53 protein-coding genes (2 of these 53 only partly in view) are annotated in these 57,125 nt (G+C 63.7%); 28 read left to right on the plus strand and 25 right to left on the minus strand.

The window, feature by feature from the left end; all coding sequences use genetic code 11:
* Positions 1-1,759, minus strand: the 5' portion of a protein-coding gene (locus tag AC1DYO_RS09620; RefSeq protein WP_477262578.1) for a TadE/TadG family type IV pilus assembly protein. It extends 203 nt beyond the left edge of the window; 1,759 of the gene's 1,962 nt are visible here — the first part of the coding sequence; the start codon lies at positions 1,757-1,759; the stop codon falls past the left edge of the window.
* Positions 1,760-1,954: 195 nt separating this feature from the next.
* Positions 1,955-3,919, minus strand: coding sequence for a pilus assembly protein TadG-related protein (locus tag AC1DYO_RS09625; protein WP_477262580.1), 1,965 nt, complete (start codon positions 3,917-3,919; stop codon positions 1,955-1,957).
* Between the two features lie 335 nt (positions 3,920-4,254).
* Here AC1DYO_RS09625 and AC1DYO_RS09630 point away from each other — a divergent pair, with 335 nt between their 5' ends.
* Together AC1DYO_RS09630 and AC1DYO_RS09635 are read left to right on the plus strand one after the other, a co-directional pair.
* Positions 4,255-5,115, plus strand: coding sequence for a TIGR01459 family HAD-type hydrolase (locus tag AC1DYO_RS09630; RefSeq protein WP_181060299.1), 861 nt, complete (start codon positions 4,255-4,257; stop codon positions 5,113-5,115).
* A gap of 10 nt (positions 5,116-5,125) precedes the next feature.
* Entirely contained in the window at positions 5,126-6,109 is a 984-nt protein-coding gene (locus AC1DYO_RS09635; RefSeq protein WP_477262582.1) for a bifunctional riboflavin kinase/FAD synthetase, read from the plus strand.
* Positions 6,110-6,122: 13 nt separating this feature from the next.
* Here AC1DYO_RS09635 and AC1DYO_RS09640 read toward each other — a convergent pair whose 3' ends face one another.
* Complete coding sequence (locus AC1DYO_RS09640) at positions 6,123-6,677, minus strand: HdeD family acid-resistance protein (protein ID WP_477262584.1); 555 nt, start codon at positions 6,675-6,677, stop codon at positions 6,123-6,125.
* Between the two features lie 279 nt (positions 6,678-6,956).
* Here AC1DYO_RS09640 and AC1DYO_RS09645 point away from each other — a divergent pair, with 279 nt between their 5' ends.
* Entirely contained in the window at positions 6,957-7,391 is a 435-nt protein-coding gene (locus AC1DYO_RS09645) for an FKBP-type peptidyl-prolyl cis-trans isomerase (RefSeq protein WP_181060302.1), read from the plus strand.
* Positions 7,392-7,442: 51 nt separating this feature from the next.
* Here AC1DYO_RS09645 and AC1DYO_RS09650 read toward each other — a convergent pair whose 3' ends face one another.
* Positions 7,443-7,769, minus strand: coding sequence for a flavodoxin (locus AC1DYO_RS09650; RefSeq protein WP_477262907.1), 327 nt, complete (start codon positions 7,767-7,769; stop codon positions 7,443-7,445).
* 150 nt (positions 7,770-7,919) lie between these two features.
* Here AC1DYO_RS09650 and AC1DYO_RS09655 point away from each other — a divergent pair, with 150 nt between their 5' ends.
* From AC1DYO_RS09655 to AC1DYO_RS09665, 3 genes are all read left to right on the plus strand, one after another.
* Positions 7,920-8,723: a MipA/OmpV family protein gene (locus AC1DYO_RS09655; RefSeq protein ID WP_477262586.1), complete on the plus strand. Its 804-nt coding sequence runs from the start codon at positions 7,920-7,922 to the stop codon at positions 8,721-8,723.
* 228 nt (positions 8,724-8,951) lie between these two features.
* On the plus strand, positions 8,952-11,927 hold the full coding sequence (gene ileS / locus AC1DYO_RS09660; protein WP_477262588.1) for an isoleucine--tRNA ligase: 2,976 nt from the start codon (positions 8,952-8,954) through the stop codon (positions 11,925-11,927).
* A gap of 199 nt (positions 11,928-12,126) precedes the next feature.
* On the plus strand, positions 12,127-12,810 hold the full coding sequence (locus AC1DYO_RS09665) for a hypothetical protein (protein ID WP_477262590.1): 684 nt from the start codon (positions 12,127-12,129) through the stop codon (positions 12,808-12,810).
* A gap of 150 nt (positions 12,811-12,960) precedes the next feature.
* On the opposite strand, the gene AC1DYO_RS09670 is transcribed toward AC1DYO_RS09665, so the two are convergent.
* On the minus strand, positions 12,961-13,413 hold the full coding sequence (locus AC1DYO_RS09670) for a nucleoside deaminase (RefSeq protein WP_477262592.1): 453 nt from the start codon (positions 13,411-13,413) through the stop codon (positions 12,961-12,963).
* Positions 13,414-13,593: 180 nt separating this feature from the next.
* Between AC1DYO_RS09670 and AC1DYO_RS09675 the strand changes: the two genes are divergently transcribed.
* From AC1DYO_RS09675 to AC1DYO_RS09695, 5 genes are all read left to right on the plus strand, one after another.
* A complete protein-coding gene (locus AC1DYO_RS09675) occupies positions 13,594-15,717 on the plus strand; it encodes a pseudouridine synthase (protein ID WP_477262594.1) in 2,124 nt (707 codons plus the stop codon).
* A gap of 30 nt (positions 15,718-15,747) precedes the next feature.
* Positions 15,748-16,302 (plus strand): 16S rRNA (guanine(966)-N(2))-methyltransferase RsmD, encoded by a 555-nt coding sequence (gene rsmD, locus AC1DYO_RS09680; RefSeq protein ID WP_477262596.1) that lies wholly within the window; start codon positions 15,748-15,750, stop codon positions 16,300-16,302.
* Between the two features lie 97 nt (positions 16,303-16,399).
* Positions 16,400-17,755, plus strand: a complete 1,356-nt coding sequence (locus AC1DYO_RS09685) for a M16 family metallopeptidase (protein ID WP_477262598.1) — start codon at positions 16,400-16,402, stop codon at positions 17,753-17,755.
* Positions 17,756-17,903: 148 nt separating this feature from the next.
* On the plus strand, positions 17,904-19,289 hold the full coding sequence (locus AC1DYO_RS09690) for a M16 family metallopeptidase (protein ID WP_477262909.1): 1,386 nt from the start codon (positions 17,904-17,906) through the stop codon (positions 19,287-19,289).
* Positions 19,286-20,146, plus strand: a complete 861-nt coding sequence (locus tag AC1DYO_RS09695) for a patatin-like phospholipase family protein (protein WP_477262600.1) — start codon at positions 19,286-19,288, stop codon at positions 20,144-20,146. The genes AC1DYO_RS09690 and AC1DYO_RS09695 overlap by 4 nt, the downstream gene beginning before the upstream one ends.
* 197 nt (positions 20,147-20,343) lie before the next feature.
* Here AC1DYO_RS09695 and AC1DYO_RS09700 read toward each other — a convergent pair whose 3' ends face one another.
* The 4 genes from AC1DYO_RS09700 to efp form a co-directional block, all read right to left on the minus strand.
* On the minus strand, positions 20,344-20,880 hold the full coding sequence (locus tag AC1DYO_RS09700) for a dihydrofolate reductase family protein (RefSeq protein WP_477262602.1): 537 nt from the start codon (positions 20,878-20,880) through the stop codon (positions 20,344-20,346).
* Positions 20,881-20,993: 113 nt separating this feature from the next.
* Positions 20,994-21,794, minus strand: a complete 801-nt coding sequence (locus tag AC1DYO_RS09705) for an endonuclease/exonuclease/phosphatase family protein (protein WP_477262604.1) — start codon at positions 21,792-21,794, stop codon at positions 20,994-20,996.
* A gap of 79 nt (positions 21,795-21,873) precedes the next feature.
* Positions 21,874-23,334, minus strand: coding sequence for a phospholipase D-like domain-containing protein (locus AC1DYO_RS09710; RefSeq protein ID WP_477262606.1), 1,461 nt, complete (start codon positions 23,332-23,334; stop codon positions 21,874-21,876).
* A gap of 70 nt (positions 23,335-23,404) precedes the next feature.
* Positions 23,405-23,974 carry an elongation factor P gene (gene efp, locus AC1DYO_RS09715; protein ID WP_477262608.1) on the minus strand — a complete coding sequence of 190 codons (570 nt, stop codon included), beginning with the start codon at positions 23,972-23,974 and terminating at the stop codon, positions 23,405-23,407.
* A 129-nt stretch (positions 23,975-24,103) separates the two neighbouring features.
* Between efp and epmA the strand changes: the two genes are divergently transcribed.
* From epmA to AC1DYO_RS09730, 3 genes are all read left to right on the plus strand, one after another.
* Complete coding sequence (gene epmA, locus AC1DYO_RS09720; RefSeq protein WP_477262610.1) at positions 24,104-25,144, plus strand: EF-P lysine aminoacylase EpmA; 1,041 nt, start codon at positions 24,104-24,106, stop codon at positions 25,142-25,144.
* Positions 25,145-25,343: 199 nt separating this feature from the next.
* A complete protein-coding gene (locus tag AC1DYO_RS09725; protein WP_477262612.1) occupies positions 25,344-26,549 on the plus strand; it encodes an ROK family transcriptional regulator in 1,206 nt (401 codons plus the stop codon).
* A gap of 6 nt (positions 26,550-26,555) precedes the next feature.
* Positions 26,556-27,056 (plus strand): peptide deformylase, encoded by a 501-nt coding sequence (locus tag AC1DYO_RS09730; protein ID WP_477262614.1) that lies wholly within the window; start codon positions 26,556-26,558, stop codon positions 27,054-27,056.
* 14 nt (positions 27,057-27,070) lie between these two features.
* On the opposite strand, the gene AC1DYO_RS09735 is transcribed toward AC1DYO_RS09730, so the two are convergent.
* Genes AC1DYO_RS09735 through AC1DYO_RS09765 form a run of 7 tightly spaced genes read right to left on the minus strand, consistent with a single transcriptional unit; the run spans position 27,071 to position 34,844 of the window.
* Positions 27,071-29,080, minus strand: coding sequence for a beta-N-acetylhexosaminidase (locus tag AC1DYO_RS09735; RefSeq protein WP_477262616.1), 2,010 nt, complete (start codon positions 29,078-29,080; stop codon positions 27,071-27,073).
* A 28-nt stretch (positions 29,081-29,108) separates the two neighbouring features.
* Positions 29,109-29,585: a GNAT family N-acetyltransferase gene (locus AC1DYO_RS09740; protein WP_477262618.1), complete on the minus strand. Its 477-nt coding sequence runs from the start codon at positions 29,583-29,585 to the stop codon at positions 29,109-29,111.
* 11 nt (positions 29,586-29,596) lie between these two features.
* Complete coding sequence (locus AC1DYO_RS09745; RefSeq protein ID WP_477262620.1) at positions 29,597-30,535, minus strand: ABC transporter ATP-binding protein; 939 nt, start codon at positions 30,533-30,535, stop codon at positions 29,597-29,599.
* Positions 30,532-31,338 (minus strand): ABC transporter ATP-binding protein, encoded by an 807-nt coding sequence (locus tag AC1DYO_RS09750; protein WP_477262622.1) that lies wholly within the window; start codon positions 31,336-31,338, stop codon positions 30,532-30,534. Before AC1DYO_RS09750 ends, AC1DYO_RS09745 begins: the two co-directional genes overlap by 4 nt.
* On the minus strand, positions 31,335-32,237 hold the full coding sequence (locus AC1DYO_RS09755) for an ABC transporter permease (RefSeq protein ID WP_477262624.1): 903 nt from the start codon (positions 32,235-32,237) through the stop codon (positions 31,335-31,337). Before AC1DYO_RS09755 ends, AC1DYO_RS09750 begins: the two co-directional genes overlap by 4 nt.
* Complete coding sequence (locus AC1DYO_RS09760; RefSeq protein WP_477262626.1) at positions 32,234-33,217, minus strand: ABC transporter permease; 984 nt, start codon at positions 33,215-33,217, stop codon at positions 32,234-32,236. Before AC1DYO_RS09760 ends, AC1DYO_RS09755 begins: the two co-directional genes overlap by 4 nt.
* Before the next feature lie 25 nt (positions 33,218-33,242).
* Positions 33,243-34,844 carry an ABC transporter substrate-binding protein gene (locus AC1DYO_RS09765; protein WP_477262911.1) on the minus strand — a complete coding sequence of 534 codons (1,602 nt, stop codon included), beginning with the start codon at positions 34,842-34,844 and terminating at the stop codon, positions 33,243-33,245.
* 442 nt (positions 34,845-35,286) lie between these two features.
* Between AC1DYO_RS09765 and AC1DYO_RS09770 the strand changes: the two genes are divergently transcribed.
* From AC1DYO_RS09770 to lpxK, 6 genes are all read left to right on the plus strand, one after another.
* A complete protein-coding gene (locus AC1DYO_RS09770) occupies positions 35,287-36,630 on the plus strand; it encodes a TldD/PmbA family protein (RefSeq protein ID WP_477262628.1) in 1,344 nt (447 codons plus the stop codon).
* On the plus strand, positions 36,617-37,417 hold the full coding sequence (locus AC1DYO_RS09775; protein WP_477262630.1) for a 3'(2'),5'-bisphosphate nucleotidase CysQ: 801 nt from the start codon (positions 36,617-36,619) through the stop codon (positions 37,415-37,417). Before AC1DYO_RS09770 ends, AC1DYO_RS09775 begins: the two co-directional genes overlap by 14 nt.
* Before the next feature lie 68 nt (positions 37,418-37,485).
* The gene (locus AC1DYO_RS09780) at positions 37,486-37,731 is read left to right on the plus strand and encodes a DUF4170 domain-containing protein (protein ID WP_477262632.1); all 246 of its coding nucleotides are present in this window, start codon (positions 37,486-37,488) and stop codon (positions 37,729-37,731) included.
* Between the two features lie 5 nt (positions 37,732-37,736).
* Positions 37,737-38,531 carry a lysophospholipid acyltransferase family protein gene (locus tag AC1DYO_RS09785; protein ID WP_477262634.1) on the plus strand — a complete coding sequence of 265 codons (795 nt, stop codon included), beginning with the start codon at positions 37,737-37,739 and terminating at the stop codon, positions 38,529-38,531.
* On the plus strand, positions 38,524-39,840 hold the full coding sequence (gene waaA / locus AC1DYO_RS09790; protein ID WP_477262636.1) for a lipid IV(A) 3-deoxy-D-manno-octulosonic acid transferase: 1,317 nt from the start codon (positions 38,524-38,526) through the stop codon (positions 39,838-39,840). The genes AC1DYO_RS09785 and waaA overlap by 8 nt, the downstream gene beginning before the upstream one ends.
* A 1-nt stretch (position 39,841) precedes the next feature.
* Complete coding sequence (gene lpxK, locus AC1DYO_RS09795) at positions 39,842-40,870, plus strand: tetraacyldisaccharide 4'-kinase (RefSeq protein ID WP_477262638.1); 1,029 nt, start codon at positions 39,842-39,844, stop codon at positions 40,868-40,870.
* 25 nt (positions 40,871-40,895) lie between these two features.
* Here the strand turns inward: lpxK and AC1DYO_RS09800 are convergent, their stop codons facing one another.
* The gene (locus AC1DYO_RS09800; RefSeq protein ID WP_477262640.1) at positions 40,896-41,129 is read right to left on the minus strand and encodes a DUF2093 domain-containing protein; all 234 of its coding nucleotides are present in this window, start codon (positions 41,127-41,129) and stop codon (positions 40,896-40,898) included.
* 114 nt (positions 41,130-41,243) lie between these two features.
* On the opposite strand from AC1DYO_RS09800, the gene AC1DYO_RS09805 reads away from it, so the two are divergent.
* Entirely contained in the window at positions 41,244-41,846 is a 603-nt protein-coding gene (locus AC1DYO_RS09805) for a hypothetical protein (protein WP_477262641.1), read from the plus strand.
* Between the two features lie 18 nt (positions 41,847-41,864).
* On the opposite strand, the gene AC1DYO_RS09810 is transcribed toward AC1DYO_RS09805, so the two are convergent.
* Together AC1DYO_RS09810 and AC1DYO_RS09815 are read right to left on the minus strand one after the other, a co-directional pair.
* A complete protein-coding gene (locus tag AC1DYO_RS09810; protein ID WP_477262643.1) occupies positions 41,865-42,464 on the minus strand; it encodes a TMEM175 family protein in 600 nt (199 codons plus the stop codon).
* Between the two features lie 43 nt (positions 42,465-42,507).
* Positions 42,508-43,434 carry a LysR family transcriptional regulator gene (locus AC1DYO_RS09815; RefSeq protein WP_477262645.1) on the minus strand — a complete coding sequence of 309 codons (927 nt, stop codon included), beginning with the start codon at positions 43,432-43,434 and terminating at the stop codon, positions 42,508-42,510.
* Positions 43,435-43,525: 91 nt separating this feature from the next.
* Between AC1DYO_RS09815 and AC1DYO_RS09820 the strand changes: the two genes are divergently transcribed.
* Together AC1DYO_RS09820 and AC1DYO_RS09825 are read left to right on the plus strand one after the other, a co-directional pair.
* On the plus strand, positions 43,526-44,419 hold the full coding sequence (locus AC1DYO_RS09820; protein WP_477262647.1) for a DMT family transporter: 894 nt from the start codon (positions 43,526-43,528) through the stop codon (positions 44,417-44,419).
* A gap of 143 nt (positions 44,420-44,562) precedes the next feature.
* Positions 44,563-45,318, plus strand: a complete 756-nt coding sequence (locus AC1DYO_RS09825; RefSeq protein ID WP_477262649.1) for a hypothetical protein — start codon at positions 44,563-44,565, stop codon at positions 45,316-45,318.
* Between the two features lie 38 nt (positions 45,319-45,356).
* Here the strand turns inward: AC1DYO_RS09825 and AC1DYO_RS09830 are convergent, their stop codons facing one another.
* The 3 genes from AC1DYO_RS09830 to AC1DYO_RS09840 form a co-directional block, all read right to left on the minus strand.
* Positions 45,357-45,671 carry a DUF1905 domain-containing protein gene (locus AC1DYO_RS09830; protein WP_477262651.1) on the minus strand — a complete coding sequence of 105 codons (315 nt, stop codon included), beginning with the start codon at positions 45,669-45,671 and terminating at the stop codon, positions 45,357-45,359.
* Positions 45,672-45,675: 4 nt separating this feature from the next.
* Positions 45,676-47,529: a DNA mismatch repair endonuclease MutL gene (gene mutL / locus AC1DYO_RS09835; RefSeq protein ID WP_477262653.1), complete on the minus strand. Its 1,854-nt coding sequence runs from the start codon at positions 47,527-47,529 to the stop codon at positions 45,676-45,678.
* Positions 47,530-47,798: 269 nt separating this feature from the next.
* Positions 47,799-48,701 carry a LysR substrate-binding domain-containing protein gene (locus tag AC1DYO_RS09840; RefSeq protein ID WP_477262655.1) on the minus strand — a complete coding sequence of 301 codons (903 nt, stop codon included), beginning with the start codon at positions 48,699-48,701 and terminating at the stop codon, positions 47,799-47,801.
* Positions 48,702-48,793: 92 nt separating this feature from the next.
* On the opposite strand from AC1DYO_RS09840, the gene AC1DYO_RS09845 reads away from it, so the two are divergent.
* The 4 genes from AC1DYO_RS09845 (at position 48,794) to AC1DYO_RS09860 (ending at position 53,251) form a co-directional block, all read left to right on the plus strand.
* Positions 48,794-50,359, plus strand: a complete 1,566-nt coding sequence (locus AC1DYO_RS09845) for a trimethylamine methyltransferase family protein (protein WP_477262657.1) — start codon at positions 48,794-48,796, stop codon at positions 50,357-50,359.
* Between the two features lie 57 nt (positions 50,360-50,416).
* Positions 50,417-52,066 carry an ABC transporter substrate-binding protein gene (locus tag AC1DYO_RS09850; RefSeq protein WP_477262659.1) on the plus strand — a complete coding sequence of 550 codons (1,650 nt, stop codon included), beginning with the start codon at positions 50,417-50,419 and terminating at the stop codon, positions 52,064-52,066.
* A gap of 95 nt (positions 52,067-52,161) precedes the next feature.
* Complete coding sequence (locus AC1DYO_RS09855) at positions 52,162-52,641, plus strand: DUF3828 domain-containing protein (protein ID WP_477262661.1); 480 nt, start codon at positions 52,162-52,164, stop codon at positions 52,639-52,641.
* Between the two features lie 4 nt (positions 52,642-52,645).
* On the plus strand, positions 52,646-53,251 hold the full coding sequence (locus AC1DYO_RS09860) for a hypothetical protein (RefSeq protein WP_477262663.1): 606 nt from the start codon (positions 52,646-52,648) through the stop codon (positions 53,249-53,251).
* A 219-nt stretch (positions 53,252-53,470) separates the two neighbouring features.
* On the opposite strand, the gene queF is transcribed toward AC1DYO_RS09860, so the two are convergent.
* Positions 53,471-53,932: a preQ(1) synthase gene (queF, locus tag AC1DYO_RS09865; protein WP_477262665.1), complete on the minus strand. Its 462-nt coding sequence runs from the start codon at positions 53,930-53,932 to the stop codon at positions 53,471-53,473.
* Between the two features lie 60 nt (positions 53,933-53,992).
* Here queF and AC1DYO_RS09870 point away from each other — a divergent pair, with 60 nt between their 5' ends.
* On the plus strand, positions 53,993-56,038 hold the full coding sequence (locus AC1DYO_RS09870; RefSeq protein WP_477262667.1) for an oxidoreductase: 2,046 nt from the start codon (positions 53,993-53,995) through the stop codon (positions 56,036-56,038).
* 14 nt (positions 56,039-56,052) lie between these two features.
* Here AC1DYO_RS09870 and AC1DYO_RS09875 read toward each other — a convergent pair whose 3' ends face one another.
* Together AC1DYO_RS09875 and AC1DYO_RS09880 are read right to left on the minus strand one after the other, a co-directional pair.
* Entirely contained in the window at positions 56,053-56,535 is a 483-nt protein-coding gene (locus tag AC1DYO_RS09875) for a lysozyme (protein WP_477262669.1), read from the minus strand.
* A 421-nt stretch (positions 56,536-56,956) separates the two neighbouring features.
* Positions 56,957-57,125, minus strand: partial view of a hypothetical protein gene (locus tag AC1DYO_RS09880; protein WP_477262671.1) — the final stretch only. The gene runs 239 nt beyond the window's last position; the window shows 169 of its 408 coding nt (coding positions 240-408); its start codon lies off the right edge, out of view; it ends in the stop codon at positions 56,957-56,959.

Raw genomic sequence — 57,125 nt, forward strand, 5'->3', positions numbered from 1 at the left:
CCACCGTCATCACCATGATGTTGGCCGCCTTGGCGTTGTTGCACAACGTCGCCATCTGCTCGTTGAGCGCGGCGGTGTAGTTGCTCGACGAATAGTTGAGCTGGCCGATGGCGCTTGACGTGCCGCCGAACAGGCGGGTGACCGCGGTGCCGTTGTAGCCGACGCCGGTATAGCCATAGGCGGCATAGGTCGACTTGTTGCCGGCGGGGTCGGAACTCAACGCCGAATAGGTGTTCTCACCGTCGGTAAGCACGATGACCACCTTGTCGTTGCCGCGCTCGGTCTCCGGGCGTCCCTCGGTGAAGGGCTCGGTGCTGGAGACGGTGCGCCAGCCCCACGCCATGCCTTCCGGCACATTGGTGTTGCCGTTAGGCGCCATCAGGTCGATTGCGGCCTTGACCTTGGCCAGCCCGTCGGCGTTGGTGACATCGGTCAGCGGCGTGATCGGCGTCGTGGTGCAGCTGTAATTAGGCCCGGCGCCTTTCGACAGCACCGGCGCATTGATCGGCCGCGGCTGGAAATACTTGGCCATGTTGGACTGCCTGGTCTTGCCGGTGGTGCTCGACGGATCGTCGTTCCACCAGCTGTTGACAGCGCCATAGGTCTTGGGCGCCGCCTCGTCGGGATCCTGCGTGATATACCAGTGGTTGCCCGGCTCGTCCGGCGCAAACATCGGCACGAACATGGTCGCGGGGTCGCCGACGCCGGTGCCGGTGTTGTTCGGTCCGCCGGAGGCCGGCGCGTCGTTGACATTATATGGATAGGGACGGACTTCGACGCAGCCCTGCCAACTGGCGAACGGTCCGTATGTGTCGTTGTAGTCGTATTCGTCGTGGCTGCGCTTGCATGTGTGGTTGGACCGGTATTCGTCGCAGACCACGCGTTTGCTGCCGACGATGCGCTCGTGGCTGGTGACCACCTTCATGTCGCGATAAAGCGAGAAGCGGGTCAGCATCTGCCCCTCCTGCTCACCCCAGCCAGTGCCTTTCTTGTACCAGATGCCACCGATCTTCTGGGCATATTTGTCAGCGGCGTTCAGCGTCGTCCAGTCGAAGTTCTCATTATGGATGGGCGACAGCCCATAGGCGTCGATCCATGACGCGTTGTCGTTGCTGGCGCCGACATTGACCGATGCGGCGAACGGCACGAGGCTGAACTGGACCGGCTTGTCGATCTGCTTGATCATCGCTGCCTGTGCGGCGAGCGTGTCGACCAGTTGCTTGGCGGCCTGCTTGAGAAGGTCGATGCGCTTTTGTCCGGCGCCGGTGCCGTTGATCGACATCGAGCCTGAATTGTCGAGCACCATGGCCACTTCCAGCGTGTTCTTCAATCGCACCTGCGAGCACACGGAGTAATCGATGTCGCCTGACGTCTTGCCGATCAACATCGACGCCGCCGGCAGGAAATAGGGCTTGTAGACCAGGCTGGCGCAAAGCTTGACGATGCCGCCGCCTGCTGTGCTGCTGGGCAGCGTAACGTCGAGCGTCGTGTTGGCGGGATCGACGTCGTTGAGGTTTGCCTTGAAGAAGTCGAGTGCATAGGCCCGCAACTGGTCGTCGGTGGCGCCTTCCACCAGCCGGCGCGCGGTGGCGAAGTTGGCGGCGTCGAGCGCGTTGACCACCTTCTGCTTCTCGCTGACCATGCCGCTGAAGTCGACGGCCATCGCCACGCCGCCCATCAGCGGCACCATGGCCAGAACGGTCATGAGAGCATAGTTGCCGCGCCGGTCGCGCCAGAAGTCACGCCAGAATTTGCGCATGTGATGTAAGCGGCCCCGCCTGCGGATTCTTCAATGCCGCCACACTTTCACAAAACGCTGAAGGACGGGTTTGGGAAACCGCTCGATTGCGCGGCCAGCGCTTCACCAAGCGCTAACCAAATCAGGGCGACGACGAGATCGCCTCACAAAAATGCCCCGCCATAGGGCGGTGCATTTTCAGTGGAGATAAGCGCATCAGCCGACGATACGCAGGTTGGACAGTTCGTTTGCGATTTCCTTGAAATCATCCGCCAGGGTAGCACCGGTGGCGTTCCAGTAGAGTTTCGCTGCCTTGCTCGGATCAGCCGGATCCTTGCGGAAGCGCGAGTCCGACGAGCATTCCTTCAGCGCCGCCATAGCCTTCTTTTCATCCGCCTTGGTGTCGACGAGATCGAGCGAGACGGTCATGACCAGGATATTGTTCGCCTTGGCATTGGCGCAAAGCGTCTTCATCTGCTCGTCGAGCGCAGCCGTGTAGTTGGCTGAGGTATAGGTGGTGCTGGGGACGTCGGTGTGCATGAACAGGCGCGTCACGCTGCCCGACCCCGGATATGTCAGGCCGGTATAACCATAGGCGGCATAGGTCGACCTGTTGTTGGCATTGCTGGCGTCGCTGACGGCAGTATAGGTGTTGGCGCCGTCGGTCAGCACGATGACCACCTTGTCGTTGCCCTTTTCGCTGTTCGGCCGGCCGTCGGTGTAGGGCGCGTTGCTCGATACCGTGCGCCAGCCCCAGGCCATGCCTTCCGGAACGTTGGTGTTGCCGGTAGGCGCCATGTCGTCGATGGCATCGTCCAGTTCCTGTTTCTCGGCCGTATTGGTCACGTCTTTCAGGGGCGTGATCGGATTGGTCGTGCAGGCCGCATTCGGACCGTCGCCCTGACTGGCTGAAGATGATCCGTAAGGCTTCACCAGAAAATACTTTCGCATGTCCGACTGGCGCTGCTTGGCGGTCGGGCTGGCCGGGTCGTACGGCCAGTCGGCCCACCAGTTGTTGTCGGAGCTGTAGCTTGCCGTTGCAACGTCGTTGACGCCGTCGCGATTGAAGTCGCGCCAAAGCGTGCCGGCTTCGTCCGGCGCGAACATAGGAACGAACAGCGTCGCCGGGTTGGCGGAATCCGGGGTCGTGTCGTCGTCATTGTATGGGTAGGGCCTTGCCTCCACGCAGCCCTGCCAGCTCGCGTAGCGGCTCGTGGTGTAAACATATTGCGGCGACGGAATAACCCAATGACCAGACTTGCAGGTGCCGTCCTTCTTGGTGACGTCGCAGACATACTGCTTCGGGGGGGTCACATCTTCGCGGCCGGATTCGACAGTCATGTCGGAATAGAGGCTGAAGCGGGTCAGCGGCTCATCCTTTGTATCCCCCCAGTCCGCTCCCCGCTTGTACCAGACGCCGCCCACCTTCTCGGCATATTTGTTGGGATTGTTGGCGGCCGTCATCTTCGTCCAGTCGAAGTTCTCATGATGGATCGGGGAGACGCCCTTCTGATCCATCCAGGTATCCTGGTCGTGGCCAGGGCCGACATTGACCGACGCCGAAAACGGAACCAGGGAAAACTGCACCGGTTTGGTGATCTGCTTCATCTGCTGCGCCTGCAGCGCCAGCGTGTCGACCAACTGCTTGGCTGCTTCCTTGAGCAGATCGATGCGCTTCTCGCCGGTACCGGAGCCGAGCGAGCTCATCGACCCCGAATTATCGAGCACCAGCGAAACCTCGAGCGTGTTCTTGAGACGAACTTCCGAGGTGGCGGTTAGGTGGACATTGGTGTCGCTGGATGATTTGCCAAGCATCCAGGCCGCGACCGGCAGAAAGTATGGCTTGAACGTCAGCGTCGCCTGGAGTTTCAGCGTGCCGCCGCCTGCGTTGTTGTTGGGTAGTGTCACGGTCAGCGCGGTATTAGCCGGCTGGACGTGGCCGAGATTGGCCTCGAAGAAGTTCTTGGCATAGGCTTTGACCGCATCATCAGTCGCGCCGGAGACAATCTGCTGCGCGGTGGCGATGCCTGCGGCATCGAGCGCGTTCAGCGTGTCCTGACGCTGGCGGCCCAGCTCGGTGTAGTCGATGGCGAGTGCCAGGGCTCCCATCAAGGGCACCATGGTGATCACTGTCATCAAGGCATAGTTGCCGCGTCTGTCGCTCAGAAATCTGCGGATCATGCCTTCAGCACCCCTGCCAGGATCCAAATATCGAATATCGGCGCGAAGATGCCCACAAATCGTTAAATTTCAGGTTGCTGAAATGCGTTCAAGATCGGCCCATCTTTTCAAGGCTCGTTAACCACTCGGCCCTGGTGATCGCCGACGCGACATTTTTCGATCGACCGAAGCCTGGGGAAAGGGCGGCCTGTTGCAACCTCCATCAACCCGTGGCTCGACGGCGCCGAAAATGCCGAAAGCTGGTGACAGGATGAAACGCTTCGGTTAATGCGGGGCCGGTTGCGGCGGACCGTCGGCCGCAGCTCTCGCAACGATCGTCACATCAGGAAAACGGCATGGCGGATTCGCCTGACATCATCGGCTCGCTCGCGGATTTGTCGGGAGCCTACTCGGCCATCCTGTGCGATGTCTGGGGCGTGATCCACAATGGCGAATGGCATTTCCCGGCGGCTACCGAGGCGCTTGCCGCTGCGCGTGCTGCGAAGGTTCCGGTTGTTCTGATCACCAATTCACCGCGCCGAAATGCCGATGTGGTGGCGCAGATGAATGCGATCGGCGTTCCCACCGTTGCCTACGACCGTGTCGTCACGTCAGGCGATGTGACCCGCGACCTCATCGCCGACGGCCCGCGAAAAATCTTCCATATCGGCGCCGACCGCGACTTCACCCTCTATGACGGTCTCGACGTCGATCTTGTCGAAGAGTTCGAGGCCTCCGGCGTCGTCTGCACCGGGCTGTTCGACGACGAGGTGGAAACACCTGAGGATTACGCCGAACTGCTGCGCCGGGTACGCGCCAGGAACCTGCCTTTCATCTGCGCCAATCCCGACATCGTGGTCGAGCGCGGCGAGCGCATGATCTGGTGTGCGGGCGCACTGGCGCGCGACTATGCCCAGCTCGGCGGCCGCACACTGATTGCCGGAAAACCCTATGCGCCGGTCTATGACGCAGCAATGCGGGAGGTCGCCTTGCTTCTTGGCCGTAACGTCGAGCGCTCGGAGGTGCTGGCCATCGGCGACGGCATGATGACCGACGTCAAGGGCGCCGCCGACAATGGGATTGACGTGCTTTACGTCTCTGGCGGCATTCACGCACGCGACTATGGCGATCCCATGCAGCCGGACCCTGCCAGGCTTGCAGCCTTTCTGCAAAAGCACGGCTACCGGCCGGTCGCGGTCATTCCGAGACTGCGGTAGGGTCGCTTCCATGAGCGCAGCCTTCGAGCATATTTCCGCGACCGCGCCGCTGCCGGCGCATTTGCGTGGCGGCGTGGTGGCGATCGGCAATTTCGACGGCGTTCATCGCGGCCACCAGGCGGTGCTCGAACGCGCGCTTGGCGAAGCCAGGCGGCGCGGCGTGCCGGCACTGGTGCTGACGTTCGAGCCGCATCCGCGCAAGGTGTTCAGGCCCGATATGCCGCTGTTCGTGCTGACGCCGCCGCCGATGAAGGCGCGGTTGTTGTCGCGTCTGGGCTTTGCAGCACTCGTCGAGCAGCCATTCACGCGCGCCTTTGCCGGCCTGTCGGCCGAGGCGTTCGTGACTGATGTGCTGGAGACGAACCTCGGCATCACCCATGCCGTCACCGGCTTCGATTTCCACTTCGGCAAGGACCGGCAAGGCGGCCCGGCCTTTCTGATGGCGGCGGGCGAGCGCCACGGTTTCGGCGTCACCCTGGTCGACGCTTTTCGTGACGAAGGCGCCGAGGTGGTGTCGTCGAGCCGCATCCGCGCCTTGTTATGCGAGGGCGTAGTCGCCGAGGCCGCCGGCCTGCTTGGCTACCGCTTCACCGTCGAGAGCGAAGTCATCGGTGGCCAGCAGCTCGGCCGCACGCTCGGCTTCCCGACAGCCAACATGAGGCTTTCTCCGGAAGCGACTCTGAAGGAAGGGATTTATGCCGTCCGCTTCCGCCGCGCCAATGGCACGCTTTACGACGGTGTGGCCAGCTTTGGCCGCCGCCCGACCGTCGACGACAATGGCGCGCCGCTGCTCGAAACCTTTGTCTTCGACTTTTCCGGCGATCTCTATGGCGAGATCTGCGAAGTCTCGTTCTTCGGCTTTTTACGCCCCGAGGTGAAGTTCGACGGGCTCGACGCGCTTGTGGCGCAAATCAAGCGCGACGAGACGGAGGCGCGCGCGCTGCTTGCCGGTGTCAGGCCGCTGTCGCAGCTGGACAGCGCGATCGCTTTTTGAGCTTTCCGGCCGCTTACCTCTTCAAGGCCAGTCCGAGGGCGATGAAGCTCCAGCCCTGGAAGATCAGGTCGATGGCCAGGAACAGGCCGAGTACCCACAGGCTGTTGACTGGCCAGCCCATGGCGATGGTCAGGCCCGCCAGCACGCTGATCAGGCCCGCCGCAACGACCCAGCCCCAGCCATTTTCCGGCCGGTGGCTGTAGCCGACCCAGGCCCTGAGCGCGCCTGAAGCGACCAGCGCAACCGCCAGCAGGAAAGTAAGTACCGTCGATGCCAGCAGCGGATTGTCGAAGGCAAAGAAGCCGGCAACCGCATAGAGCAGGCCGCTGAGCAACCAATAGAAGAAGCGGCTCCAGGTCTTGACGCCGAAGGCATGCACGATCTCGATGATGCCGGCCATCAGCATCAGCCATCCGACGACATAGACCGAGGCGACGGTGGCGATGAACAGATTGCCGAAGGCAATGCCGCCGAAGACGAGCAGCAGGACGCCGAGCGCGACGAACCACCCCCATTTGTCTCGTGTCCGGCCGATCGCGTCTTTCAGGGTGTCACCGTGCAGGGTCATAGCCGCATCTCCTCGGGAGTCGCCGTGCATCAAGCTGCGTGGAGGTTAACGCCGATGGCCTTGCCAGTCCAGCAAGCAGGCTGCCGGCGGCCACACCCAACCATGTTGCATAGGGCCGTTTTGTCGAGGGCCGACCGCTCGCAGCTCAACCGGCGGGTTTACATCGGCAGCCAACGCCCTAGTTTTAGAGTTTCGCGCCGCGCAATTAGTGCGTGGATGATCGAGAACGGGACCATGAACTCTGGTCGGTCCCTCAAAAACTCCCAAAGGATGACTGCCATGACACAGGCCAAGAATGGCGACACCGTGCGCATCAATTATACTGGACGTCTGGCCGACGGCACTCAATTCGATGCTTCCGGCCGCGAACCGCTGCAATTCACGCTGGGGGAAGGGCAAGTGATCCCCGGCCTTGAAACGCATGTGGAGGGCATGGAGGTCGGCGCGAAAAGCACCGTCACTGTACCCGCCGAAGCCGCCTATGGTCCCCACCGCCCCGAAGCGGTCATGACCATCGACCGCGCCCGCGTGCCAGATAACATCAACGTCGATGTCGGTACTCGATTGCAGGTCAGAACCCGCGATGGGAGCCCCATGCCGGTGACGGTGGTCGACGTGAACGACGCCAGCGTCAAGCTCGACGGCAATCATCCTTTGGCCGGAAAGGATCTGGTGTTCGACGTTGAATTGGTCGAGATCGTCCAGGCTGCGTAGGCTTGCAGTGACTTCAAAAGGGACTCCCGCCATCCCTTGACGAATAACCGACTATTTGACCTTCAGCGTGTCCAACCAGCTGGTGACACGCTCGATGGTCTGGCGCTCTTGCGGCGCCTGCATCGAGAAGCCTTCCGTCAGGCGCGCCCGAGGGGCGTGGCTGGCCAGAATAGTCTGGCTGTTGCCGAGCCCGAAGCCGCCATGCGTGACAAACGGAATGATAGTCCTACCCGCAAGGTCGTGGACCGCCAGGAAAGTGCGGATTACAGGCGGCGCGGTTTCACCCCAGATGGGAAAGCCCAGAAACACCCTCGCATAGGTCGCGGTGGCCGGGAGTTGGGCTTTGAGTGGCGGTAGGTCGCCAGGATCGCGCTCCAGTGCGTGCTGCGTTCATGGCGCAAAACGGTCCGGGTTAAAACAATCACCGGCGGCAATGTTACTGATTTTAAGTCAAATTTTACCGAACCGGCGCCATGGCTTAAGCACCGCCGGGTGTTCATGCCGGCGCCTTTCGCGTAAGGGGTGACGATGCGTATTGTCCGGACGATTCCACTGCTTCTCGCCTCCGGGCTGCTCACGGTATCTGCCGCCAATGCGGGCGAGGGCACCTTCGGCTGGCTGTCCGGCGATTGGTATCTGACGCTTGGCGCCACCGGCATGGTCGCGCCGAAATTCGAGGGCTCCAACAGCCTTCTGCTCAGCGCTACGCCGATCATCTCGCTGGGCAAGGTCGGCCCCGCTGTCCGCTTCACCTCGCGCAATGACAATATTTCGCTGGCGCTGGTCGACGATGGCGGCGTCCGCGCCGGCCTGACCGGAAAGTTCCTGTTTTCGCGCAGCAGCAAGGATGAGCTGAAAGGGCTGGATCCCGTGCGTTGGGGTGGTGAAGTCGGCGGTTTCTTCGAATTCTACCCGACGGACTGGCTGCGCGCCCGCGCCGAACTGCGTCACGGTATCCGTGCCCATGACGGCTTTGTCGCCGACATTGCCGCCGATGCCTTCCACGATATCACGCCGACGGTCAGGATTTCGGGCGGCCCGCGCGTGTCCTTTGCCTCGTCGGGCTATTTCGACTCCTACTACGGCGTCAACGCCAAGGAGGCCGCCGCCTCGGGCCTCGGCGAATACCATCCAGGCGGTGGCTTGAAATCGACCGGCCTCGGCGGCGCCATCACCTGGAAGGTTACGGAGCCGATGACCGCCAGCCTGTTCGGCGAATATGCGCGCCTGATGGGCCCGGCCGCCGATTCCAGCCTGGTCAAGGAGCGCGGCCAGCGCGACCAATTCACGGTCGGCGTCTCGACCACCTACCGTTTCAACTTTTCAATGTAGGCGATTTACGCGCTTTATTCCTGCCGTGGCTTCGGCTAAAAGCCCAGCCATGACCAGCTTTTCGCGCCTTTTCGCGATTGCGATACGAATTACAGGCCCGGTGTTCCGGGTGGCCTGAGCGCCGCCGGAGCCGCCGGGAGTTTCTGCGCGCCCCCTCGCGCTTTTTCCATAAGATGATAGTTCAACGCCCGAGCTTCGATGCCGCCGGGCAATGCATATGGCAGACCAATGACCGACACTGTTGAAACGATCGACTATTCCAAGACGCTTTATCTGCCGCAGACGGATTTCCCGATGCGCGCCGGCTTGCCGGAGAAGGAACCGCTGCTGGTCAAGCGCTGGCAGGACATGGACCTTTATCGCAAGCTGCGCGAGGAGGCCGCCGGCCGCGAAAAATACGTTCTGCATGATGGCCCGCCCTATGCCAACGGCAACATCCATATCGGCCATGCGCTGAACAAGATCCTCAAGGACGTCATCACCCGCTCGTTCCAGATGCGCGGCTATGACTCCAACTATGTGCCGGGCTGGGACTGCCACGGCCTGCCGATCGAATGGAAGATCGAGGAGCAATACCGCGCCAAGGGCAAGAACAAGGACGAGGTGCCTGTCAACGAATTCCGCAAGGAATGCCGTGACTTCGCCGCGCACTGGATCTCGGTCCAGGGCAGCGAGTTCCAGCGCCTCGGCGTCGTCGGCGATTTCGACAATCCCTATACGACAATGGCTTTCCACGCGGAGTCGCGCATCGCCGGCGAACTGCTGAAGTTCGCCATGTCGGGCCAGCTCTACCGCGGCTCCAAGCCGGTGATGTGGAGCGTGGTCGAGCGCACGGCGCTGGCCGAGGCCGAGGTCGAGTACCAGGACTATGAGAGCGACATGATCTGGGTGAAATTCCCGGTCGCAAGCCTTGCCCGCCCGGTTTCCGGCGCTGAAGGTGAACAGCCTGCGGCATTGTCCGAATCCTCGCTGGACCTGCTCGAAGCCCATGTCGTGATCTGGACGACGACGCCCTGGACCATCCCCGGCAACCGCGCCGTCAGCTATTCGCCGCGCGTCGCCTATGGGCTCTATGAAGTCACGGCGGCGGAGAACGCTTTCGGCCCGCAGCCCGGTGAAAAGCTGATCTTTGCCGACGCACTCGCCGAAGACTCGGCGGTCAAGGCCAAGATCACCTTGAATCGCCTTCACAACGTTTCGGCAGAACAGCTTGAAAGCCTTACGCTTTCGCATCCTTTCAGGGGATTTGGCGGCGGTTATGAATACCCTGTGCCGATGATCGCCGGCGAGCATGTCACCGACGATGCCGGCACCGGCTTCGTGCATACCGCGCCGAGCCACGGCCGCGAGGATTTCGACGCCTGGACGGATGCGGTGGCCGAGCTGCTCAAGCGCGGCATCGACACGGCGATCCCGTTCCCTGTCGACGATGCCGGCTTCTTCACCCGGGATGCGCCGGGCTTTGGCCCGGACCGCGAGGGTGGGGCGGCGCGCGTCATCGACGACAATGGCAAGAAGGGCAATGCCAACCAGGCGGTCATCGACGAACTGATCAAGCGCAACGCGCTGTTCGCGCGCGGCCGGCTGAAGCACTCCTATCCGCATTCCTGGCGCTCGAAGAAGCCGATCATCTTCCGCAACACGCCGCAATGGTTCGTCTATATGGACAAGGACCTCGGCGACGGCACGACGCTGCGCAGCCGCGCGCTGAAGGCCATCGACGATACGCGCTTCGTGCCGGCGGCCGGCCAGAACCGCATCCGCGCCATGATCGAGGAGCGCCCCGACTGGGTGCTGTCGCGCCAGCGCGCCTGGGGCGTCCCGATCGCCGTCTTTGCCGACGAGGACGGCAATGTGCTGAAGGACGAAGCCGTCAACCAGCGCATCATGGATGCTTTCGAACAGGAAGGCGCCGACGCCTGGTTCGCGGAGGGCGCTATGGAGCGTTTTCTGGGCAATCACGATGCCTCCAAATGGAAGCAGGTGATGGACATCCTCGACGTCTGGTTCGATTCGGGCTCGACGCATGTCTTTACGCTGGAAGACCGTCCGGACCTCAAATGGCCGGCCGACGTCTATCTCGAAGGCTCCGACCAGCACCGCGGCTGGTTCCACTCCTCGCTGCTCGAAAGCTGCGGCACCAGGGGCAGGGCGCCCTACGACACCGTCGTCACCCATGGCTTCACCATGGATGAGGAGGGGCGCAAAATGTCGAAGTCGCTCGGCAACACCGTCGTGCCGCAGGAAGTCATCAAGCAGTCCGGCGCCGATATCCTTCGGCTGTGGGTGGTGACGACCGACTATTGGGAAGACCAGCGGCTCGGCAAGAACGTGCTGCAGACCAACATCGACGCCTACCGCAAGCTCCGCAACACCATCCGCTGGATGCTGGGCACGCTCGCCCATGACGATGGCGAAGAGGTGCCGCTGGAGAAGATGCCTGAGCTGGAGCGGCTGATGCTGCACCGGCTGGCTGAGCTCGATGAGGTCGTGCGCTCGGGCTACGACGCGTTCGAGTTCAAGCGCATCACCCGCACTTTGCTCGACTTCATGGTGGTCGAGCTGTCGGCCTTCTATTTCGACATCAGGAAGGACGCGCTCTATTGCGACGGGCCTGCCAGCGTGAAGCGCAAAGCCTCGGTGCAAGTGGTGCGCCACCTCTTCGACTGCTTGGTGAAATGGCTGGCGCCGATGCTGCCCTTCACCACGGAAGAAGCCTGGCTCGACCGTCATCCCGATGCGGTTTCATTGCATCTCGACCAATTCCCTGAGATTCCGGCCAACTGGAAGAGCGAGGCGCTGGCGGAGAAATGGCGCAAGGTGCGGCAGGTCCGCCGTGTCGTTACCGGCGCCCTTGAGATCGCCCGGGCCCAGAAGGTCATCGGCTCATCGCTGGAAGCGGTACCGGTCGTGACTCTCGACGATGCCGCGCTTGAAGCCGCAATCGCCGATGTCGACATGGCCGAAATGGCGATCACCAGCGATCTCGTCATCGCCCATGGCAAGGCGCCAGAAAGCGCCTTTGCGCTCGACGATGTCAAAGGTGTCGCTGTGGTGGTCGAAAAGGCCGAGGATCGTGGCCTGGTCAAATGCGCGCGCTCGTGGCGCTACACGGCGGATGTCGGGCAGGACGCCGAGTTCCCCGATGTTTCGGCCCGCGATGCCGCGGTGCTGCATGAGCTGCAGGCGCTAGGACGTTTGTGAGTCCATAAGCCGGTGCACAAAAGCCACGCCGCGTGGGCGAAAACCGCCCGCGCGTTGCCCTTAACGAGTGGTTGAGGTAAACACGCGAAACTCCGGAAGACAAATTGTCGCCGGATTTCCGTCGCAAGAGCGTGGACGATGGGGACCGGACCTTTGGCCGGTGACGATCGAGAGGCTGTCTATAGTGGGACTTTTTAGCATGACCGACAGAACTTCCGTGCGCGTTGCGCTGCTGGCGCCGCTTGTCGCGTCCGGCCTCGCTCTGTCCGGCTGCATGAGTTCGCCCACCTACGGCACCGACAAGACGGCTGGCGAGCAGCTTGTCGGCGACCTGTCCGGCGCCTTCGCGGTCTCGCCAAAGCGCAAGCAACAGATCGACTACAAGCCGCGTCCGGAGCTGGTAAAGCCCGCACCGGGGCAGAAGGAAGCGCTGCCGGCACCGCAGGAAAGCATCGAGACGGCGAGCACCGATTGGCCCGAATCGCCCGAGCAGCGCCGCGCCCGCCTGCGTGCAGACGCCACCGCCCACCAGGATGATCCGTCCTATCAGTCACAGATCGTCGACGATGTGCAGACCGATCCGGCCGCGGTGAAGAAGGCGATGGCGGATTCAGCTTCGAGCCACCCGCCGCGTTGGTCGCCGGCGGATTCGGACAAGGGTCGCGCCGCCGAGATCCAGCGCCGCACGGCAGAGGGCAAGCAGGGCGATCCCAACAGCCGCAAATATCTGAGCGAGCCGCCTCTGGCCTATCGCGCTGCCGCCGACACCGCGCCTCAGGGCGAGCTCGGCGAGGATGAATACAAGAAGGAACGCCGCCTCAAGAAGGAGGCTGCCGCCAAGAGCAAGAGCGGCGGGCTCTTCGACTGGCTGCCCTCCTGGTAAGAGACCGCTTGGAAATTCTACTCTGGCGGCCATCTGATGGCGTTTTCTGCGCTTCCGGTGCTCACGGACCCAAATGTCCGCTGCGCTCCGGTTCTCGAAACCACCACCATATGACTCACCCGAGCGAATTTCGAAGCAGTCTCTGGCGCTCTACGGTTCCCGCCTTTCCCTGAAGAATTCCTTGAGCAGCGAGGCTGCATCGGTCTCGGCGATGCCCGGATAGATATCGGGCGTATGGTGGCAGGTCGGGGAGGCGAAGAAGCGCACGCCGTTGACCACCGCGCCGCCCTTCTCGTCAGCCGCGCCGAAATAGAGCCGGCGCAACCTGGCGAAGGAAATGGCGCCGGCGCACATGGCGCAGGGCTCCAGCGTCACATAAAGGTCGTGGCCGATCAGCCGCTCGCTGGAGAGCTTCTGGCAGGCCGCGCGTATCGCCAGCATTTCGGCATGCGCCGTCGGATCGGCAAGTTCGCGGGTGCGGTTGCCGGCGGATGCCACAACCGTATCGCCGCTGGCGATGACGGCGCCGACGGGAACTTCGCCACGCAAGGCGGCGGCTTTCGCCTCTTTCAGCGCCAGCGCCATGAAATCCGGCCGCTTCACGCGGTTTCCATCCTGATTATCTCCTCGCCACTTAGCGGTGATCCTGTTATGGAGCGCGTCAACCCGAACGTCGGACTCGATTTTCGGAAATGATCATGCGCCACATCAAAGTGCTATAGCGTTCGTTGCGCGCCCCAAAGGATGCGCCACGCTGTAGCAGCGCAAACGGACAAAGGCCACATGGACGACAACGACAAGAAATCTCCGCGCCACAAAGGCTCGGGTAAAAGTGGCCCGAGAGCCGCGGGGCCGCGCCGCGACAGCGCCGCCGGCAAAGGCGGCAAGCCTTCCTTCGGGGCCAAGAAGCCTTACTCACCGCGCGGCGCCCGGCCGGCAGCGGCTGAAGGCGAGCGGCCGAAGCGCGACTTCAAGAGCGGCGACCGGCCGTTCAGCAAGGGACCACGCCCGGAAGGCAAGCCTTTCGAAAAGCGCGAAGGTCCGCGCAAGCCCTATGCGCCGCGTGGCGACCGCCCGATGACGGCCGAGGGCGAGCGCAAGCCGTATGAAAAGCGCGAAGGGCCGCGCAAACCCTACGCACCGCGTGGCGATCGCCCTATGGCGGCCGAGGGTGAACGCAAGCCGTATGAAAAGCGCGAAGGGCCGCGCAAGCCCTATGCGCCGCGCGGCGACCGGCCGATGGCGGCCGATGGCGAGCGGCCGAAGCGCGACTTCAAGAGCGGCGACCGGCCGTTCAGCAAAGGGCCGCGTCCCGAGGGCAAGCCCTATGAGAAGCGCGAAGGTCCGCGCAAGCCCTACGCACCGCGCGGTGATCGGCCAGCTTCCGCCGAAGGCGAAAAGCGTTTCGACCGGCCAAAGCGCGATTTTGGCGATCGCCCGCAGCGTGACTTCAGCGATCGTCCCAAGCGTGACTTCGCGGATCGCCCCAAGCGCGATTTCGGCGGTGACCGGCCGCAAGGTGCATCTGGCGGCGGCTTCAAGCCGCGCCCGCGCGCCGCGGAGACTGAAGAAGCAGGCGAGCGCATTGCCAAGCGGCTGGCCCGCGCCGGCCTTGCTTCGCGGCGCGATGCCGAGGACCTGATCGCGGCGGGCCGCGTCAAGGTCAACAACCGGGCTTTGACCTCACCGGCCTTCAACGTCATGCCCGGCGACATCATCCATCTCGACGGCATGGAAATCCCGCCGATCGAGCGCACAAGGCTGTTCCTGTTCCACAAGCCGGCCGGGGTTGTCACCACCAACCGCGACCCCGAGGGGCGCAAGACAGTGTTCGACGTGCTGCCGGCCGAGTTGCCGCGGCTGATGACCATCGGCCGCCTCGACATCAACACCGAGGGCCTGCTGCTGCTCACCAATGATGGCGGGCTGTCGCGCGTGCTCGAACTGCCTGCCACCGGCTGGCTGCGCCGTTACCGCGTGCGTGTTCATGGCAAGGTCGAGGAAAGCGTGCTCGCAGGCCTGCGTGAAGGCATTGCCGTCGACGGCGTCTTCTACGGCGCCATCGAGGCGACGCTCGACCGTGAGCAAGGCACGAACGCCTGGCTGACGATCGGCCTGCGCGAAGGCAAGAATCGGGAAGTGAAGAACATCCTGGGCTCCCTCGGCCTCGACGTGACTCGGCTGATCCGCATCTCCTACGGGCCGTTCCAGCTCGACGACCTCGCCGAAGGCCATGTGCTGGAAATCAAGGGCCGCGTCTTGCGCGACCAGCTCGGCGAACGCCTGGTCGAGGAATCCGGCGCCAATTTCGAGGCCGAGATCATCAAGCCGTTCTCCAACCAGCCGGTGCGGCGTGAGCGCGAAGTGGAGCCGGAACGGCCGAAATTCACCCGCGAGGGCGATCGCCGACCGATCGGCGAAGGCGGTCTGATCAAGAACCGCAAGCGCCGGGAAGGCAGCCGCGACGAGGCGCTTGGCAAGCTGTCGACCAGCCCCGAACGCGACGCTTCGCCGGCAAAGAGCTTTGGCGAACGTGGCGCGAGGCCCGAGCGAAGCGAGTTTCGTGACAAGCCACGTGGCGATTTCGGCGATAAGCCGCGCGGTGGCTTTGGCGACAAGCCACGCGGCGGCAAGAAACCCGAGCGCGAGCAGCGGCCGATCGAGCCGCCGGGCCAGCGCAAGGCCAATGTCTGGATGGCACCGGGCGCACGTCCGATCGGCAAGGGCAGGGCGGAAGCCGATGCCGCAAAGGCTGCCGACGCCAAGGCGCGCAAGGCCTCGTTCAAGCCATCCTATGGCAAGCCGGCTGGCGCCAAGCCGTTCGGCAAGCCACGCGGCGAGCGTCCGGATGGCGGTCGGGGCGGTGAGCGGCCGCGCAATGGTCCCAAGGGTCCCCGGACCAGATGAGAGCCGGACCTAAATGAGACCCGGACTTAAATGAGAATCGTCGGCGGCCAATTTCGCGGGCGTCCGCTGGCGACGCCGCGCGACCATGCCATTCGTCCGACCACCGACCGCGCCCGCGAGGCCGTCTTCAACGTGCTGGCGCACCGCTTCGCCGACAAGCTCGAGGGCGCGCGCGTGCTCGACTTGTTCGCCGGCACCGGCGCGCTCGGCCTCGAAGCGCTGTCGCGCGGCGCCTCCTATGGCGTCTTCATCGAAGAATCGGCGGAAGGACGCGGCCTGATCCGCACCAATGTCGAAGCCTTTGGCCTGACCGGACGCACCAAGATCTTTCGCCGCGATGCGTCGGCCCTGGGTGAGGCCGGTACGCTTGCGGCCTTCGGCCTGATCTTCGCCGATCCGCCCTATGGCAAAGGCCTTGGCGAGCGCGCCTTGCGTTCGGCCAAGGCGGGCGGCTGGCTGCTGCCCGGCGCGATGTGCGTGGTCGAGGAAGCCGCCTCGGCGCCCTTCGAGGTTGGTCCGGGATTCGCTGTGGTCGACGAGCGCAACTACGGCGAGACGGTGGTCCGGTTCATCGAGGCAGGGTAAGGGCGGAGCGATTGGCGCCTTCAAAATGACGCACAATTCACTTTGCCTCCATGGCTAACCTTGCCTATCGTCGCGCGATAACAAACCGGAGCCATCAATGACACTTCATGCTGAATGGCTGCGGAGAGCGTTGCTCGCCACCGCGCTGACCATGGCCGGCCCGGCCCTGGCCGCGGACGACGGCAAGGTGGCGAACTTCCTGCTCGATAACGGCATGGAGGTGGTGGTCATCCCCGATCATCGCGCCCCCATCGTCACCCATATGGTGTGGTACAAGATCGGCAGCGCCGACGAGCCGTCAGGCAAGTCCGGCATCGCGCACTTCTTCGAACATCTGATGTTCAAGGCAACGACCAATCATGCCGCGGGCGAATTCGACCGCGCCATTTCGGACATAGGCGGTTCCAACAACGCCTTCACTTCCTATGACTACACCGCCTTCCATGAGACGGTGACGCCCCCGGCGCTCGAACTGATGATGAGCTTCGAGGCCGATCGCATGCGCAACCTCATCTTGACCGACGAGGTCATCAAGACCGAGCGCGACGTGATCCTGGAAGAGCGCCGTTCGCGCATCGACAGCGATCCGCAGGCCGTGCTCGACGAAGAGGTCGACGCGACGCTCTGGCAGAACCAGCCCTACCGCATTCCGGTGATCGGCTGGATGCAGGAGATGGAACAGCTGAACCGCACCGATGCGGTTGCCTTCTATGACAAATACTACCGGCCCAACAATGCCGTGCTGATCGTTGCCGGCGATGTTGAGCCGGACGCGGTGAAGGCGCTGGCCGAAAAGACCTATGGCAAGGTCGCACGCGGTCCGGATCTGCCGCCGCGCATCCGCCCGGTCGAGCCCGAGCAGAACACCAAGCGCACGGTGACGCTCACCGATGCGCGCGTTTCGGTGCCGAGCTTTTCGACGCAATGGGTGGTTCCGTCCTACCACACGGCAAAACCCGGCGAGGCCGAGGCGCTCGACCTGTTGGGAGAGATCCTTGGCGGCGGCACCCGCAGCCGGCTCTACCAGCAGCTCGTGGTCAAGCAAGGCATCGCATCGGGGACCGGCGCCTTCTTCCAGGGTACCATGCTCGACGCCACCAATTTCACCGTCTATGGCGCGCCGCGCGGCGACGCCAAGCTGAGCGATGTCGAGGCGGCCGTCGACGCCGAGATCGCCCGCATAGTCAAGGACGGCGTCACCGCCGACGAGCTGGACAAGGCCAAGGCCCGCTATATCAGGGCCATGATCTTCGCCCGCGACAAGCAGGACGAGATGGCCAATCTCTACGGCGCCGAGCTCGCAACCGGCGGCAATGTCAAGGATATTGAGGAATGGCCGGACCGCATCCGCAAGGTCACTGCCGACGAGGTCAAGGCGGTCGCCGCACGCTATTTGCTGCTCGACCGTTCGACCACCGGCTATCTCTTGCCGCAGCAACAGGCGGGGAATTGATTTGATGGCGAACCAAGCTGCATTGGCTTCTCCCGTAGCGCGCGCCCTCCCTTCTCCCCTTGTGGGAGAAGGTGGATCGGCGCGGAGCGCCGAGACGGATGAGGGGTGCGTCAAGGATCGCCGTCGTCGCCAAGCTGGAACACCCCTCATCCGACCGAGCTTCGCTCGGCCACCTTCTCCCACAAGGGGAGAAGGGGGAGCCTGGCGGGGAGAAGGCAAAGCCCTCCGCGCCTTCGCCACTTTGTTCCTCTCGATCCTCTTCCTCGTCCTGCCGGCGCTTGCCGCGCGCGCGATGGACATCCAGCAGGTGACCTCCTCCAAGGGGATCAACGCCTGGCTGGTCGAGGATCACTCCATTCCGATCATCGCCATTCGCTTCGTCTTCGATGGTGGCTCGACGCAGGATCCGGCGGGGCGGGAAGGGTTGGTCAATCTGATGACCGGCCTCTTCGACGAGGGCGCCGGCGACCTCGACAGCGAGGCCTTCCAGACCAGGCTTGACGATGCCGGCGCCGAAATGGGCTTCGACGCGGCGCGCGACGGTACCTATGGCTCGATGCGCATGCTGGCCGAGCAGAAGGATGCGGCCTTCGACCTGCTCAGGCTGGCCGTCACCAGCCCGCGCTTCGACCAGGCGCCGATCGACCGCATCCGCTCCCAGATCCTGTCCGGCATCATCGCCAGTGAGCGCGACCCCAACACCGTCGCCCAGACCAAATGGCTGCGCGCCATCTATGGCGACCATCCCTATTCCAGGCCCGACCAGGGCACCAAGGACAGCATCGCCACCATCACGGCGGCGGATCTGGCTGCCTTCCACAAGGCCAATTTCGCCCGCGACGGCCTGCATGTTGCGGTGGTCGGCGATATCGACGCTGCGACGCTGAAACAGAAGCTCGATGATGTGTTCGGCGATCTGCCGGAAAAGCAGCTGCTGCGGCCGGTTGCCGATACCGAGCTGAAACTCGGCCAGCAGCTGGAGGTCGACTACGACCTGCCGCAGACCTCGCTGCAGTTTGCCTATCCCGGCGTGAAGCGCGATGCGCCGGATTTCTTCGCCGCGGTGCTAATGAACCAGATTCTCGGTGGCGGCACCTTCACCTCGCGCCTCTATGACGAGGTGCGCGAAAAGCGCGGCCTGGCCTATAGCGTCGATTCCAACCTGGTCGATCACCAGCACTCCAACGCGCTGATCATCACCACGGCGACGCGTTCGGACCGCGCGGCCGAGACGCTCGGCATCGTCAAGGACGTGGTCAAGAAGATGGCCGGGGAGGGCCCGACCGAGGCCGAACTGGACGCAACCAAGAAATACATGGTCGGCGCCTATGCCATCAGCAATCTGGATTCCTCCAGCGCTATTGCCGCGACGCTTGTGGAGTTGCAGCTCGACAATCTCGGCATCGATTACATGCAGCGCCGTGCGGCGCTGATCAACGGCGTGACGCTCGATCAGGTCAAGGCGGCGGCGAAGAAGCTGCTGACGCCTGAGCCCGCGATCATGAGCATCGGCCCGAAGCTGGAGGCCAAATGACAGGTCCCACCTTCGGCATCGCCTTTGGCGGCGGCGGCGCCCGCGGCCTTGCCCACATCCACATCGTCGAGGCGCTGGACGAGCTCGGCATCAAGCCGGTGGCCATCGCCGGCTCCTCGATCGGCGCCATCATGGGCGCCGGCATGGCCTCGGGCATGAGTGGCAAGGAGATCGAGGACTATGCCCGCTCGATCCTTGGCCGCCGGGCCGAGGTCGCGGCACGCATGTGGCGCTCGCGGCCGGGCACCATCGCCGAGGCCATGCAGGGCGGCATCCGCGTCAGCCAGTTCAACATCGAGCGCATCCTGAAGGCGTTCCTGCCCGAAGCCATCCCCGAAACCTTCGCCGAACTGAAGATCCCGCTCAAGGTGACGGCAACCGATTATTTCGGCCACAAGCTGGCCGTCTTCGACGATGGCGACCTGCATTCAGCTTTGGCGGCGTCGGCCGCCATCCCCGCCGTATTCCGCCCGGTAACGCGCGACGATCGCGTGCTGATCGACGGCGGCATCTACAATCCCGTGCCGTTCGACCTCATCGAAAACGCCGCCGACATCATCATCGCCATCGACGTCGTTGGCGCGCCCAGCGAGGCCGAACGCAAGCACCCGACCACCGTCGACCTGATGTACGGCGCCACGCAATTGATGATGCAGTCGATCATCGCCCACAAGCTGAACCAGCGCCCCCCCGACATATTGATCCGCCCGCCGGTGTCGAAATACCGCGTGCTCGATTTCATGAAGATCGACACGCTGATGGCCGAGACGGAAGAGATCAAGGACGAGCTGAAGCGCGAGGTGGAGCGAGTGGTGGAGGCGCGCGCCAAGGGCAAGCGAGGGAAGAAGGCTGGGTAGGGCGAGCTGCTAATCTCCCCCCATGTGGGGGAGATGGCCGGCAGGCCAGAGGGGGGCGCTGTCCCGCCAGCCTGTCAACGAATCGCTCTTTGTCGCCGTCAGCTTTCTAAGGTTGGAACGTCAAAAGTTCGCGTTCCTTCGCGCCCCCCTCTGCCCTGCCGGGCATCTCCCCCACTTGGGGGGAGATTAGCCAATCATCACGCCTTCCCAGCCGCATACTCCAGCGCCACCACGCCATTGCTGAACGGCATGGCCGAGATCGGCTCCAGCGCCACCGGCATGTCGGACGGAAACAGCTTCTTGCCCGAACCGACGGAGCCGGGGTAGCTCAACAGCCTGACGCGGTCGACCAGGCCGTGGCGCAGCAATTCCTGCGCGACGCTGAGGCTGCCATGCACATAGATGTTGCCGCCGCTGCCTTGCTTCAGCTTGCTCACCGCTTCCGGCAAGGAACCCGTAAGCAATTCCGCCGGCTTCCAGTCCAGTGCCTTCAGGCTGGTCGAGGCCACATATTTCGGCAGCGCGTTGAACCGGTCGGCAAAATCGCCGGTTTCGCTCGGCCATGAGCCAGCAAAGATCTCATAGGTCTTGCGCCCCAACAGCATGGCGCCGCTGTCGGCAAGCTCATCGTCCTTGAACCTTTGCATCTCGTCGTTCCAGGTCACTTTAGGCAGCTTCTCGACCTCGGCAATGCCGTCGACGCTGATGAATTCGGTGACGATAAGTTTTCGCATGGCGTTCTCCTTTCGTCAGAGGATGGATGGCGACGGCCTCATCCGACACACCTCGCAAAAAAGCTCAGCCAATCGGAAGCAGGCGCTGCCTTCGGTCGAATTGACCATGCGCCCTACAAGCTCACAAAAGCCGTAAGCGGCAGATGATCTGAGGCAACCCGCGACAGCGGCGTGTCATGCGCTTCCACCGACGAGACCATGCCGTGCCGGTTGGCCATGATCCTGTCGAGCGCCAGCACCGGCAGGCCTGAGGGAAAGGTCGGCACGGCCGCCGGGGTGAAGCCAAAGGTGGCGTGCAGCGTCTTCAGCGCCGAGCGGTTGCCCAGCCGCCATTCGTTGAGGTCGCCGAGCAGCAAGGTCGGCCTTTCATCCTGGCTGCTCATGATGTCGAGCACGACGCGAGCCTGCTCGGAGCGCGAGCGGCGCAGCAGGCCGAGATGGGCGGCGATGACGCGTAGCGTGCGCGTTTCGTCGAGGTCGATCTCGGCCACCAGCGCGCCGCGCGGCTCCAGTCCGGGCAGCTTGATCTGATGCACGTCGCGCACCGTGCCGCGCTTGAACAACAGCACGTTGCCGCGCCAGCCATGGCCCTTGCCGTTTCCGGAAACCGGCACCGGCACCAGCCCGGTTTCGTGTTCGATGCGGGCAAGATCGAGCAGCCCGGCGCGATCGCCGAAGCGGTTGTCGGCCTCCTGTAAAGCAATGACGTCGGGGCCGATCTCGCGGATGACGCGGGCGGTCCGTTCGGGGTCGAACCTGCGGTCGGTGCCGATGCATTTGTGAACATTGTAGGAGGCGACCACCATCTGGGTGCCGTCGACGCGCTTGCGTGGCGTCGCGTTCGCCTTGCGCGCTTTCCTGCCGCGGATCGACAGGAGCACGGTCTCCGGGAGGCTGCGTCCGTTAATGTCCATTGGCCTGCTACTCGATGTCCTGGTCTTTGTTTATGCATGTCGTTCTCTCAAAACCGGGACCACTTTTGAGCGACATGCATTAGAGATAGGGCGATCCCAGCCATAGCAACCGGTCGAAGACGCGAATGACGAAAGGCCGCGCTTTCAAGGTTGTGAGCGTGACGGGTTTGGCCGAAGCGATTGCCGCTCCGATGCGTGTTTCGATCTCGGTGGCAAAGCCGGTATCCAGCACCTCCAGGTCGATTTCGAAATTCAGCCGCAGCGAGCGCGCGTCGAGGTTGGAGGAGCCGACATAGGCCCACACGCCATCGACCGAGATCAGCTTCGAGTGGTCGAACGATCCTTCATGGCGCCAGACACGGCAATAATGCTTCAGCACCTGGTCGTATTGCGCCGTCATGGCGCGGCCGACCAGGAAGAGGTTGTTGACAGCCGGCACGACGATGTCGATCTCGACGCCGCGCCGGGCCGCCGTGGTCAGCGCACTGATGAATTCCCGGTCCGGCAGGAAATAGGGCGACATGATGCGGATCGATTTGCGGGCGACCGAAAACGCGCCCATCAGCAGTTTGTGGTTGGTTTCGATGCTGGCGTCCGGCCCCGACGCCACCGCCCGCACCAGGATCGGCTGACCGGGAGGCGGCGAGGGTTTTTCGACATGCCAGACCTCGTCCTTGAGGGCCTCGTTGCCGGCAAAACGCCAGTCTTCGGCGGCAACCGCAAACAGGTCAGCCACGACCGGCCCGGTGACCTGGAAATGCGTATCCGCGGAACTGGCGGTTCCCACGAATTCGGCCGAGAATCCCTTACGGATGTTCATGCCTCCCGTGAATGCCACCGCACCGTCGATGATCAGGATCTTCCTGTGGGTTCGCAAGTTGGCATAGGGAAGTCTCAGGCCCATGACGATGTTGCCGTTGAAGAGGTCGACGGTAACGCCGGCTTCCCGCAGAGTCGTGAGAATGCTGGGCACGGAATAGCGCACGCCGACGGCATCGATCAGCACGCGCACGGTGACGCCGCGCCGCACCGCGCCCGCAAGGCATTCGACGAAACGTCGCCCGACCTCATCATTGTCGAAGATGTAGGTCTCGAGCAGGATGCTGCGCTGTGCGCCGTCGATCGCCCCGCACATGGCCGCGTAGGCTTCGTCGCCTGTCTTCAGGACGGTGATTGCGTTTCCCGAAAGCAGGCCGCGCCGCGCCACCCGGTCGCCCAGTGTCTTCAGTCCGGCAAAGCGTTGGCCGAATTCAGCCGAGATGAGCGCTTCGAGCGCAATGTCGCGGTCTTGCTTGGCCGTCTCGGCTTCACCGGCCAAGGGCCGCATGGCGCTGATTGTAGCCCGGCGGATGCGGTTGATGCCGGCGATGGCATAGATGATCGCGCCAAGAAAGGGCGACAAAAGCATCACGCCCACCCAGCCGGTAGCGGCGCGGACGTCTTCCTTGGTCATGATGGCGTGGACGATGCCGATGGCGGCCATCAGCATCGGAATGATCACGAGGATCAGAGGCCAGTAGGTCACAAAGGTCTGCCACATCGGCAGGACTATCGAGCCAGCGGCCGCAGAAGGCAATGCAAGGGATTAGTCAGGATTGAGGCTTGGCGCCTCAGTCCTTCGCCCGCTCCACATAGGAGCCATCGGCCGTCATCACCACGACGCGGGTGCCGGGGGCGATGTGCGGGGGAACTGCCGTGCGCACGCCGTTGGACAGCACGGCCGGTTTGTAGGACGACGAGGCCGTCTGTCCCTTGGTCGTCGGCTCGGTCTCGACCACCTCGAAGGTGGCACGCTGCGGCAGCACCAGGGCAATCGCGATGCCGTTGAACTGCGAGACCTGTACCGCCATGCCCTCGAGCAGGTAAGGCGCCATGTCGCCGACCACGCTTTCCGACACCGCGACCTGGTCGTAGCTTTCCGGGTTCATGAAGTGATAGCCTTCGCCATCGGCGTAGAGGAAGGTGTGCTCGCGATCCTCGACATAGGCGCGCTCGACCTGTTCGGTGGTGCGGTAGCGCTCCGAAACTTTCACCCCGTCGGAGATGCGGCGCATGTCGAGCTGGGTGACCGGCGTGCCCTTGCCAGGGTGGATGTTTTCGGCAAAGAGGATCACGTAAAGCTTGCCGTCCTTGTCGACGACGTTGCCTTTACGCAGGGAACTGGCGATGACCTTCACCACGGTTTTCAATCCTAGACTTCGTTGGCCTGAAACGATTGTTCGGCGCAAATCGGCTGCGAGAGCCGTCGCCGTAGCGCATCTTGGCGCGAACCGCCAGCCCTGTCAGCAATTCCGTTGCCCGGCAAAGCCATGACCGACGCTTCGCCCTGGTGGACGCCACACGTTCACGCCGACCGCCGGCCGCGGCTGATGGCGCGCAACGCCATCGCGGCCGCCATGCGCGATTGGTTTGGCGCGCGCGATTTCATCGAGGTCGAGACGGCGGCCCTGCAGATCTCGCCCGGCAATGAGGCGCATCTTTCGGCTTTCGCCACCGAGGCGATCGGCGCCGACGGCGCACGCCGGCCGCTTTATCTCCACACCTCGCCGGAATTCGCCTGCAAGAAGCTGCTCGCCGCTGGCGAACGGCGCATCTTCAGCCTGGGTGCCGTCTGGCGCAACCGCGAGCGCGGCCCTTTGCACCATCCGGAATTCACCATGCTCGAATGGTACCGGGTCGGCGAAACCTATGAGAGCCTGATGGCCGATTGCGCCGAGCTGCTCAAGCTGGCGGCCGAGCGGGCCGGCGCAAAAACCTTTCGCTTTCGCGGCCGCGAGGCCGATCCGTTCGCCGAGCCGGAACGCTTGAGCGTGGCGGAAGCTTTTCAGCGCCACGCCGGCATCGACCTTCTCGCCACGCTAACCTCGGATGGCAGCACCGACCGTGACGCTCTCCATCAAGCGCTGGTCAGGGCCGGCCTGCGCACGGCTGAGGATGACAATTGGGCCGATCTGTTCAGCCGCGTGATGGTCGAAAGGGTCGAGCCGATGCTGGGGCAGGGGCGGGCCACCATCCTCTACGGCTATCCGATCTCGGAGGCAGCCCTTGCCCGACCGAGCGCCGATGACCCGCGCGTTGCCGAACGCTTCGAGCTCTATTGCTGCGGCGTCGAGCTTGCCAACGCCTTCGGCGAACTCACCGATGCGGCCGAGCAGCGCCGGCGCTTCGCCGCCGAGATGGACGAGAAGGAGCGCGTCTATGGTGAGCGCTATCCGCTGGACGAGGATTTTCTCGCCGCCCTTGCCCTCATGCCGCAGGCCAGCGGCTCGGCGCTCGGCTTCGACCGGCTGGTGATGCTGGCGACGGGGGCAGCCCGGATCGACGACGTGATCTGGACGCCGGTCGCCTGAGGGGCGTGCACCGCCGCTCTCGTTCGATCTGAAGGCCGGGCGCCCATGCGCGGCCGCTCGGGTTGCGTCTCGTCAGCATGTTGCCGAAGGCCGGCATTTGGCGCGCTTGGACCAAAGTACGATCTTGCAGCCATATAATTAAATCAACTTGATTTTCTAAAGTGGTATTCTATGATTATGGAGCCCGGTAACAAGCCATATGACATCCAGAAAAGCCATCTCCGGCACCAATCTCGAACAGGCCAAGTCGCACAACAGGCGCGTGGTGATCGAGGCGATCCGCACCAACGGCGCCTTGTCGCGGGCGTCGATCGCACGGCTGACGGCGCTGTCGTCGCAGACCATCTCCAACATTGTCGAGGAGCTTGAGCGCACCGAACTGCTGCGCCCGGAGGCCACGCTGAAAGGCGCGCGCGGTCAGCCGGCCGTGCCTTATTCCATCAATCCCGATGGCGGCTATTCGATCGGCCTGCAGCTTGACCATCAGCTTGCCGTCGGCGTCGTCACCGATCTCTCCGGCACGATGCGAGCGCGCGTCGAAAGGGCGGTCGACCGGCCGACGCCTGCCGAGGCAATGCCGCTGCTTGCCACGATTGCCGCCGAGCTGATCGCCACCTCGCGCCTCGACCGGACAAGGCTGCTCGGCATCGGCATGAGCATGCCCGGCCCGTTCGGCGTCGAGGGCCTGACCTCGGTCGGCCCGACCGCGCTGCCCGGTTGGCACGATTTTCCGGTGGCCGAAGAGTTGCAGCGGCTCACGGGCATTCCGGTCATCGTCGAAAACGACGCCACCGCCGCGGCCATCGGCGAACGTCTCTACGGTGTCGCCAAAAACCTCGACAGTTTCGTCTATCTGTTCATCGGCACCGGCCTCGGCGCCGGGCTGTTCCTCAACGGCCACCTCTACAAGGGCAGCCGGCACAACGCCGGCGAAATCGGCCACATCATCGTGCGGCCGGGCGGCCTGGCCTGCGGCTGCGGCAAGCGCGGCTGCCTGGAGCGCTACGTCTCGCTGCGCGCCGCCTACGAGGCGCTCGATTTGCCGGACCCCGACCATGCTTCGCCCGAACTGCTCGAGGAATTGCTGGCCAAGGGCGACAGCCGCCTTGACGCCTGGATTTCCGACGCCGTCGAACCGCTGCGCCAGGCGATCGATGTGCTGGAACTCGCGCTCGACCCGGAAACCGTGGTTCTCGGCGGCTTCATGCCGCTGCCGGTGATCGAGGAACTGGCCAGCCGGCTGGAGCCGCTTCACCTCTCCGTCAGCGCGACCAGCGCCCGCACCACGCCGCGCGTGCTGGTGGGTGCGGCCGGCAAGGACACGTCCGTCCTCGGCGCCGCCGCTCTGCCGATCTTCTCGGAAACCAACCCGCAGTTCGACGTGCTGCAAAAGCCGTTCGGCTGAAATCCTGTGGCGGTTCGATCGATTGTAAGATTTCCCGATCCGCTTCTGCGCACTGTCGCGGAGCCGATACAGCTGTTCGATAGCGCCTTGTCCAGCCTGGCAGGCGATCTCATCGACACCATGCATGCGGCGCCTGGTATCGGCATCACCGGCCCGCATATCGGCATTTTGAAGCGCGTGGTCGTGATCCAGCTGCCTTCCGCCGCAAAGCCGGGCATCTATGTCAATCCATCTGTCATCCAGGCCTCGCCCGAAATGACCCGCCATGAGGAGGGCAGTGTTTCGATGCCTGGTGTCACCGAAGAGATTGAGCGACACGCACGCATACGTGTTCGCTATCAGGATCTGGAAGGCAACGAGCGGTTCGAGGACGCCGACGGTCTGCTGGCGGTCTGCCACCAACATGAGATCGACCAACTCGACGGGCTGTTCTGGACGCACAGGCTGTCGCGGCTGAAGCGCGACCGCCTGACCAAACGCTACGACAAACTGATGCGGGTGTCCTGAGCTGAAGTTCGACGCTAGGACAACCCGTAGAGAACCGGCATCAACCCGGCGAACGCGCTGAACCGTTCCCACGATTTTCGCTCCGGTGTTGTCCAACCGGTCTCGGCAAGCGCCGAAAGCCTGGGAAAGACCAGCCGGTCGAAGACGGCGCGGTCGGTCATTGGCTCCGACCAGATGCAGCACTGCACGCCGAGGAAATGTTTCTTCTGCGCCGCGCTCCAGCCTCCGACGGGATCGAAGCCGTAGAGTTTCTCGGGCGAAGACCAGCCGGCCCAGGCCGCACCCGGTTCCGACCATTCCTGGCTGTTGGCCATGTCGAGGTAATAGACCTGCCCGGGATTGACGACGATGTCATAACCTTCGCCGGCAAGCGCTGCCGAGACTTCGACGTTGCGCCAGCCATTGAGATAGCTTTTCGTCTTGTCGATGATATTGCCGTGCGCGGCTTCTTCCCAGCCGCCGGTGATGCAGCCGCGGGAAGCAAGGAAGGTCTGGATTCGATTGAGGAACTGGGCCTGCAGAACGGCAGCACCCGAGCCGTCGATTTCGTCGGCGCCATGCGTATTGGTGACCACGCCGAGCCGCTTGGCATGCGACTGCGCCAGCGCCTCGCCACCAAGTTCGGCAAGCCGTTGCAGCGCTTGCGGCGAGCCCGACCAGGCGCCGATGGGCACTTCGTCGGCACCGACATGGATCGCCTTGAACGGAAACAGCTCGATCATCTCGTCGAAGATCGTTTCGAGCACCTGATAAGTTTCCTCGCGCGCCGGGTTGAGGCAGTTGTTGGGGAACCCTTGCACAGAAAAATACTCACCATGTTCGCCGGGATCGCGCAGCTGCGGCAGCGCCTTGAGCATGGCGTAGCAGTGGCCGGGCACGTCGATCTCCGGCACCACCTCGATGCCGAACCGGCCGGCCAGCCCGACGATCTCGCGGATCGCCGCCTTAGTGTAGTAGCCGCCAGTCTTGCCGGGACCCGATCCGAGCAGCGACGGGATCGGCAGGCCGTGGCCGCGCCATGCGCCGATTGTCGTCAGCTCGGGATAGGCCGAAATCTCGACCCGCCAGGCCTCGTCGTCGGACAGATGCCAATGGAAGCGGTTGAGCTTGTTCCAGGCAAAGATGGCGAGGAATTGCTCGATCTCGGCCGAAGCGTAGAACTGGCGCGCCGTATCGAGATGGCAGCCACGCCAGCCCATTGACGGCTCATCGCGGATTTGCCCCTGCGCGGGGAAGACAAAGGTGGCGGGATGCTGCCTGGCGCCGCGCAGGATCTGGCCGAGCGTGATCAGCCCGTAAAGAAATCCGGTGCGCGTGGACGCCGACACCGTTGTCGCATCGACTGCGAAATCGATCGCATACGCCTCCGGTTCGAATCCATCCTTGCGGGATAGATTGACCGGGAAGCCGCCTTCCGCCGCCGGGCGCACAAAGCCTTCGACCGGGAATAGCTTGGCGCTGAGCTCGGCAAAGGCAGCCGTCGCGGCCTTGGCCTCTTCGCCGTCGGGCCTCGGGTCGATGCCGGCTGGTGCGGGCAGGGCGCCGGACACGTCGACCTGGCGCGGCCAGGGGATGACAGAAATGGTGACGGGCGTTACGGCCGGCACTGGATAGGGCTCCGCGCCACGCTTCAGCGGCGCGTTGTCGCCTTTGGCCTTTGTCGGTTCGACCGAAAGACGCTGGACGCTGCCATCGGCCAGCACGAGGTAGGCGCCGGTGGCGCCATCCGTCCAGTGGCGCAGCGGGTAACTCAGGCCGCGCGCCGTCAATGTCCATGTGGCTCCAGGTTCAACCACGAAGCCGGCGGGCGGCGCGAATTCGGCATGGTTGGACAGCCGTTCGACCAGCGTGGCGCCTTCGACAGCGGCCGCGGGGTCGATCCGCGCCGGGCCGCTGATGCAGAGCCGGAAATCCCGCAGAGGCCGACTTGAGGCGTTGGTGAGTTTCAGCGAATAGGCCAGCGCCTGGCCGTCCGATGCGGGCGTCCAAAAACTCTCCAGCCGCAGGGCAAGTTTCTCGGTCATGGCAATCTCATAGGTAAGCGTGAAAAGATCAGTCGGCCGACTTCAGTAGGCCGGCATAGACGCCGGGCTCCGAATTGGGGATTTGCGTCGCGCCGACGGTGCGTTCGTAGAATTCGGACGGGCCGACATCGCCGATGATGGCGTAGGCGTAACCCATCGTCTTGAGGTCGAGCAGCGAGGCCAGCAGCAGAGCATGGCCGATGCCCTGGCCGCGCGCAGCTTCGTCGACGCCGGTCGGGCCGAAGAAGCCGCGGGCGATCGATTCATGGCAGGCAAAGCCGACCAGTCTTTCGGCCCTGGTGGCCAGAAAACAGGTCGGCGGCTGGCGCATCATGGAAACCGCCGTCTCGCCGGCCCAGCCGGGACTGAACTTCCGCCGCACCCAGTCTGTGACCAGTTCGTATTCCGGCGCGACCGCGCGTCGGATAGTGACGCCGGCCTTGGCCACACGCGCGTCGAGGGCGGGGTCGGCTGCAAGCACGGAAAGATTGACCAGATAATCCATTGCGATGTCCGTTAAGAAGCCGCGCCGAGCGCGCGCACGAAGTGGTCGGGGCCGACCTGGTACACGACTGTGGATGTCGGGCGCGAGCGTCGCCTTACCTCTTCGGCATGGCCAAGGAAGCGCGCGCTGTCGCCGGGCACAAAGGGACGGTCGGGGTCGGGCACGGCGGACAGCAGAAGCTGCGTATAGGGGTGGCGCGGATCGCCGATGACGGCATTCGTCGCGCCCCATTCGACCATCTGTCCCGCGAACATCACGATGACGTCCTCCGCGACATGGGCGGCCGTGGCGATATCGTGCGTGATGTAGAGCATGGCCAGGCTCTTCTCGCGTTTGATGCGCGCCAGCAGGTCGAGGATGCCGAGCCGGATCGAGACGTCGAGCATCGAGGTCGGCTCGTCGGCGACCAGCACTTCCGGCTGCACCGCGAGCGCCCTGGCGATGTTGACGCGCTGGCGCTGCCCACCGGACAGCTCATGCGGGAATTTATGCGCCGTCAGCTCGGGATCGAGGCCGACGCCGGCAAGCAGTTCCGACACGCCCTTGGTCAATGCCGCCTTGCCCTTGGCATGGCCATGCAGCGCCAGCGGCCGCGCCAAATGGTGATGCACGGTGAACACCGGATTGAGCGAGGCGAACGGGTCCTGGAACACCATCTGCACGGCGCGGCGGTAGGCGCGTTCTTCGGCAGCGGTGCCGGGCCTGGTCGCATCGCGGCCGCGGAAGGAAAGCGTGCCTGATGTCGGATGGTCCATGCGGGCGATGATGCGGGCGCAGGTGGTCTTGCCGCAGCCGGATTCGCCGACCAGAGCCAAGGCCCGGCCAGGCCGCAGCGACAGCGTGATGCCGCGCAGCGCCTGCACGATGCCGAAGCTGCGCTCGATCGCTTCCAGGGCGATAATGGGTTCGGCGTTGACCACTGCCGAGAGCGAGGAAGGGAGCGCGTTCATACGGCCTCGCGCGCCCGCGCCGGCAGTTGCGGGATCGCACCCCACAGCTTGCGCGTATACTCATGTTTCGGCGCATGGCTGACCTGCTGCACGTCGCCGACTTCCACCAATTCGCCTTTCAGCATCACCCCGATACGGTTGCACAGTTGTGACATCAGATGCAGGTCGTGGGTGATGAACAGCACGGAAAAGCCGTGGCTGCGCTGCAGGTCGATCACCTGTTCGAGGATTTCACGCTGCACCACCACATCGAGCGCCGTCGTCGGCTCGTCCATGATGATCAGTTCCGGCTCCAGCGCCAGGCAAATGGCAATGACGATGCGCTGGCGCATGCCGCCGCTGAACTGGTGCGGATAGTCGCGCAGCCTGTTCGCCGCAATGCCGACCAGCTTGAACATCGCCTCGGCGCGCGCCCGCGACTGCGCGCGGCTGAAGCCGTTGTGCCGGCGCAGCACGTCGTGGAACTGGTCTTCGACCCGCATCAGCGGATTGAGCGAATTCATCGCGCTCTGGAACACCATGCCGATGCGGCTCCAACGCACCTTCTGCAGCGCCGCTTCGGTGAGTTTGAGCAGATTCTGGCCGTCGAGCAGGATCTCGCCACCCGCCACCCAGGCCGGCGACTTGGCCAGCCTTGTGATGGCGTAGGCGATGGTGCTCTTGCCGCAGCCGGATTCGCCGGCGAGCCCAAACAGCTCGCCGCGGCCAATGTCGAACGACACGTTCTTCACCGCGCGGAAGGCGCCCTTGTCGAGCAGATAGTCGACGCTGAGGTCGCGGACTTGCAGCAGGGGTCCGCTCACCGTGCCGCCTCCAGTTCGCGCTTGCGCTGACGGGTCAGGCGCAGCCAGCGCGACAGCGCCGGGCCTGAACGCAGTTGCGGGTTGGCGATCTCGTCGAAAGTGAAATTGAGCAAGGCCAACCCGAGCCCGACGAGCGCGATGCCGAGGGCCGGCGCGCCGATGTCCCACCAGGCGCCGACGATGATCGCCGACGAGTTCTGCGCGTTGTACAGCATGGTGCCCCAGGTAACGTTGAGCGGATCGCCAAAGCCAAGATACTCGAGCGTGGTCTGCGCCACGATCGCATAGATGATCGAGCCGACGATGTTGATGCCGATCAGCGGCACCAGATTGGGCAGGATCTCGACGAAGATGATGCGCCATGAAGGCTCACCGACCATGCGTGCGGCGGTGACGAATTCACGGTTGCGCAGCCCCATCATCTGCGCCCGCGTCATGCGTGCGCCCCATGGCCAGGAGGTCAGCGTGATGATCGTCATGATGGTGAGCGGCCCGACAGTCCCGGCAAAGGACGCCAGCAGAATGAGCAATGGGATGTTGGGGATGACCAGCACCGCATTGGTGGCAAGATCGAGCGTCGCGTCGATGCGGCCGCCGAAATAGCCGGCGATGAGGCCGATCACCGTGCCAAGTGCCGTAATGGTCAGGCCTGTGGCGAAGCCGACAGCAAGCGAGGAGCGAGCGCCCCAGACGAATTGGCTGTAGACATCGCGGCCCATCTTGGTGGTGCCGAAATAATGCTCGACCGTCGGCGGCTGATGCGAGCGGCCGACGCGCGCGCCGGGATCGTTCGGCGCCAGGATGGGGGCTGCCAGCGCCATCAGGCAGAGCGCGGCGACGATGAAGAAGCCGGCAACCGCCTTCTTTTGCCGGAGCAGGAGTTGCAGCCCGAACCTCATGCCCGCTCCTCGCTGACGCGCGGGTCGACCACGCCGTAGATGATGTCGACCAAGAGATTGGCCCCAAGCGTTGCCAATGTCATCAACAGAAGCTGGCCCTGGATGACCGGATAGTCGCGCGCCACGCTCGCCGTAAACAATGTCAGGCCGAGGCCGGGATAGTTGAACACGATCTCGGTGACGATCGAGCCGCCGAACACCGCGCCCAGCATCAGCGCCAGATTGGTCAGCACCGGCAGCATGGCGTTGCGCGCAGCGTAGGAGAACATCACCGCCGTCTCCGACAGGCCCTTGGCGCGGCCCATGGTGACATAGTCCTCGCCGAGCACCGAGATCATCGAGGAGCGCATCGTTGTCTGGAACTCGCCGATCATCAGAGGCGACAGTGTCAGCACCGGCAGGACGGCGTGCCAGAACACGCTGCCGAGGAAGGTGAAATTGAGGCCGGGATCGAGGTCTGGGTTGTAGGCATAGCCGACCGGAAACCAGCGCAGCGCCACGCCGAAGGTGAACAGCGCCGCGAGGGCGAAGATGACGGGCGGAATGGCTTTGAGGACGACAGAAAACGGCGAGACGAACGCATCGAAACGTCCGCCCCGCCGCCAGGCTGCCACTGCGCCGAGGGAGACACCGACGCAGAGGGAAAAGATGATGGCGCAGGTAACCAGCAGCGCCGTCCAGCCGGCGGATCTCGCCAGCACCTGCGTGACCGTCTGCGGATAGTATTTTACCGACACGCCGAGATCGAAGGTGGCGAGCCCCTTCAGATAGTCGACGAACTGCAGCAGCACCGGCTGCTCGACGGCGCCGAAGCGAGCCTTGATCGCTTCGATCGCCGCCGGCGTTGCACGCTGCCCAAGGCGCGCGATCATCGCATCCACCGGGCTCCCAGGCATCAGCCTGGGAAGGGTGAAGTTCACCACGATGGCAAACAGAAAGGCGACGAAGTAGACGCCGAGACGCCGCAGGGGAATCCGCATCGCAACTTGTCCTGTCTGGCCTGAGTTACTGAACGGGCTTCAGGCGCAGCAGATGCATCAACCGCATGCGGTTGTTGTCGTGGTCCTCCGGGTTCATCACCGGTTCGTCCTTGGTCACCCAGCCGGTGAAGCGCTTGGTCGAATACTGGTACCAGGTCGGGCCGTTGAACACCGGCACGACAGGGAAGGCGTCGGCAATGATCACCTGCACCTGGTCGAACAGCTTCTTGCGCTCCTCGTCCGTCGTTGCCTTGCGATAATCGTCGAACACCTTGTCGAGTTCGGGGTTCGAGTAACGCGACGGCGCGCTGGTGATGCGGCCGCCAAAGGTTGTCGACAGCGACTGGTAGTAGCCGCGGAACGGCGTCGGTCCGTCGGCGCGGGAGTTCATGACGGCATCGAACGAGCCGTCAAGGATCTGCTTTTGCCACTGCTCATATTCGGGCGTCGCGACGGAAGCATTGATCCCGATCTTGCGCAGGCCTTCGGTGGCGATCTGCACGGCGTCGATCCAGTCGGTCCAGCCATTGGGAACGATGATCGAGAAGGCGATCGGCTGGCCCTTCGGCGTGGTGCGCATGCCGTCGGCGCCCTTCTTGTACCCGGCGTCGTCAAGCACCTTGTTGGCCTTGTCGACGTCGTAGGTCATCCACACGTCCTTGTCGCCTTCGGCAGCCTTGTTGCGCCAGGCGTCGAACCGCGGCGGCAGGCCGCTGGCGTGCAGATTGACCACCGGATAGCCAAATCCGGCAATGTCGACCATCGCCGTGCGGTCCATGGCCAGGCTGAAGGCGTGGCGGAAATTGATGTCAGCGAAAGCTTCGGCGAGCCCTGGATTGGCGGTCTTGAAGTTCACCTGGAAGGCGATGGTTTCTGCCGGCGGCTGCCAGTAGCCATTGTGGTCCTTCTCGAGCGCGACATAGGTCTTGTCGATCTCGGGCAGGAACGAGCCGATCCAGTCCATAGAGCCTTCCGGCAGCAGCGCCAGCATCTGGTCGTTGCCGGAAATCTGCGGCAGCTTCAGGCAGTCGACATGAAGGTCAGCTGCATCCCAGTAGTTGGGGTTGCGGCACTGCTCATAAACCTGCGGCGTGAAGCGGCGAACCTCGGTCATCGGGCCCGAGCCGATCGGCTTCTCGTTCTTGAAGGTGAGCGGATCGGCGATGTCCTTCCAGATATGCTCCGGCACGACAGGGAAGTCGGCCATCGATTCGGGGAAGTGGGTGTCGACATCTTTCAGCGTGATCTTTACTTCCGTCGGCGAAGGCGCTTCGACCGAGGCGACGCTGCTGCCGACGCCGACAGTGTCGACCGCCGGGTTCTTCAGCATCAGGTCGAGCGTGTATTTCATATCGGCCGAGGTCAGCGGCTGGCCGTCCGACCATTTGACACCGTCGCGCAGCGTGTAGGTGATCGTCTTCAGGTCGTCGGAGAATTTGTAGCCCGTCGCCAGCCGGAAGATCGGCTTGCCGCTGTCATAGTCGTTGAAGATGATCAGCGGCTCGTAGACGAAATCCATCGTGCTCTGGCGGCGGCCGCCAAGATCGAACGGATTGAAGTTCTGCACCCAGCTCGTCTGCTCCTCGATATGCATGGCGAGTATGGATTCGGCGGCTGCCGGCTTCATCCCAGAGGGGAGGGCAACTGACGCAAGAGCCACGCCGCCCAAGGCTAAAAATCGGCGACGGCTGAAGCGCCCGCGCCCGGATTTCAACTGGTTGAATGATTGAACGCGACCGAGCATCTTTTCTCCTCCCTGAGCAGATTGGTCTATGATATAAATCAAATTGATTTAATCGTACGCGAAAGCGGGCGTCAACCCTGCGTTCTGTGGAAAGGGCTGCTGTTTCGAGAAAGTTCGGAGCCTTGCCTCCGCGCAGTCGGCTTGCCATCCACCACCGCCTTGGCTCGGGTCGCGAGCGCGGCGCCGCGATGGGCTTTTGCGTTCTGCTCGGGCGCTATGCCGCAGCGTCGCAATTGCCGGTGCGCCATTGCACAAGCCGCAGCGGGACAATAGATGGTGCAGCAGTCGCGACCGCCCGGCGCGGCTTGAAGCCAGGACCATGCGCATGACGAATACATCAGAGGCAGCGAAACTGACTGACCGCGTCGCGGCTCTGGTCGAGGCTGCCAAACGGGCCGGCGCCGACGCTGCCGATGCGGTTGCCGTGCGCGGCCGCTCGACCGGTGTGTCGGTGCGGCTCGGCAAGGTCGAGAACACCGAATCCTCCGAAGGCGACGATGTCTCGCTGCGCGTCTTTGTCGGCAAAAGGGTGGCGAGCGTATCGGCGACAGCGGCGTCGGACCCCAAGGCACTGGCCGAGCGGGCCGTGGCGATGGCCAAAGTCTCGCCCGAGGATCCCTATCAAGGTCTTGCCGATCCGGCTTTGCTGGTCGGCAAGGTGCGCGACCTCGATCTGTTTGACGCCACCGAGGTCTCGGCCGATCAATTGAAGGAAGCGGCTTTGGCCGCCGAAGAAGCAGCCCTTGCAGTCAAGGGCGTCACCAATTCAGCCGGCAGCGGCGCCAGCGCAGGCCTCGGCGGACTGGTGCTCGCGACGTCGAACGGCTTTGTCGGCCACTATGTCGCCTCGCGTTTTTCGCGCTCGGCCAGCGTCATTGCCGGTGAGGGCACCGGCATGGAGCGCGACTACGAATATTCCTCGCACCAGCATTTTTCCGATCTCGACGCGCCGGAGCTGATCGGCCGCAAGGCCGGCGAACGCGCGGTGCGCCGCCTCGGCGCCCGCAAGGCGGCGACCGGTCCGGTCAACGTGGTGTTCGACCCGCGCGTTGCGCGCGGCATTGCCGGCCATCTCGCCGGCGCCATCAACGGCGCTTCGGTGGCGCGCAAGACCAGCTTTTTGCGCGAGATGATGGGTAAGCAGGTTGCGTCGGCTGACATAACCGTCACCGACGAGCCGCTCCGGCGTCGCGGCCAGGCCTCGCGTCCCTTCGACGGCGAAGGTGTCGAAGGCGAAAAGCTCCTGATGGTCGAAAACGGTGTGCTGAAGCACTGGTTCCTGTCGACGTCCGCGGCGCGGGAGTTGGGGCTGACCACCAATGGACGCGGTGCGCGCAGCGGCTCCTCGGTGTCGCCGTCTTCGACCAATCTCGCCATCGAGCCGGGCGACAAGACGCCGGAAGACCTTATCAAGTCGCTGAAATCAGGCTTTTATGTCACCGAAGTGTTCGGCCAGGGCGTCGACATGGTGACCGGCGAATACAGCCGCGGCGCGTCCGGCTTCTGGATCGACAATGGCGAGCTTGCCTATCCGGTGGCCGAGGTGACCATCGCCTCCAATCTGAAGACGATGTTCCTCAACATGGTGCCGGCGAGCGACCTCGACCGCAATTTCGGCACCGCCGCACCGACGCTGCTGATCGAAGGAATGACCCTTGCCGGCGCGTGACCCGGTCATATCAGCTGCAGAAGACCTCGAGCTTTTGCGCGACGCCGCCCGCGAGGCGGGCGCGATCGCCATGCGCTATTTCGGCAAAAACCCGCAAGTGTGGATGAAGGGCGGCACCTCGCCGGTCAGCGAAGCCGACCATGCAGCCGACGCCTATCTGCGCGAAACCCTGCTTGCGGCACGGCCGGATTATGGCTGGCTGTCGGAGGAAACCACCGATGATCCGGCGCGGCTTCTGGCGCGGCGCACCTTTGTCGTCGATCCCATCGACGGCACCCGCGGCTTCCTCGAAGGCCTGCGCTCCTGGTGCGTCAGCGTCGCCGTGGTCGAGGACGGCCGCACGCTCGCCGGCGTGCTCGAATGTCCGGCCAAGGACGAAACCTATTGGGCGCTGCCCGGCCAGGGCGCATTCCGCAACGGCAAGCCGATTGCCGTGCGCCGCTTGGGCGAGACGGTCGAAATCGGCGGGCTGAAGCAACTGATCGACCGGATGCCGGCGGAATGGCAGGGCAGGGTGCAGCGCGCGGCGCATATTCCATCGCTCGCCTACCGGCTGGCGATGGTCGCCAACGGCACGCTCGACGCCACCTTCGTCAAGCCCAACGCCCATGACTGGGACATTGCCGCAGCCGATCTCATCCTGCGTGAAGCCGGCGGCGCCGTGCTCGACGGGCATGGCCGCGCGCCGCTTTATGCAGGCGAGGTCATCCGTCACGGAGCCTTGGTCGCCGGCAGCGGCGAGTTGCTCACCGTGCTTGCCGGCGTCATTGCCGGTACGGAAGCGTGATCGACGGTTCCAAAGTCGTCGGCTTTGGTCTAGACCTGTCACAAACTCACAATATGTGAAGGACCGAAATGGCCGCGGAAGACGGAAAGAAACAGCTTTTGCACCTGGTGTTCGGCGGCGAGCTGAAGAAGCTGGGCGGCACCGACTTCCGCGATCTCGACGCGCTCGACATTGTCGGCGTCTATCCGGATTACCAAACCGCGCACACCGCGTGGAAAGCCAAGGCGCAAGCCAGCGTGGACAATGCCCATATGCGCTATTTCGTCGTTCATCTGCACCGGCTGCTCGACCCCGAAAATAAGGCGGTCGGTTGACTTCGATGGATCATGATCTGGCGAAAGGGCCAGCGAATGAAGCCGCGCCCACGGGTAGGGGCCGCAGTCGTACGACCAAGGCTTTCTGGCGCAAGATTCGCGAACCGCTTGCGCAGTCACGATTCGTCAAAAACGCCATTGCCAGTCTGCTCGCCCAGTACGTGCGGCTGGTTCGTATGACCAGCCCGCTGGTCACCGGATCGGCACGCTTTTCGGCCGGTGGCTATTCGGAGTTCGAACCCGGTATCATCGCGCTTTGGCACGGCCAGCACCTGCTGACGCCGGCCTATTATCCCAAGCGCAAGCCGCTGGTCGCCATGGTGTCGCGCAGCGCCGATGCAGAGCTCAATGCGCTGATGCTGGAGAAGTTTGGCATCGAGGCCGTGCGCGGTTCGGGCGGGCGTGAAAGCACGAAGCATCTCGACAAGGGCGGCGCCAAGGCGCTCATCGCCCTTAAAAAGTCGCTCGTCGCCGGCAAGAACGTTGCCATGATCGCAGACATTCCCCATGGTACGCCGCGCGACGCGGGGCTTGGTATCGTTCTCCTGGCGCGCCTCTCGGGTCGGCCGCTCCTGCCGGTCGCTATCGCCACCAGCCGCCGCAAGGTGCTCGAAAAGAGCTGGGACAAAACCACCATCAACCTGCCATTCGGCCGTTCCGCTGTTACCATCGGCACGCCGATCTTCGTGGCGGCGGATGCCGATGAGTCTGAAATGGAGCGCAAGCGCCAGGAAGTCACGACTGCGCTCAATGCCGCAACCGCTGAGGCCTATCGCCTCGTGGACGGCATCCATGAGTGAGCGCTGGGCGCGCGCCTTCCTGACGGCGTACCGCTTCGCTGGCGCGGCCGCCTATCCGCTGATCGGGCCTTACGTCGCCTGGCGGACGTCGCAGGGCAAGGAAGACCGCAGCCGCAGCCGCGAGCGCTACGGTGTCGCCGGGCGACCACGGCCTGAAGGGCCGGTGATCTGGATCCATGCGGCAAGCGTCGGCGAGACCATTGCGGTCGTGCCGCTGGTGCAAAGCATCCTCGACTACGGCGTCAACATCGTGCTGACGACCGGAACGGTGACCTCGGCGCAGGTCGCCGACGAGCGGCTCGGCGACCGCATCATCCACCAATATGTGCCGCTCGACCTCAAGCCGGCGGTCAGCCGCTTCCTCGACCACTGGCGGCCGGACCTGGCCATCATCGCCGAATCCGAGATTTGGCCGATGACCATCCTCGAACTCGGCGCCCGCCGCGTGCCGCAGGTGCTGGTCAATGGCCGGCTGTCAGACCGTTCGTTCAAGTCCTGGAAGAAGCGCGCCAACATCGCCGAGGCGCTGTTCGAGAACTTGGCCCATGTCGTTGCCCAGTCGGATGTCGACGGCGAGCGTTTTCGCGCGCTTGGCGCCCGTCCGGTCACCGTATCGGGCAACCTCAAGGTCGACACCTTGCCGCCGCCGGTTGACGAGAGGGCGTTGGCGACGCTGAAGCGCCAGATCGCCGGCCGCCCGACATGGGCGGCGATCTCGACCCATGACGGCGAAGAGGTGGTCGCCGCCGAGGTCCACGCCACGCTCTACAAACGCCACCATGGCCTGCTGACGATCATCGTCCCGCGCCATCCCGACCGCGCCGAGGCGCTGGCCGCACAGATTTCCGGCATGGGCCTGAAGCTGGCGCGGCGTAGCAAGGGCGACAGGATCACCGCCGACACCGATATCCTGCTCGGCGACACGATCGGCGAGATGGGGCTTTATCTCCGGCTGACGGAAATCGCCTTTGTCGGCCGCTCGCTGACCTCGGAAGGCGGCCAGAACCCGCTGGAGCCGGCCATGCTCGACACCGCGGTGCTGGCCGGCCGCAACGTCCAGAACTTCCGCGAAGCCTATCAGCGCCTGCTCGACAGTGGCGGCGCCAAGCTGGTGCGCGACCGCGACATGCTGGCCGGCGCCGTCAATTTCCTGTTGAGCAATGAAGTCGCCCGCCATGAGATGATGGCGGCCGGTGCCGCCACCGTTGACCAGATGCGCGGTGCGCTGGCGCACACGCTGAAGTCGCTCGAGCCTTACATCCAGCCGCTGATCGTCAAATCGCGCCTGAAGGGCGCCGACGGGCGATAGAGTGGCCTCCGAAGCACCACCTTTCTGGTGGGAAGCGCCGGACTGGCGGGTCTTTGCGCTGTCGCCGCTGTCGGCAGTCTATAGCATGGTCGCCGGCCGCCGCATGCGCCACGCGCCGCGAGAAAAGATCGACGCGCCAGTGCTTTGCGTCGGCAATTTCACCGTCGGCGGCAGCGGCAAGACGCCGGTCGCCATCGCTCTGGCAAAGCAGGCCAGGCGCATGCAACTCAATCCCGGCTTCCTGTCGCGCGGCCATGGCGGCTCGTTCGCGCAGCCGCATGTCGTCGATATCAATCACGACGCCGCCAAGCATGTCGGCGACGAGCCGCTGCTTTTGGCCGAACATGCGCCTGTCGCGGTAAGTCCCAACCGCGCCGCCGGCGCCAAACTGCTCATGGAAGCCCATGGCTGCGATTTCCTGATCATGGATGACGGTTTTCAGAGCGCGCGCATCCATATCGATTATGCGCTGGTGGTCGTCGACGCCCGCTACGGTATCGGCAATGGCCGTGTCATTCCGGGCGGGCCGCTCAGAGCCAACGTCGTCGACCAGCTGGTCTTCACCGACGGGCTGTTGAAGATGGGCGAGGGCACCGCCGCCGACCAGGTCGTGCGCCAGGCGGCGCGCGCCGGCCGGCCGATCTTCGAGGCGCGTGCCGAACCCGGTGCCAAGGAACGCTTCGCCGGCCGGCGTTTCCTGGCCTTTGCCGGCATCGGTCATCCCGAAAAATTCTTTGACACGCTGCGCGGCGCCGGCGCGGAGGTGGCGCTGACGCGGTCGTTTCCTGACCATCACTTCTATGCCCCTGATGAACTTGCCGAACTGGCGGCGACCGCGCGCCGCGAGGGACTGGGCCTCGTCACCACCGCCAAGGACGCCGCCCGGCTGCGCCATGGCGCAGCCTCGGCCGAATTCCTTGGCCAACTCGACGTGCTGGAGATCGACGCCTTGTTCGAGCTCGACAACGTGCCGGAGCGCATCATCGACGAGACACTGGATGCCTGGCGCCAGCGCAGGCTGCGGGGCTGAGTTCGGCTCGGCAGGAGGGCCGGCCCTAGCGCCGGCTGCGCAGCTCCGGATGCGTTTCGATCTCGCGGCGCAGCGAGGCGGCGGCGCTGACATAGGGTTCCTGCCTGGCGACGCTCCAGTATTTGAGCTCGTCCAGCGGAATGCTCTCGCCGGTCACCGAGCAGCGCACGAATGCGCCGGGGCTGGTGACCTGGAAATCGCCGTCGAGATAGCGGATCCGGGCTTCCTTGCCGCCAGGGCCCTCGAAACGGTTCATCATGGGGTGGTGCCTGACTTCATGCTGATTTCATCGCCATAAATTGCCGGCAAGGTCAAGCTTGACGCAATGCTGAGGCGCTATTGTCGCGCCGCAAACCATTCTTATGGGACCGGCATGGACGTTTCATCCGCCCGCCTGACCGCCCTGCTGCGCGAAGCCATGGTATTGGCGGCAGTGCCGCCGGCAAAGGCCGACCCGGCGAAAGCAGCACTGATCAAGGCGCTGGCGCAGCCGCCGCCGCCATCCGGCCCGGCTGTCCAGCCTGCAGCGGTGCCGGCGCTGCAGGCACAATTGTCCGCCACCTCCGCTAAGGCGCAGCAGACAGGATCCACTGAGGTCCTGCAGGCCTATCTGGCAATTGCCGAACCGGGCGCCGAGGCGCCAGACGATGCGGGGCGGCCGACACGGGCCGTGGCGGCCACGCCGGCAAACGATGACGCACAGCGCGGTCTGCCTGCGCCGTTGGCAAGGGCCGACGATGGCGCCGCTGCAAAACCCGCAGGCCTGCCATGGCTTGCCTTTCTCGTCCCCGAGACTTCGCCGCAACGCCGCGCCTCTGTCGCCGATGCGGCGGCAAAACGAGGGCAGGCAACGTCTCGGCCGCATGACGCGGCCCAGCCCAAAAACCGGCAACAGATGCGCGTCGGCCTGATGTCGCTGGCCGCCGGGTTTCTGGCCGTCGCGATCGTTGGCTTCGTCCTGCTGCTGCTTCGCTGAGCACAGGGTCGGCTGGGCTCAGGCCGCCGGCGATTTTTGCTTTGTCGCTTCCGGCAGATCGGGCCTCAGATAGACGATCAGGCAGCAGGAACAGATGCCAAGGCCRACAAGCGGATATTTCAGCGCGACGACTGCCGCCACACCGAACAGGCACAAGGTGATGAGCGACCTCAGCCGCATGATCCGGCTCACGCGCGACGAAACCTCGTCGGTTCGATCGATAAGCTCCCAGATCAGGCCGGTATAGGTCGCGTTGACGATGAAGAAGACGGCCGCATAAAACGCCACGGGTTCGGGCGCCAATTCGCTGGTCGCCATCCAGGCGGTGGACAGCGGCAGCAGCGACATCGAGAACAGATGCGCGAAATTGAACCACAACAGGCGGTGCGTGGTCTCTTCGGCATAGCGCATGAGATAGTGGTGGTTGGCCCAGACGATGGCGATGAACAGGTAACTCACGGCATAGCTCAGCCATGTCGGCCACAACTCCAGCAGCGCCTTGAAGGTCGGCAGCTCGGGCGGCCGCAACTCCAGCACCAGCACGGTGATCAAGACAGCGAAGACGCCATCGGAGAAGGCGTTCAGCCGCTCGAGAGTTGCCTTACGGGGCAGGGGCATGTCTTCCTCGCTATCTGCTGTCCCTCACGATGGATCGCCGCCCCTAGCGCTCGGCTTCGAGGAAGGCTTCCATCTTTTCCATTGCCAGCCCTGCTTCAATTGCGATGCGGCGGGAAAGGTCGGCGGCAGCCGTGCGCGGCCGCCCCAGCGGCCGGTCGAGCCAGTATGACACCGGGTTGAGTGCGGTGCGCTCATCGACGGCAACGATGCGGCCCGTATCAAGCTGTTGCCCGCTCAATGGCGGCCGTGCCAGCGCGATGCCGAGCCCATAGGCGGCGGCATCGAGCACCAGATTGTAGTCCTCGAAGCGGCGGTCCTGCGGGCGCGGGCGATAATCCATGCCTTGCGCTGCAAACCAGGCACGCCAGCCGGATGCATCGGAATCGTTGATCAGCGGAAATTTGAGCAGCCGGGCAGGGTCGCCACGGCCGATTTCGCGGGCAAGGCTTTGCGAAGCGACCGGGAAGACATGTTCCTCGAAAAGCTTCACCGAGATGCGGCCCGGAATGCCGCCGCGACCGCAACGGATCGACAGGTCGATGCCTTCATCGGCAAGGTCCGCCTGGCGGATATCGACGTCGAGTACGATGCGCAGCTTGCTGGGATTGTTCTCCAGCGCCGCCATGCGCGGCATCAACCACAGTCCGCTGACCGAGGGGATCGAGGTCAGCCGCACCACGGCTGTGCCGCGCGGCTCGACCCAGCGGTCGGAATGGGTGGAGATCAGCGCAAAAGCTTCCGCCGTGCGCAGATGCAGGCGGTTGCCCTCGATGGTCAGCGAGACGCCGCGCGCGCCGCGGTCGAATACTTTCAGACCCAGCCAGTCCTCCAGCTTGGCGATCTGCCGGCTGACGGCGCCATGGGTGATGTTGAGCTTCTCGGCCGCGGCCGAAAAGCTCCCGGTGCGCGCCGCCGCATCGAACGCGCGCAATGTCTCGAGCGGCACCATTGTGTCTGAGCTGTGATCCATAGTCACAGGTGATCCTCGATTTGATCGTTTGTCAACGGTGCCGAAAAGGCGCTTTCTGCCTTTCAACACGAGGAAATCCGAGGACAATGAGATGAGCGCAACGACCAGCACGTCGAATCCGACACAGCGGATGGACACCACAGCAGCCATCGCCGTGGCGTTGACGGTGGTCGGGTGGGCCTCGGCCTTTCCCGCGATCCGTGCCGGCCTCGCCGCCTTCGGGCCGCTGGAACTTGGTGCGCTGCGCTTTGCCATAGCTGCAGTGCCGGCGGCGATCTTTCTTGCCGTCAAGCGCCCGGCGCTGCCGCGGCTCGACGAAGTGTGGCGCCTCGTCTTTGGCGGCGCCATCTTCGTTGCACTCTACACCGTCATGCTCAATTTCGGCGAACTGACGGTGTCGGCAGGCGCCGCCGGTTTCATCATCAATGTCAGCCCGATCTTTACCGCCATCATGGCAATGGCATTGCTCGGCGAGCGCTTCTCAGGCTGGGCCTGGTTTGGCACGGCGATTTCTTTCGCTGGCATCGGCATCATCGCGGTGGCCGACGGAAATGGTCTGCACTTCAACGCCGGCGCGCTGCTGGTTCTTGGCTCCGCGCTGTGCTCGGCTGTCAATACCATCGTCCAGAAGCCGCTCTTTGCCCGCCATCACCCGCTGACCATCTCGGCCTCGAACATGATCCTCGGCGCGCTTTGCCTGGCACCCTTTCTGCCAAGCGGCTTTGYGCAGGCAGCGGTCGCCAACGCAGCCGGTCTCGGCGCGGTGATCTTTCTCGGCATCGTGCCCAGCCTGATCGCCTATGCCGCCTGGGCAACCGCTCTGTCGCGTCTCCCGGCGGCGCGCGCTTCGAACTTCCTCTATCTGGTCTCGCCCATGTCGGCCCTGATCGGCTTCTTCTGGCTGGGCGAAGTGCCGACGCTGCTCGGCATTCTCGGCGGCGCGCTGGCGCTCAGCGGCGTCATCGTTGTGAATTTGAAGCGTTAGATCAAAGCGTTGGACGCCTTTCCCGAATCATAGTGAGAGCCGCACCGGTATTTCTCAGCGCACGAAATGGCCGACCGCTGCTGCGGTGCAGACAGGACCCAACCGGGTGGCTATGGTGCGTTGAAATTCACCGGGGGGTCGGGATGGTCAGGCAGTTCGTATCGGCCGTATTTTGCTTGCTGCTGCTAAGCGGCAAAGCCGGTGCGGGTTGGTATCACGTGGAAAACTACGAAGGGTCCATCGGTCCCAACCCCGTCCATCTCTCCCTGCAGACCTACAGTTTCGGCAGCGGCCTCACTGTCCAGGGCAGCTTCTTCTACGACGCCAAGCAAAGTCCGATCGCGCTTTACGGCAAAGCCAGTGGTACCAGCCTCGCGCTTTGCGAGATTGCCGATGACAAGGAGTTCGAGCGGGTCATCGTCATGGGCTCTAAAACCCCTGTCGACACCACCGGATGCCCGTTTTCTCTCGAGCTCGGTGAGGGAAGCCTGACGGGCAGCTGGAGCAAGGGCGCGGACAAATTTCCGGTCAGTCTCAGGAAGGTAGCGGGCCTGGACGACACCGGGGAGGGGAAGGTCGAAGGAACCGTCGAGATTCCTTTCTGGGCGCAGACGGCCACCGACAGGTTTGCCGGAATCTACGCAAAAACCGGCGACGGAATCTGCATGACAAAGATGCAGATCATCAACAAGAAACGGCAGAAGGTCGTACAGACCATCAAATTCGGGGGCGACCTCTGCAATGCGGGCATGCTGATGACACCCATCTACTGGAATGTGCAGAAGCAGACAGAACGGGGCAAGGACATCATATCCGTGAATTTCTACGATGGCCGCGCCGGGTATGAGGAGGACTATGTCTTTGACCGCAAGACCAAGAAGTATCGCCTGAGGAAGTGAAGCGACGCCTATCAACACAATCGCCACGGGCCGCGTCGTTATCGCCCGCGAAGGTGTATCGCGATAGACGCGGAAATCAAATCGCCTGCCGTTAGATTGCATTTGCGCCGCACGTCGTCCTTCAGCGGCAAAAGATAGCTTCCATGCTTGGGAAGCAGCGATGTGCCGAACATGACGCCGTCAATGGTCGCCTCGACAGGTATCACCCCCCAGCCATAGGTCGCGAACTTCGCGACCTTTTTGATCTCTTCGCCATACGGCTCGGGGATTGGCGCGAAGAAGTATGGCGACGGACCCCCCCAGTGGATCACTTCGGCTTCGAACCGGAACTGGACCGTCGACTCGCCGCTCACAGACTTATCGCCGCCCGAACAGCCGTTCGATATCGGCGAGCTTGAGCTCGATATAGGTCGGGCGGCCGTGGTTGCAGGTGCCGGACCCCGGCGTTGCCTCCATCTGGCGCAGCAGCGCGTTCATCTCCTCGGGTTTGAGCAGGCGGCCGGAGCGTACCGAACCGTGGCAGGCCATGGTGGCGGCAATCTTGTCCAGTCGTTCCTTCAGCGTCTCGACCGTGTCGTTGTCGGCGATCTCGTCGGCGAGATCACGCACCAGCTGCTGGACATTGGTCTCGCCCAGCATCGACGGCGTCTCGCGAACGGCCACTGCACCGGGGCCGAAGCGCTCGATGCCGAGTCCGAAGCGGGCCAGTGTCTCGGAATGCAGGGCCAGCCGCTCGGCATCCTCTTCCGGCAGGTCGACGATCTCCGGCAACAGCAGCATCTGCGAGGGCACCGCGCGTGAATGCAGCGCATTCTTCAGCGCTTCGTAGACCAGCCGCTCATGCGCCGCGTGCTGGTCGACGATGACAAGCGAATCCCGGGTTTGCGCCACGATATAGTTCTCGTGCACCTGCGCGCGGGCAGCGCCCAGTGCGGTGCCAAGCAGCGTCTCGGCCGGTTCGGCTGAGCCGGCACGCGCGTCAGCGCTGGCGAGCGGGCCGGCATCAAACGCTGCCTGCTCGTCTTCACGGAAGCCGGCGCCGTCAAAGCCCATATCCAGCGGCCGCTGCGGCGAACGGTCGAAACCGGCAAAGCCGGAAGCACGATAGGCCGCGTCGTAGCTGCGATGACCATTGGCCGGGCCGGCATGGGCATAGGAGGCGGCACCCGGCCGGAACGCGGCCATCATGCCGGCCGCCCCTGATGTGGCGGCGCGGATGCCGGCATTGGCCAGCGCTTCGCGGATGGCGCCGACGATCAGCCCGCGCACCAGGCCTGGGTCGCGGAAGCGCACATCGGCCTTGGCCGGGTGGACGTTGACGTCGACGGTTGCCGGATCGAGCGTCAGGAACAGAACGGTCACCGCATGCCGGTCGCGCGGCAACACGTCGGCGAAGGCGCCGCGGATGGCGCCGGCGATCAGCTTGTCGCGCACCGGGCGGCCGTTGACATAGGCATATTGCTGCAGCGCATTGGCGCGGGTGAAGGACGGGATCGAGACGTGGCCGGTCAAGTGCACGCCGTCGCGGCTGGCATCGATGGCAATGGAATTGTCGGGAAACTCGGCGCCCATCACTTGCGCGACGCGGCGCAGGCTGCCTTCCGCGCTGTCGTCGGTTGCCGGCAGCTCCAGCGTCGAGCGGTCGGAGCCGGCCAGCGTGAAGCGTACGGCGGGAAAGGCGATGGCGATGCGTTTGACGACATCGCTGGTGGCCGAGCTTTCCGCGCGCTCACCCTTCATGAATTTCAGCCTTGCCGGCGTGGCGAAGAACAGGTCGCGCACCTCGACCGTGGTGCCGCGATTGGCGGCCGCCGGCTTGACGGCTGAAACCCGGCCACCTTCGATGCCGATTTCGGCCGCACTGTCGCCGGCAGCCGTGCGCGAGCGGATCGACAGCCGCGACACCGAGCCGATCGACGGCAGTGCTTCGCCGCGAAAACCGAGCGAGCGGATGTGGTGAATGTTGTCGGCAAGCTTGGACGTGCAGTGGCGTGCAATCGCCAGCGCCAGCTCCGGTTCGGGAATGCCCGAGCCGTCATCGGTGACGCGGATCAGGTTCAGTCCGCCGCCGGCGGTGACGACCTCGACGCGCGTGGCGCCGGCATCGAGCGCGTTCTCGACCAGTTCCTTCACCACGCTCGCCGGACGCTCGATGACTTCGCCGGCGGCGATCTGGTTGATCATCGTTTCGGAAAGCTGGCGAATGGGCATGGCGGTACTATAGGCGGATTCGTAGGTGGCGGGCGAGGGGTGCAATTAATGTTGTTCGCCGCAATCCTTCGCGCCCCCCTCTGTCCTGCCGGACATCTCCCCCACGAGGGGGGAGATTGGCAGCTTCACCGCCGGCGCCTTCCTGCAACGTTTGAGATTGGCGAAAGCGGGTGCGCTAGCTGATCTCCCCCCAAGTGGGGGAGATGGCCGGCAGGCCAGAGGGGGGCGCCGTAGAGCGCCAGCTTTGCCTTGCACCAGATATGCGAAACTCAAGCCTGCGCCGCGAGCCAATCCCTGACTTTCCGCGCATTCTCGCTCAATTCGCGGTTCTTTGGCCAGACGACGTAGAACGCCTTGCCGGTCTTCAGCACATGGTCGGTCACCGGCGCCAGCAGCCCCGTCGCCAGCAGCCGCTCGGCCAGATGCCGCCAGCCGAGCGCGATGCCCTGGCCCTCCATGACGCCCTGGATCACCAGGCCGTAATCATTGATGCGTAGGCCGCGCGCGGTGTTGTCGAGGCTGCCTCCGGCCGACCGGAACCATTCGTCCCAGCTTGCCGCCTCGCGGTAGGGCTCCTCGAGATGGATCAGGCGGTGCGTGGCCAGTTCCGCCACGGTTTTCGGCATGCCGAACTTCGCGAGGTAGCTGGCGCCAACGACCGGGAAGATCTCCTCGTCGGCCAGCGGCAGCGAATGATAATCGGCCCAGTCGCGCGGTTCGCCGCCGCGCACGGCAAGCGGAATGCCCTCGGCGATGATGTCGAGATCGCGGTCGGCGGTCTGGATGCGCAGGTCGATGCCCGGCAGTTCGTCGCGGAACTGCTGCAGGCGCGGCATCATCCAGAACGAGCCGAAAGCGGTCGAGGCGGCAAGCGTGACATGGCCGCCGGTCACCTGCAGGCGCAGATCTTCCGCCGATTTGCGGATATGCGAGAGGCCGAGCGAGACGTCGGCATGGAAACGCTCGCCGGCTTCCGTCAGGATGACCTGGCGGTGGCGCCGCTGGAACAATTTGGCGCCGAGCTGTTCCTCCAGCCCGCGCACCGCATAGGAGACGGCGGCCTGCGTCATGCCGAGTTCACGCCCGGCGGCGGTGAAGCTCGACAGCCGGCCGGCCGCCTCAAAGACGATCAGGCTGCCGGCCGAAGGCAGGAGGTGGCGCAGGCTTCGCATAAGCTCAGCTTATACAAGAGATCAGGATTTTCCAGCGTCACAGTGGAAATTCGTCTGGGTAGATTATCTTACAAGGGAAAAAGGGAGGTCTGATGAACGCGCCGGCCGATGTTGTGATCGAACCAGCCAAACGCCGCGAACGTGGCGGTGGCCGCATTGCCAGGCGCGAATTGCGTTCGCACGGTTCGGAAGGGCTCAGCCGCCCCTACATCGTGCGCAACATCCCGACCTACGACATCCTGTCGGAAGAGAACCTGCTGCGCATAGAGGCGACCGCCGACCGGATCCTGGCCGAGATCGGCATAGAATTCCGCGACGATCCGGCAGTGCTTGCGCACTGGAAACGGGCAGGGGCCGATATTGACGGCGTGCTCGTCAAGTTCGAGCCGGGCATGCTGCGCGAGATCCTCAAGACCGCGCCGGCGAGCTTCACCCAGCATGCGCGCAACCCGGCCAATTCTGTCGAGATCGGCGGCAAGAGCGTCGTCTTCTCGCCGGCCTATGGCTCGCCCTTCGTCATGGATATCGACAAGGGCCGTCGCTACGGCACGATCGAAGATTTCCGCAATTTCGTGAAGCTGGCGCAGTCCTCGCCCTGGCTACACCATTCCGGCGGCACCATCTGCGAACCTGTCGATGTGCCGGTCAACAAGCGCCATCTCGACATGGTCTACAGCCATATCAAATATTCCGACCGCGGCTTCATGGGCTCGGTGACGGCAGAGAGCCGCGCCGAGGATTCGATCGACATGGCGCGCATCGTTTTCGGTCGGGACTTTGTCGACGAAAACTGCGTCATCCTCGGCAATGTCAACGTCAACTCGCCACTGGTCTGGGACGCGACGATGACGACGGCGCTGCGCGCCTATGCGCGTGCCAACCAGGCCGCAGTCATCGTGCCGTTCATCCTTGGCGGCGCCATGGGCCCGGTCACCAATGCCGGCGCCATCGCCCAGTCGCTGGCTGAAACGATGGCCGGCTGCGCGCTCACCCAGCTTGAAAGGCCGGGCGCACCGGTCATTTTCGGCAATTTCCTGTCCTCGATGTCGCTGCGCTCGGGCTCGCCGACCTTCGGCACACCGGAGCCGGCGATCGGCTCCATGGTCATCGGGCAACTGGCGCGCCGGCTGAACCTGCCGCTTAGATGCTCTGGCAATTTCACCACCTCGAAACTGCCCGATGCGCATGCCATGAACGAAGGCACCATGTCGATGCTGGCGGCGGTGCATTGCGGCGCCAATTTTATCCTGCACTCAGCTGGTTTCCTTGATGGCTTGCTGTCGATGTCCTACGAAAAATTCGTCATGGATGCCGATTTCTGCGGCGCGCTGCACACCTATCTCGACGGGGTGAAGATCGACGACAACCAGCTGGCGCTCGACGCTTTCAGGGAAGTCGGGCCGGGCAGCCATTTCTTCGGGTCGGCCCACACCCTGGCCAATTACGAGACGGCGTTCTGGGATTCCGAGATCGCCGACAATGAGCCCTACGAGAAATGGGAGGCGGCCGGATCGGAAGATGCCGCCATCCGCGCCAACCGGCGCTGGAAAAAGGCGCTGGCCGAATACCAGGCGCCACCGCTGGACGAGGCAATTGACGAGGCGCTGCAGGAGTTCATGGGCCGTAAAAAGATCGAGATGGCGGACGCCTGGTACTGAACATCTAGAAGGGCGAACAACGCCACGCATCGGTCAATGCGAAAAGCGGAGGAAAAAATGGCACTCTTCACAAGCAACGGCGATCGCGTGCCTGATACCATCGAGGCGATGGCGCAAGAGACGCGTGCGGGCCGGATGGACCGGCGCGAGTTTCTGGCATTGGCAAGCGCTTTCGGCGCATCGACGGCTTTGGCCTACGGCATGATCGGCCTCGCCGCGCCGGGGCAGGCCTTTGCCGAGGAGCCGAAGAAGGGCGGCACGCTGCACATATCGATGTCGGTGAAGGCGCAGAAGGATCCGCGCACCTATGACTGGGTGGAACTCGCCAATATTTCGCGCTGCTGGCTGGAGCCGCTGGTCCGCTACACCAGGGAATTCACCTTCGAGCCGGTGTTGCTCGAGAGCTGGGACGTCAATGACGACGCCACCGAATACACGCTGCATGTACGCAAGGGCATCACCTGGAACAATGGCGATGCCTTTAACGCCGATGACGTGGTCTTCAATCTGACCCGCTGGTGCGAGAAGAACGTCGCCGGCAATTCGATGGCCGCACGTGTCGGCGGGCTGATCGACGCCAAGACCGGCAAGGCGCGGGACGGTGCGATCACCAAGGTCGACGACTTCTCGGTCAAGCTGACGCTCGCCGAACCCGACATCTCGCTGATCCCCAACCTCACCGACTATCCCGCGCTCGTCGTCCACCGCAATTTCGATGCCGACGGCGCCGATCCGATCAAGAAGCCGATCGGTACCGGACCCTTCGAACTGGTCTCCTACGATGTCGGCCAGAAGGCGGTGGTCAAGCGCCGCGAAAACGGCAAATGGTGGGGCGGCGAAGCGCCGCTCGACAGCGTCGAATTCATCGACTACGGCACCGACTTCAACGCCTCGGTGAACGCCTTCGATTCCGGCGAGATCGACCTCAATTTCGAAACGCCGTCCGACTTCATCGACATCCTCGACAAGATGGGCCTGCAGAAGTCGGAGGTCGCAACCGCGACCACGCTGGTTGCGCGAACCAACATCACCCACAAGCCCTATGACGACCAGCGCGTGCGCAACGCGCTGCAGATGGCGGTCGACAACAATACGGTCCTGCAACTCGGCTACAACGGCCGTGGCACGGTTGGCGAAAACCACCATGTCAGCCCGATCCATCCGGAGTATTTCGCGCTGCCCAAGAAGACGCGCGACGCCGCCGGCGCCAAGAAGCTGATGGCGGACGCCGGGCAGGCCGATTTCGAGCACGAGTTGATCACCGTCGAGGACGATTGGCAGAAGAATACCGGCGACGCGATTGCCGGCCAGTTGCGCGACGCCGGCATCAAGGTGAAGCGCTCGGTGTTGCCGGGCTCGACCTTCTGGAACGACTGGACGAAATATCCGTACTCGATGACGATCTGGTACATGCGCCCGCTCGGCGTCCAGGTGCTGGCGCTGGGTTACCGCACCGGCGAGGCCTGGAATGAATCGGCCTATTCCAACCCGGACTTTGACGCCAAGCTGAAGCAGGCGCTTTCGCTCATCGACGTGGAGAAGCGGCGCGAGGTGATGAAGGATGTCGAGCAGATCCTGCAGGATTCCGGCGTCATCATTCAGCCTTTCTGGCAGAAGCTCTACAGCCACATGAACAAGAAGGTGAAGAACTACGGCGTCCACCAGACCTTCGAGATGGACCTGCAGAACGTCTGGCTGGATGGCTGAGACAGCACACGCCAGGACTTCATGAGCCGCAAAAAAGCCGATATGCAGGATGTGTGGTATTGCCACCTTGCCGCCGAACATCCGGAGACACCTGCATGAAACCGATAGTGCTGGCCGCTGCCCTTTCGATAGCCTTGCCCGCCGCCGCGCTGGCCGGGCCGGCTTCGAACGCCGTGAAGTTCTTTTATGTGCCTGAAGTGAAATTCGAAGGGGACGCCAAATACCGCGACCGCTTCACCGAGCCGGTGACCAAGCTGTTCGACCTCAACGACCAGGCGACCAAGAACAAGCCCGATGAGGTCGCCTGTCTCGACTTCGATCCCGGCCTCGACGCCCAGGATTTCGATCAGAAGACGATTGCCAAGACATTGAAGCTGGCCGAGACCGTCAACGGCGATACCGCCGAAGTCACCGCCACCTTCAGCCTTTTTGCGGAAGGCGACGATTCCAAGCGCGAAATGCTGTGGTCGATGAAGAAGGTCGACGGCAAATGGAAGGTCGCTGACATCAGCTCCAAGACCAGCAACTGGACGCTGAGCGCGCTGGAGTGCATGCCCGACAAAGCGCCGGAGTGATACCGTGCTCCGCTGGCTTGCCCTGGCGCTGTCGACCTTATCGATGCTGGCAGCAGGGCTGAACGGCGCTTCGACACAGGGGCTGCTCGGTCCGCCACCTGCAAATGCCCCGGCCGAGACAGTGCCGGGCGGCGGCACGCCGCCCGCAAATCCACCTGGCAATGCAGTGGAACCCGCAACGCCACCCCTGGCATGGCCGCCATCCCAGCCGGCCGCGCCTGTCCTGCCGGGCTCGCCGACAGCTGTGGTCAAGCCGTTCTACGAACATCTCGGGCTGGAACTCGATCCGACCCAGCGCAGCCATTTCGTTGATCCGGCCAAGACCGTACTCGACAAGAGCGATGCGCTGCGGGCGTCGGGCCAGGGCGAATGCCTCGACCCCAACATGGCGCTCGACAATGCCGATTACGACAAGCTGGCAATCGACAAGAGCCTGAAGAGCATCGAGGCCGTCAACGGCGATCAAGCCAAGGTGGTGGTGGCCTTCGTCGTCGAAGGCAATCAGCATCGGCTGGAGTGGAAACTGAAGAAGGTCGATGGCGACTGGAAGATATCCGACCTGCTCTCGGTGACCGGCGAATGGGCGCTCAGCCAGTACCAGTGCGAATGATGTTGATTGAGGATAAGCGCCGGCGATCCTTCGCGCCCCCCTCTGTCCTGCCGGACATCTCCCCCACGGGTGGGGAGATCAGCAGTTCCAGCGTCTCGCTCTCTCCGCATCGCTTAAGATGGGCAAAAGCCGGCGTAGCGGCCAATCTCCCCCCGAGTGGGGGAGATGTCCGGCAGGACAGAGGGGGGCGCTGTCCCGCCAAAGTTCCGCAAAATAGCTTCAGCCCCTTCCGCGATAAGGGGCAACACCGGTGTCGGGCAGCCAGGCGCCTTCCGGCGGCGCGCCGGTCTGCCAGAAGACATCGATCGGAATGCCGCCACGCGGATACCAATAGCCGCCTATACGCAACCACAGCGGTTTGGTCGCCGCCACAATGCGGCGGCCGATCATCACCGTGCAGTCTTCGTGGAAAGCGCCATGGTTGCGAAACGAGGTCATGAACAGCTTGAGCGACTTCGATTCCACAAGGGCGGCATCGGGCGCGTAGTCGATGACGATATGAGCGAAATCCGGCTGTCCGGTGACCGGGCAGAGCGAAGTGAATTCCGGACAGGTGAAGCGCACGATCGCGGGCGGCCCGTCGCCGCGCTGGAACGGCACGGTCTCCAGGACCGCAGTTTCTGGGCTCTGTGGCGGTTCGACATGGGCGCCGAGCTGGGTGAGGGTTTTGGTATCGATCATGGGCGGGGTCTCTTTCAATTTTCGCCGCTCATTAGCACAAATTAAGACAACAGGAAGACGATGACCAGCAACGATCCGCTTCTCCAGCCCTACCAGCTCAAGCATCTGACGCTGAAGAACCGGGTGATGTCGACCAGCCATGAGCCGGCCTATTCCGAGGACGGCATGCCGAAACAGCGCTATCGGCTCTACCACGCCGAAAAGGCCAAGGGCGGCATGGCGCTGACCATGACCGCCGGTTCGGCCATCGTCTCGCGTGACAGTCCCGCTGCCTTCGGCAATCTGCATGTCTATGACGACCGCATCGTGCCGTGGCTGGCAGAGCTCTCGGATGCCTGCCACGAGCATGACTGCAAGGTGATGATCCAGATCACCCATCTCGGCCGCCGCACCGGCTGGAACAAGGCCGACTGGCTGCCGGTGCTGTCGGCCTCGCCGGTGCGCGAGCCGGCGCATCGCGCCTTCCCCAAGACCATAGAGGACTGGGACATCGAGCGCATCGTCGCCGACTATGCGTCCGCCGCGCAGCGCTGCCAGGCAGCCGGTCTCGACGGTATCGAGTTCGAATCCTACGGTCATCTGATGGACGGCTTCTGGTCGCCGGCGACCAACCACCGCGACGACGAGTTCGGTGGTTCGCTCGACAACCGGCTGCGCTTCACCGACATGGTGCTGGATGCAGTGCGGGCAGCGGTCGGCGACAAGTTTGTCGTCGGCATCCGTATGGTGGCCGACGAGGATTTCGAAAAAGGCCTGTCAAAGGCGGAGGGCATCGAGATCGCCCGGCGGCTGGCTGGCTCCGGCAAGGTCGATTTCCTCAACATCATCCGCGGCTCGATCGAGACCGACGCGGCGCTCACCAAGGTCATCCCGGTCACCGGCATGCGTTCCTCACCGCATCTCGATTTCGCCGGTGAGGTGAGGGCGGCGACGAAGTTCCCGACCTTCCACGCGGCGCGCATTTCCGATGTCGCCACGGCGCGCCATGCCATCGCGACGGGAAAACTCGATATGGTCGGGATGACCCGCGCCCACATCGCCGATCCGCACATCATCAAGAAGGTGATGGAAGGCCGTGAGCACGAGATCCGCCCTTGCGTCGGCGCCACCTATTGCCTCGACCGCATCTATGAAGGCGGCGAGGCCCTGTGCGTCCACAATGCGGCGACCGGCCGCGAGGCCGAAATTCCGCATATCATCGTCAAGACCGAAGGGCCCAAGCGGAAAGTCGTCGTCGTTGGCGCGGGGGCAGGCGGGCTGGAGGCGGCCCGCGTCATGGCTGAACGCGGCCACCATGTCACGGTGCTCGAAGCCTCCGGTCAGGCCGGCGGCCAGGTTCGGCTGGCAACACAGAATCCGCGCCGCAAGGAACTGATCGGCATCATCGACTGGCGACTGGCCGAACTCGACCGGCTCGGCGTCGAGATCCGCTACGATACATGGGCGGAGCAGGACGATGTGCTGGCGCTGGCGCCCGATGTTGTGGTGATCGCGACCGGCGGCTTGCCGCAAAACCCGCCGCTGGCATCAGGCGACAATCTCGTGACCTCGAGCTGGGACATCATGGCCGGCAGCGTCAAGCCGGCGGAGAACGTGCTGCTCTTTGACGACAATGGCGGCCACCAGGGCATGGGCGCGGCCGAGCTGATCGCCAATGCCGGGTCAAAGCTGGAGCTGGTTTCGCCGGAGCGTTTCTTCGCCCCGGAAATGGGCGGCATGAACCACGTTCCCTATATGCGCGCCTTCCAGGAAAAGGGCGTCACCATCACCATCAACACCAGGCTGCGCTCGGTGCGGCGCGAGGGCAACCAGCTGGTCGCCGAATTGGCCTCCGACTTTGCCGATGGCTGGCGTGGTGAGCGGCGGGTCGACCAGGTGGTGGTCGAGCATGGCACAGCCCCGCTCGACGATCTCTATCTCGCGCTGAAGCCGCTGTCGAAGAATGGCGGCGCGGTCGATTACGAGCGGCTGGTCGGCGGCGGCGATATTTTTCCTTCACGCAATCCCGAAGGCAGCTTCGTGCTGTTGCGCATCGGCGATGCGGTCGCCTCGCGCAACATTCACGCCGCCATCTATGACGGCATCCGGTTCGGCTTGCGGGTTTAGGCTTTACAAGCCCCCTACGGCTTGTTCCAAAGGTCGATCTCACCCTTCCGGCGGTTCTTCAACCCTGCCAGAACCTTGCCCTTGGACTTGACCCATTTCATGAACTCGGTCGGCACCTGATCGAACTTGTTCTCGTTGATGCGGTTCAACAGACCGGTCCCTGCCAGCCTGCCGGTGTTGAACTTGAATGAAACCAGGGCGTCGAACTGGTGCTGCGTCAATGGCACCTTGACCGCTGCGTTCACCGCGTCCACGGCCGGACCGAGATCGTTTTCCAGAATGCTTGTGGCCTTGGCTTCGGTGATCTTCAGGCCCAGCACCATCTTGATCGGGTCCGCGGCCGCCTTGGTGTGTCCATAACCGATGGTGAGCGTGCCTTTGGCCGGTCCGACCTTCCATTCCTTGGTCGGCTTTACCAGGTCGTCATAGATGAAGGCGACAAAAGCCTCCCACTTCTTGATGAAGTCCACGCCCACAGTGCTGATTTTCTTTGCCATGATGTCCCCCCTTGATTTTGGTGCCATGAAAACACCGTCGCCCGTTATCTCTACACTGTTAAGAAGAGCCTTGCCTCTCAAGGTGAAATCAGGAGGTCCCGACCGCGAGCCGAGTTGGTTGCTGCATTGCAGCGGTAGAGACCAATTGCCTGATAAGACCAATTGAAAATCTACACCGAAATTTTCGACCGTGAAAGTATTAGTCTGAGCTTAGGGGTGGTTTTCTACCGGTATTCTTTAGGCATCTGCCGTGATCAAGGGTCGATGGCAGTCGGCGCCTGATGGGTGGCGCGCAGCCAAACCTCTGTGCGGAGAGCCACCTTGCACATCCGTCCGAGCTGCGCGCCGCGTACGCCACCGGCGGGAGCCAAGCGACGTACGATGCGGAATGCTTTAACCGGGTGATAACGCGCGGCAGGGCTCAAATCATCCTGGCGGTCGCCATGCAAAGTACGGTGAGCACCAGCAGCCAGGCGGCGATGCGCTCGCCGCGGGCCATTTTGGTGCGCAACGCCAATTCCGTGGCGGCATCCGCGCCGGCAAGCTGCCGGCTGGTCTTGCGAACCACGACGCTGAGAACGCCGGCAGCC

Source organism: Mesorhizobium sp. P2_F5 (assembly GCF_056403715.1).

Coding starts and splice junctions, on each gene's coding strand:
- AC1DYO_RS09625 (WP_477262580.1), bottom strand. CDS start 3,919: ATGATCCGCAGATTTCTGAGCGACAGACGCGGCAACTATGCCTTGATG.
- AC1DYO_RS09630 (WP_181060299.1), top strand. CDS start 4,255: ATGGCGGATTCGCCTGACATCATCGGCTCGCTCGCGGATTTGTCGGGA.
- AC1DYO_RS09635 (WP_477262582.1), top strand. CDS start 5,126: ATGAGCGCAGCCTTCGAGCATATTTCCGCGACCGCGCCGCTGCCGGCG.
- AC1DYO_RS09640 (WP_477262584.1), bottom strand. CDS start 6,677: ATGACCCTGCACGGTGACACCCTGAAAGACGCGATCGGCCGGACACGA.
- AC1DYO_RS09645 (WP_181060302.1), top strand. CDS start 6,957: ATGACACAGGCCAAGAATGGCGACACCGTGCGCATCAATTATACTGGA.
- AC1DYO_RS09655 (WP_477262586.1), top strand. CDS start 7,920: ATGCGTATTGTCCGGACGATTCCACTGCTTCTCGCCTCCGGGCTGCTC.
- ileS (WP_477262588.1), top strand. CDS start 8,952: ATGACCGACACTGTTGAAACGATCGACTATTCCAAGACGCTTTATCTG.
- AC1DYO_RS09665 (WP_477262590.1), top strand. CDS start 12,127: ATGACCGACAGAACTTCCGTGCGCGTTGCGCTGCTGGCGCCGCTTGTC.
- AC1DYO_RS09675 (WP_477262594.1), top strand. CDS start 13,594: ATGGACGACAACGACAAGAAATCTCCGCGCCACAAAGGCTCGGGTAAA.
- rsmD (WP_477262596.1), top strand. CDS start 15,748: ATGAGAATCGTCGGCGGCCAATTTCGCGGGCGTCCGCTGGCGACGCCG.
- AC1DYO_RS09685 (WP_477262598.1), top strand. CDS start 16,400: ATGACACTTCATGCTGAATGGCTGCGGAGAGCGTTGCTCGCCACCGCG.
- AC1DYO_RS09695 (WP_477262600.1), top strand. CDS start 19,286: ATGACAGGTCCCACCTTCGGCATCGCCTTTGGCGGCGGCGGCGCCCGC.
- AC1DYO_RS09700 (WP_477262602.1), bottom strand. CDS start 20,880: ATGCGAAAACTTATCGTCACCGAATTCATCAGCGTCGACGGCATTGCC.
- AC1DYO_RS09705 (WP_477262604.1), bottom strand. CDS start 21,794: ATGGACATTAACGGACGCAGCCTCCCGGAGACCGTGCTCCTGTCGATC.
- AC1DYO_RS09710 (WP_477262606.1), bottom strand. CDS start 23,334: ATGTGGCAGACCTTTGTGACCTACTGGCCTCTGATCCTCGTGATCATT.
- epmA (WP_477262610.1), top strand. CDS start 24,104: ATGACCGACGCTTCGCCCTGGTGGACGCCACACGTTCACGCCGACCGC.
- AC1DYO_RS09725 (WP_477262612.1), top strand. CDS start 25,344: ATGACATCCAGAAAAGCCATCTCCGGCACCAATCTCGAACAGGCCAAG.
- AC1DYO_RS09735 (WP_477262616.1), bottom strand. CDS start 29,080: ATGACCGAGAAACTTGCCCTGCGGCTGGAGAGTTTTTGGACGCCCGCA.
- AC1DYO_RS09740 (WP_477262618.1), bottom strand. CDS start 29,585: ATGGATTATCTGGTCAATCTTTCCGTGCTTGCAGCCGACCCCGCCCTC.
- AC1DYO_RS09745 (WP_477262620.1), bottom strand. CDS start 30,535: ATGAACGCGCTCCCTTCCTCGCTCTCGGCAGTGGTCAACGCCGAACCC.
- AC1DYO_RS09755 (WP_477262624.1), bottom strand. CDS start 32,237: ATGAGGTTCGGGCTGCAACTCCTGCTCCGGCAAAAGAAGGCGGTTGCC.
- AC1DYO_RS09760 (WP_477262626.1), bottom strand. CDS start 33,217: ATGCGGATTCCCCTGCGGCGTCTCGGCGTCTACTTCGTCGCCTTTCTG.
- AC1DYO_RS09765 (WP_477262911.1), bottom strand. CDS start 34,844: ATGAAGCCGGCAGCCGCCGAATCCATACTCGCCATGCATATCGAGGAG.
- AC1DYO_RS09770 (WP_477262628.1), top strand. CDS start 35,287: ATGACGAATACATCAGAGGCAGCGAAACTGACTGACCGCGTCGCGGCT.
- AC1DYO_RS09780 (WP_477262632.1), top strand. CDS start 37,486: ATGGCCGCGGAAGACGGAAAGAAACAGCTTTTGCACCTGGTGTTCGGC.
- AC1DYO_RS09785 (WP_477262634.1), top strand. CDS start 37,737: ATGGATCATGATCTGGCGAAAGGGCCAGCGAATGAAGCCGCGCCCACG.
- waaA (WP_477262636.1), top strand. CDS start 38,524: ATGAGTGAGCGCTGGGCGCGCGCCTTCCTGACGGCGTACCGCTTCGCT.
- AC1DYO_RS09800 (WP_477262640.1), bottom strand. CDS start 41,129: ATGATGAACCGTTTCGAGGGCCCTGGCGGCAAGGAAGCCCGGATCCGC.
- AC1DYO_RS09805 (WP_477262641.1), top strand. CDS start 41,244: ATGGACGTTTCATCCGCCCGCCTGACCGCCCTGCTGCGCGAAGCCATG.
- AC1DYO_RS09815 (WP_477262645.1), bottom strand. CDS start 43,434: ATGGATCACAGCTCAGACACAATGGTGCCGCTCGAGACATTGCGCGCG.
- AC1DYO_RS09825 (WP_477262649.1), top strand. CDS start 44,563: ATGGTCAGGCAGTTCGTATCGGCCGTATTTTGCTTGCTGCTGCTAAGC.
- mutL (WP_477262653.1), bottom strand. CDS start 47,529: ATGCCCATTCGCCAGCTTTCCGAAACGATGATCAACCAGATCGCCGCC.
- AC1DYO_RS09840 (WP_477262655.1), bottom strand. CDS start 48,701: ATGCGAAGCCTGCGCCACCTCCTGCCTTCGGCCGGCAGCCTGATCGTC.
- AC1DYO_RS09845 (WP_477262657.1), top strand. CDS start 48,794: ATGAACGCGCCGGCCGATGTTGTGATCGAACCAGCCAAACGCCGCGAA.
- AC1DYO_RS09850 (WP_477262659.1), top strand. CDS start 50,417: ATGGCACTCTTCACAAGCAACGGCGATCGCGTGCCTGATACCATCGAG.
- AC1DYO_RS09855 (WP_477262661.1), top strand. CDS start 52,162: ATGAAACCGATAGTGCTGGCCGCTGCCCTTTCGATAGCCTTGCCCGCC.
- queF (WP_477262665.1), bottom strand. CDS start 53,932: ATGATCGATACCAAAACCCTCACCCAGCTCGGCGCCCATGTCGAACCG.
- AC1DYO_RS09870 (WP_477262667.1), top strand. CDS start 53,993: ATGACCAGCAACGATCCGCTTCTCCAGCCCTACCAGCTCAAGCATCTG.
- AC1DYO_RS09875 (WP_477262669.1), bottom strand. CDS start 56,535: ATGGCAAAGAAAATCAGCACTGTGGGCGTGGACTTCATCAAGAAGTGG.